Source organism: Nonomuraea aurantiaca (assembly GCF_020215705.1).
GTDB classification, from domain to species: domain Bacteria; phylum Actinomycetota; class Actinomycetes; order Streptosporangiales; family Streptosporangiaceae; genus Nonomuraea; species Nonomuraea aurantiaca.
This window is the reverse complement of record NZ_JAIWNB010000026.1, coordinates 115,344-165,346: the sequence shown is the minus strand read 5'-3', so window position 1 is coordinate 165,346 and position 50,003 is coordinate 115,344. Positions and strand designations below refer to the sequence as shown.

The following is a 50,003-nucleotide window of genomic DNA, read 5'->3' as shown; positions in this document are numbered from 1 at the left end:
CGAGGCCGGTTGGCCGGTGGGCCGGCGGTCGAGTCTGGCCTGCCGCCAGGCGGTTAAGGTGGGTTCGATTAAGGCCCAGCGGGCGTCGGATATGTCACTGGGGTACGGCTTCCGCTCGCTCATGGCGGAACTTCTACCCGATACATGTGATCGGTAGTGGCCCTCGACCGGTCGGGAGCTTCTACCGCATTTCTAGACCAGACGGAATTCGAGCGTCATTTGATAATCAAGCAGGCGCCCTCATCGGCGATGAGGAATGAGCAAATCTATACCTATAGGACGAAGAGCCCAAAAGCCTGCGACCACAAAGCGGGCACATGCCAACGAGCCATGCCTAAACCCCCACTCAGGAGGAGTTTGGCCAGGTAGCCGACGGCGTACCGCGGCTTGGGGGCCTTGGCGTCGATGGCCGTGCGAATGGCCTGGGCGACCACGGAGGGATCCGAGGCCTTGTTCTTCCCGGCGAAGGCGGCTTCCGCGCGGTCCGCCATCGCGTGCGCGACCGAGGCGTAGGCGCCCTTGCCGGAGACCTCTCTCAGGTCGCGGGGCGTGCTCGACTCGAACTCCGTCTTGATCAGGCCGGGCTGGACGACCACCACCTTGATGCCGAAACGGCCGACCTCCTGGCGCAGGGTGTCGGAATAGCCTTCCAGGGCGTGTTTGGAGGCGTGGTACCAGGCGCCGAGCGGGAGCGAGATCACCCCGGCGATCGAGGAGACGTTGATGATCGTGCCGGAGTGGTGCTCGCGCATCCCCGGCAGGACCAGCTGGATCAGCCGGGCGGGCCCGAACAGGTTGACCTCGAACTGGTGGCGCGCGGTGTCGAGCGGCACGTCCTCGGCGGCCCCGTACACGCCGACGCCGGCGTTGTTCACCAGCACGTCGATGCGCGACTGCTCGGCGAGGATGGTGTCGACGACGCGGCGCAGGTCCTCCTCCTTGGTGACGTCCATCGCGAGGGTGTGGCCGCCGGCCTTGCGGATGTCCTCCAGCCGGTCGACGCGCCGGGCCACGCCGTACACCGTGTGGCCGGCACGCAGCAGTTCGAGTGCGGTGGCGCGGCCGATGCCGGCCGAAGCGCCTGTGACGAGGCAGATCTTGGCTGCCATGGAACGACCTTTCGTCAGGGGTGTGCGGCGTAGAGCCACTCCCGGTACGGCGGTAGCAGGGCTTCCGAGGCGGCGATGATCTCCGCGGCGGCGGCGGCGATCGTCTGCGCGTCGGGCTGCTCGGCCGGCTCGTACGCGTGCCGGACGATGTGCGCGAGCACCCTGGCCTTGGCCTCAGGGTCCGGCTCGTCGGGCACCGTGACGACGGTGCCGAGCAGGTAGAAGCTCGCCTGCGTCGCGGTCAGGCCGTAGATCAGGTGCTCGACGTCGTCGCGGAGCAGGCCGTGGCGGAGCATCACCTCGTGGAAGCGCGCGGTGGCGAGCAACTCGTGGCTGCGCGTCGCGCTGTCCGCCATCCGGCCCTGGAGGAGCGGCAGGTCGCCGGCGAGGAGCGCCCGCAGCACCGGCCGGCGGCAGCTCACCAGGAACAGCGTGCTGAGCATGCGGTGGGGCAGCACCACGGCCGGGTCGCGGCGCAACTCCCCCAGCAGCGTCTCGACGTAGATGATGGCCTCGCGCACGAACAGGGCCTCGAAGAGCTGCTGTTTGGTACGCCAGTGCAGGTAGACGGTGCCCTTGCCGATGTCGGCCCGCTGGGCGATGTCGTCGATCGTCACCTTGCTAACCCCGAGGCGCACGGTCAGCTCGGCCGCCGCGTCGAGGATCCGGTCGGCGCGGTCGGCCGCCTCGCTCGGTCGTCCCAGCGCCATCGTGCGACCTCCATGTGACTTGTTGACCACTTTAGCAAAACAAGTCATAAAGTCGTAAGAAAAAGGCCGGTGAGGAAGTCCTCACCGGCCTGGTTCGGTACGACGTTACTTGGCGCGCTTGAAGATCTTGTTGCCCAGCCACACGATCGGGTCGTACTTGCGATCGGCCACGCGCTCCTTCATCGGGATGAGCGCGTTGTCAGTGATCTTGATGTGCTCGGGGCAGACCTCGGTGCAGCACTTGGTGATGTTGCAGTAGCCCAGCCCGTGCTCCTCCTGGGCTGATTCCTGCCGGTCCGCCACGTCGTACGGGTGCATGTCCAGCTCCGCGATGCGCATGAGGAAGCGCGGCCCGGCGAAGGCGGGCTTGTTCTCCTCGTGGTCGCGGATGACGTGGCAGATGTTGTTGCACATGAAGCATTCGATGCACTTGCGGAACTCCTGGGACCGCTCGACGTCGACCTGCTTCATCCGGTATTCGCCCGGCCGCACACCCTCCGGCGGGGTGAAGGACGGGATCTCCCGTGCCTTCTCGTAGTTGAACGAGACGTCGGTGACGAGGTCCTTGATGACGGGGAACGTACGCATCGGCGTGACGGTGATCGTCTCGTCCTCGGTGAAGGTGGACATCCGCGTCATGCAGCCCAGCCGGGGCTTCCCGTTGATCTCCATCGAGCAGGAGCCGCACTTGCCGGCCTTGCAGTTCCAGCGGACCGCCAGGTCCGGCGCCTGCGTGGCCTGCAGGCGGTGGATGATGTCGAGGACGACCTCGCCCTCGTTCACCTCGACGGTGAAGTCCTCGAGCTTGCCCTCACCGCCCTCACCGCGCCATACCTTGAACTTTGCCTTGTAGCTCATGACTTTGCGATCCCGTCGAACTCGGTCATCTCTTCGTCGGTGAGGTATTTCGCCAGCTCGTCCCGGTCGAACAGCTTGATCAGGTGGTCGGCCATCGTAGGCTGCGTCTTCTCCTCGACCGTGACGGACGAGCCGTCCTCCGTCGAGCACACGAGCAGCTTGCGGCGCCATGCCGGGTTCATGCCGGGGAAGTCGTCACGGGTGTGCCCGCCGCGGCTCTCCTCGCGCAGCAGCGCGGCCCGCGCCACGCACTCCGAGACGAGGACCATGTTGCGCAGGTCGATCGCCAGGTGCCAGCCGGGGTTGTAGATCCGCGAGCCGGCCGCGCCGACCAGCTGCACCCGCTCCTTGAGCTTCTCCACGGCCTCCAGGGCCTCGGACACCTCTTCGGCCTTGCGGATGATGCCGACGAGCTCGTTCATCGTCCGCTGCAGCTCGTGGTGCACCTCGTAGGGGTTCTCGCCGGAGCGGCCCAGCGGCGCCAGCGCCTCGGCGTGCGCCTCCTCCACCAGCTCCTGGCTCACCTTGGGCCTGGCGGGCAGGCCGTCGATGTACGCGGCGGCTCCGGCGCCCGCCCGGCGGCCGAAGACCAGCAGGTCGGACAGCGAGTTGCCGCCCAGGCGGTTGGAGCCGTGCATGCCGCCCGAGACCTCGCCCGCGGCGAAGAGCCCCGGCACGGCCGCCGCGCCGGTGTCGGCGTCGACCTCGACGCCGCCCATGATGTAGTGGCAGGTCGGGCCCACCTGCATGGGCTCGGCGGTGATGTCGACGTCGGCCAGCTCCTTGAACTGGTGGTGCATCGACGGCAGCCGCCGCTTGATCTCCTCGGCCGGGAGTCGGCTGGACACGTCGAGGAAGACGCCGCCCTGGGGAGAGCCGCGCCCCGCCTTCACCTCGGAGTTGATCGCCCGAGCCACCTCGTCACGCGGCAGCAGCTCCGGGGGACGGCGGTTGTTGGCCTGGTCGGTGTACCAGCGGTCGCCCTCCTCCTCGGTGGTGGCGTACTTGTCCTTGAACACCTCGGGGATGTAGTTGAACATGAAGCGCTCGCCGTTGGAGTTGCGCAGCACGCCGCCGTCGCCGCGGACCGACTCGGTGACGAGGATGCCGCGTACGGACGGCGGCCAGACCATCCCCGTGGGGTGGAACTGGATGAACTCCATGTTGATCAGCTTCGCGCCGGCCAGCAGGGCCAGGGCGTGGCCGTCACCGGTGTACTCCCAGGAGTTGGAGGTGACCACGTAGGACTTGCCGATGCCGCCGGTCGCGAGCACGACGGCGGGCGCATCAAAGACCACGAAATTTCCGGACTCGCGCCAGTAGCCGAAGCCACCCGAGATGCGGTCGCCGTCCTTGAGCAGGCGGGTGACCGTACACTCCGCGAAGACCTTGATGTAGGCCTCGTGATCGCCGTGCGTCTCGAAGTCCTCCTGCTGGAGCGCGACGACGCGCTGCTGCAGGGTGCGGATCAGCTCCAGCCCGGTGCGGTCGCCGACGTGGGCCAGCCGGGGGTACTCGTGCCCGCCGAAGTTACGCTGGCTGATCTTGCCGTCCTTGGTGCGGTCGAACAGCGCGCCCCACGCCTCCAGCTCCCAGACCCGGTCGGGGGCCTCCTTGGCGTGGAGCTCGGCCATCCGCCAGTTGTTCAGGAACTTGCCGCCCCGCATGGTGTCACGGAAGTGCACCATCCAGTTGTCGTCGGAGTTGACATTGCCCATCGCGGCGGCCGCGCCGCCCTCGGCCATGACCGTGTGGGCCTTGCCGAACAGCGACTTGCAGACGATCGCCGTCCGCTTGCCCTGCTGGCGGGCCTCGATGGCGGCCCGCAGCCCGGCGCCGCCCGCGCCGATGACGACGACGTCGTATTCGTGACGCTCGATCTCCACAGAAAATGTCCTAACAGAAAGGGCCTTAAGCGAACGGGAAGGCGATGATGCCCTTGGCGACCAGGCGGACGTAGAGGTCGGCGCCCATGACGGAGAACATCGAGGCCCACGCGAGTGGCTGGTGCTTGGCGTTGAGCTTGGAGACGAAGGTCCAGGCCCGGTAGCGAAGCGGGTGCCGGGAGAAGTGGTTGAGCCGGCCCGCGGTGATGTGCCGGCACGAGTGGCACGACAGCGTGTAGGCGACGATCAGGACGGCGTTGGCGATCAGGATCCACGAGCCCAGGCCCAGCGGCTTGTGGACGACCGCCAGGATCGCGTCGTAGCTCAGGATCGCGCCGATGACGATGGCCGCGTAGAAGAAGTACCGGTGGATGTTCTGCATGATCAGCGGGAAGCGCGTCTCGCCGCTGTACTTGCCGTGCGGCTCCTGAACGGCACACGCGGGCGGCGACAGCCAGAAGGACCGGTAGTAGGACTTGCGGTAGTAGTAGCAGGTCAGCCGGAACCCGCCGGGCAGGCCGAGGATCAGCAGACCGGGCGGCAGCGTGTACCAGTCACCGATCGGCGCCCAGCCGAACAGCCGCGCGCCCTCGGCACACGAGGTCGTCAGACACGGCGACGAGAACGGGGCGATGTACGGGTCGAGGTAGTAGCTGCCGTCGAAGATCGCCCACACGCCGTAGACGAGGAAGGCACTGAGTGCCAGGAACGTCAGCAGCGGGGCCAGCCACCATCTGTCGGTGCGCAGCGTGCGCACCTTGATCTGCGCACGCTGCCTTCTGACAGGAGCATCGGGCGTCGTTTGGGTCATCGCGGACCTCTCCACCTCCCGCGGACCCTGCTCGCAGGGAATCCGGGTCGTTCGCTTGGCGCGTGCACGGCGGGGCGTGGCCTCCGCTCGCGGCGCGCTTTGGTGGGGGATACGTTACGACGACCGCCTCGGGATTTGTGAGGAGGGTCACTCACTTTTTCGATGACTCGCTGTGATTCCTGTCACGTACCCCTGTCACGTGGGCTGCCCTTTGCTCGGCAGCTTAACCACAGTCACGAAAAAATCGTCTATTTGGCGGACAACTCGGATAAATTGCTCAAAATCTACCGGCTTGGAGACGTACGCATTGGCGTGCAGCCGGTAGCTGTGCAGGATGTCCTCCTCCGCTTCCGAGGTCGTCAGGATCACCACGGGGATCGTGCGCAGCTCGGTGTCGGCCTTCACCTCGGTGAGCACCTCCAAGCCGCCCATCCGGGGCAGGTTCAGGTCGAGCAGGATGAGGTCGGGCGTCGGCGCGTCGTGGTAGCCGTCCTCCCGGCGCAGGAAGGCCATCGCCTGCTCGCCGTCGTTGACCACGTGCAGGCGGTTGCGGACCTTGTTGAAGTCGAACGCCTCCTTGGTGAGGAGCACGTCACCCTGGTCGTCCTCTACCAGGAGCACTTCGATCGGCCGCCAGTCAGTCGTCATCTTCGTCTCCAGCCGCGGGCAGGGTCCAGCGGAACGTCGCGCCCTTGTCCTTGTCGGCGCTGCCGTCTCCGCCATCGAGCCAGAGCTGTCCGCCGTGATACTCGACGATCTTGCGGCAGAGCGCGAGCCCGATGCCGGTCCCTGGATAGACGTCCCGTGGATGCAGGCGCTGGAAGATCAGGAAGATGCGGTCGGCGTACTTGGCGTCCACCCCGATCCCGTTGTCCGAGCAGCTGAACTCCCACATCCGCCCGGCTCGCTGGACGCCGATGTGCACGCGCGGCGGCAGGTCCGAACGGAACTTGATGGCGTTCTCGACCAGGTTCTGGAAGAGCTGAGTGAGCTGGCCCCGGTTGCCGACGACCTTGGGCATGGCGTCGTGGGTGACGACCGTCCCGGTGTCCTCGATCGCGGCCGACAGGTTGTCCAGGGCCGTGGACAGCGCCGCGTCCGTGTCGGTGACCACCCGCTCGCCGGTGACCCGGCCCACCCTGGAGAAGTCGAGCAGGTCGTTGATGAGCAGCTGCATGCGCTTGGCGCCGTCGACCGCGTAGCGGATGTACTCCTTGGCGCGGTCGTCGAGCCGGTCGCCGTACCTCTGCTCCAGCATCTGCGTGAAGCTGGCCACCTTGCGCAGCGGCTCCTGCAGGTCGTGACTGGCGACGTAGGCGAACTGCTCCAGCTCCCCGTTGGACCTGCGCAGCTCGTCGGACTGCTCCTCGGCCCGCCGCCAGGCCGACACGATGCGCCGGCGCATGGAGTCGACGTGGCTCGACAGCTCGGCCAGCTCCGCCGGCCGCGCCACGCTCAGCTGATGGTCGAAGTCACCCGTCGCGACCTTGCGCACCTGGTCGGTCAGCTGGGCGATGGGCTTCAGTACGGCGTAGCGGACGATGAACACGAGCCCGATCCCCACCACGGCCATCACGGCCAGCAGCACGATCAGCGCCACGTTCAGCCGGTCGAGCTGGACCGCGACGTCGGGCCGCAGAGCCCGCTCCCGTACGTCGGCGACCAGCTTCATGATCAGCGTGGCGCCCAGGACGAACACCACGGCGCTCACCACGCCGACGGCGAGGAACCAGCGGCCCATCGGCAGTCTGCCGATGCCCGTCGGCGGCTTCGGCGGGGGCAGCGGATGGATACTCACGACGACCTCCTGCTGACGCGGACCACGGCGAGGTCGTCGCTGAGCGTGCCCACGTGCCTGATGAGCCGGTCGAGATCGATCGAGCCGTGCTCGCGTACCAGGTCGACCAGGCCGTCCACGCCGAGCAGCTCCTTTTGCTCGCCCACCGCGGCCTCGATCAGGCCGTCGGTGTAGAGCATCATGGACCATTCCTCGCCCAGAGGCACGTCGAGGACGGTCCACTCGGCGTCGGAGAAGATGCCGAGCGGCGGCCCGGAGGGCGCGCCGGGGACCACGCCGACGACTCCGTCACGGACGAGGACGGGCGGCGGGTGTCCGACCACCCGCATCCTGGCGTTCCGCAGGTCGGGCGTGATCGTCGCCATGCAGAGCGTGGTGAAGATCTCCGGGGCCTGGCGCTCGGCGCGCAGCACGGCGTCGAGCGTGCGCAGCAGCCGCTCGCCGGTCTGCCCGGCGAGCACCAGCGTGCGCCAGGCGATGCGCAGCGCCACGCCGAGCGCCGCCTCGTCGGGCCCATGCCCGCAGACGTCGCCGACCACGACGTGCACCGCGCCGTCGGGCGTCTGCACGGTGTCGAGGAAGTCACCGGCCAGCAGCGACCCCTGGCTGCCCGGCAGGTAGCGGGTGGTGTGCTCCAGCGCATCGGTGTGCAGCAGGGCGACCGGTAGCAGCCCGCTCTCCAGCCGGGCGTTCTCCTTGGCCGTCAGCTCGGCCGCGACCAGCCTGAGCTGCGCCAGGTCGGCCCGCTTGCGCTCCATCGCGTAGCGGATGGCCCTGGCCAGCAGCCGGGCGTCGACGTCCTGCTTGACGAGGTAGTCCTGCGCTCCGGCCTTGACCGCGGCGACCCCCACGTGAGCGTCGCGCAGCCCGGTGAGCACCAGCACGGCCGCATGAGGCGCCGCCCCCAGCACCTGCTCCAGCGCTTCCAGGCCGGTGGCGTCGGGGAGCGTGAGGTCGACGAGTACGCACTGGATCCGGGCGTCGAGCTTGGCCTTGCCCTCGGCGAGGCTGCGTACCCAGGTGATGTGCGGCGGCGCCTCGGCCTGCTTCAGGAGTTCCTCGACGAGGAACGCGTCACCGGCGTCGTCCTCGATGAGGAGCAGCGTCAGCGTTACGTTGAGAGTTGCCGTCACACGCGCCTCTTCATAGAAGTTTGGGTGTTGGGTCTGATTCTGCGATGAGCTCCACCCCTTGCGGAAGGGTGCGTTCATGACCGGCTTCGACGACGAAGGAGAGCAGGGTCGTACGGAAGGCCTGCGCCGCCCTCGTCGGCTCCACGTCCTTGCGGTGGGCCAGCGCGATGGTGCGGCTCAGCCCCGGTGGCGCCAGGGGAGTGCCGGTCAGCCCCGGCCGCCCGTCGAGCACCATGGACGGCACCACGGCCAGCCCCAGGCCCGCCTCCACGAACCGCAGGACGGCGTCCATCTCGCCGCCCTCCACCGCGAACCTGGGCTCGAACCCGGCCTGGCGGCAGGCCGCCAGCGTCGCCTCGCGCAGGTCGTAGCCGCGCCTGAACATCACCATCCCCCGGCCGCGCAGATCCTCCATGCGCAGGTACGGCTTGCGTTCCGGCCGGTGAGAGGGCGTCACCACGACCAGGTTCTCGCGCAGGATCTCCTCGGTCACCAGAGACGGGTCGTCGCCCTGCAGCGGCGTGATGATGAGGGACAGGTCGAGCTGCCCTCGGGCCAGCGCCCTGACCAGGTCGCGTGAGCCGTCCTCTTCAACCAGCAGCTCGATGCCCGGATAGGCGAGGTGGAAGCGGGCCAGGGCGTCGGCCAGCAGCCCCGCGCACAGGGACGGCGTGGCGCCGAGCCGGACCCGGCCCCTGCGCAGCCCGGCGAGCTCGGCCACCTCCTGCCGGGCGGTGCCGGCGTCGGCCAGCATGCGGCGGGCGAGCGGCAGCAGCGCCTCTCCCGCCGGGGTCAGCGTGACGTTGCCGCGCGCCCTGGAGAACAGCGGGGCGCCGAGGTCGCTCTCCAATGCCTTGATCTGCTTGCTGAGTGACGGCTGGGCGACCCGCATCCGTTCGGCGGCCTGGGTGAAGTGCCTCGTCTCCGCGACGGCGACGAAGTAGGCGAGCTGTTGCAGCTGCATGTGATTTTCCTCGCACCGGCTCGTGGGATTTCCTTACGCCGGCCGTACAAACCAAGCATCATAGCCGAAGGCTATGGAAACCAGGCCCGTCATGACTTGGACGGATCATGGCTGGATATCTAGCGTCGGAAGACGTGACAGCCACGATTGAGCGAGGCGCCGCTACCGCGCCAGTCTTGAAGCCCACGCCGAAAAAGCCGACCCCCAGCGGAAAGCGCGGCGGATTCCTGCGCTCTTCCAACGGCAAGAAGGCCGTCATGGCCGTCACGGGCGCCGCGATGGTGCTCTTCTTGATCCTCCACATGCTGGGCAACCTCAAGATCTTCCTCGGCAAGGACTCCTTCAACGAGTACGCCGAGGCGCTCCGCACGCTGCTGGAGCCGCTCGCGCCGTACCGGACGGTGCTGACGATCCTGGAAGCCGGCCTCGTCGTGGCGGTGGTCCTGCACATGTGGGCCGCGATCTCGCTGGCGCGGCGGGCCCACCACGCCCGGCCGGTGAAGTACGTGGCCAAGAAGTCGCAGGCCAAGGGCTACACCACGCACATCATGCGGTGGGGCGGCCTCACGATCGTGCTCTTCCTGGTCTGGCACCTGCTCGACCTGAGCTTCGGGGTGGTGAACCCCAAGGGGTACGACTCCGCGCCCGCCGACCGGATGATCGCCGGGTTCGACCTGTCGCGCTGGTGGGTGACGCTCTTCTACGTCGTGGCCGTCGTCATGGTCGGCCTGCACCTGCGGCACGGCATCTGGAGCATGTTCCAGACCCTCGGCTGGGCCACCCGTTTCAAGGCCCTTCGCCCGGTCGCGGCGCTGGTGTCCGCGGTCCTGGTCATCGGCTTCCTCGCGCCGCCGCTCGCCGTCACGTTCGGAGTGATCAAGTGAAGTACACCGAAGGCCCGGAGATCAAGGACGCCAAGGCCCCCTCGGGTCCCATCGAGGAGCGGTGGGAGAAGCGGAAGTTCGCCGCCAAGCTCGTCAACCCGGCCAACAAGCGCAAGCTCAACGTGATCGTGGTGGGCACCGGCCTGGCGGGCGGTTCCGCCGCCGCGACGCTGGGGGAGCTGGGCTACAACGTCAAGTCGTTCTGCTATCAGGACACGCCGCGCCGCGCGCACTCCATCGCCGCGCAGGGCGGGATCAACGCCGCGAAGAACTACCGCGGCGACGGTGACTCGATTTATCGCCTTTTCTACGACACGGTGAAGGGCGGTGACTTCCGGGCCCGCGAGTCGAACGTCTACCGCCTCGCCCAGGTCTCCGTGAACATCATCGACCAGGCTGTGGCCCAGGGCGTCCCGTTCGCCCGTGAGTACGGCGGGCTGCTGGACACCCGCTCGTTCGGCGGCGCGCAGGTGTCGCGTACGTTCTACGCGCGCGGCCAGACGGGCCAGCAGCTGCTGCTCGGCGCCTACCAGGCCCTGGAGCGGCAGATCGCGGCCGGGACCGTGGAGATGTTCACCCGGCACGAGATGCTCGACGTGATCGTCGCCGACGGCCGGGCGCGCGGGATCATCGTCCGCGACATGGTCACCGGGGAGATCGAGCGGCACGTGGCCGATGCCGTCGTGCTGGCCTCCGGCGGTTACGGGAACGTGTTCTTCCTGTCCACGAACGCCAAGGGGTGCAACACCACGGCGATCTGGCGGGCCCACGAGCGCGGCGCGTACTTCGCCAACCCCTGCTACACGCAGATCCACCCGACCTGCATCCCGGTGTCGGGCGAGTACCAGTCGAAGCTGACGCTGATGTCGGAGTCGCTGCGGAACGACGGCCGGGTGTGGGTGCCGCTCGTCGGCGGTGACTCCCGGGCTCCCGGCGACATCCCAGAAGACGAACGCGATTACTACCTGGAGCGGATTTATCCGGCTTTCGGGAACCTCGTCCCCCGGGACATCGCCTCCCGCGCCGCCAAGAACGTCTGCGACGAGGGTCGCGGCGTCGGACCCGGTGGGCTGGGGGTCTACCTGGACTTCGCCGACGCGATCAACCGTCTCGGCCGGGACGCCGTGGAGAAGAAGTACGGCAACCTCTTCGAGATGTACGAGCGCATCACGGGCGAGAACCCCTACGAGGCGCCGATGCGCATCTACCCGGCCGTCCACTACACCATGGGCGGTCTGTGGGTGGACTACGACCTGCAGTCCACGATCCCCGGGCTGTTCGTGATCGGCGAGGCCAACTTCTCCGACCACGGCGCCAACCGCCTCGGCGCCTCGGCGCTGATGCAGGGCCTGGCCGACGGCTACTTCGTGTTGCCGACCACGCTCGGCGACTATCTGGCGGCCGGGCCGTTCGGGGAGGTCTCCGAGGACGCCGTGGCCGAGGCCGAGATCAAGGTACGTACCAAGATCGACAGGCTGCTCGCGGTGAACGGCACGCGTACCCCCGACTCCTTCCACCGCGAGCTCGGCAAGCTCATGTGGGACTACTGCGGCATGGAGCGCACCGAGGAGTCACTGCGCAAGGCGCTGGAGCGCATTCCGGAGCTGCGCGAGGAGTTCTGGCGGGACGTCAAGGTCTCGGGCACCGCCGAGGAGCTGAACCAGGTCCTGGAGAAGGCCGGGCGGGTCGCGGACTTCTTCGACCTGGCCGAGCTCATGTGCCTCGACGCGCTGATCCGCACCGAGTCGTGCGGCGGCCACTTCCGCGCCGAGTCGCAGGACGCCGACGGCGAGGCCCTGCGCGATGACGAGCACTTCGCACACGTGTCGGCCTGGGAGTTCTCCGAGGACGGACCGGTGTTGCACAAGGAAGCGCTCGAGTACGAGTACGTCAAGATGACCCAGCGGAGCTACAAGTGAACTTGACTTTGAAGGTCTGGCGCCAGAGCGGCCCGTCAGCTCCCGGCAAGATGGCCACTTACCGGGTTGAAGACGTCTCCCCGGACATGTCCTTCCTGGAGATGCTCGACGTACTCAACGAGCGCCTCATCCTCTCGGGTGACGACCCGGTGGCCTTCGACCACGACTGCCGCGAGGGCATCTGCGGCATGTGCGGCATGGTCATCAACGGCGTCGCGCACGGCGAGCAGCGCGCCACCACCACCTGCCAGCTCCACATGCGGCACTTCGAGGACGGCGCCACCATCACCATCGAGCCGTGGCGCGCGGCACCGTTCCCGGTGGTGAAGGACCTGGTGGTGGACCGGTCGGCGTTCGACCGCATCATCCAGGCCGGCGGCTTCGTCTCGGTCCCGGCCGGCTCGGCGCCCGACGCCCACAGCATCCCGGTGCGCAAGGAGGACGCCGACGACGCCTTCGACGCCGCCACCTGCATCGGCTGCGGGGCCTGCGTGGCGGCCTGCCCGAACGGGTCGGCGTCGCTCTTCACGGCCGCGAAGATCACCCACCTCTCGCTGCTTCCCCAGGGCCAGCCGGAGCGGTTGACCCGCGCCAAGGCGATGGTGGACCAGATGGACGCGGAGGGGTTCGGCGGGTGCACGAACACGGGTGAATGCACCGCCGTGTGCCCCAAGGGCATTCCGCTGGACACCATCGCGCAGATGAACAGCGACTACCTCAAGGCGAACGCCAAGTAGGGGGCTGCGGGCCGTACGGGCTGAGTGGTTCTCGCTCTGTGCTTTGTACGGCCCGCCCGCCGTGAGACCCAGTGATGCCTGCGGGCTCGATCGAGCCGCACACCTTCGTCTGGGCCAGGCGTTGACGCCCGTCAAGGTGCGTCGGCCACCACCATGAACAGCGCGCAACTGGCCAGGAAGGGCCCGGAGCCGAGGTCGGCAGGGTCCTCCAGGTAGCCCGCCCGCACAGCCCTGGAGAGGGTGCGGCTCAGGCCGAAGAGCTGCTCGGCCGTCTCCAGGTCCCGGATCACCGGGCTGAACACCGTCGCCGTCCGTACGGTCAGTCCGGCCTGTTCGGCGAGGCGGGCGAGGCTCCGTCCGATGGCCGGGTTCCTGATCACCTCTGTGGTGATGTACCGGACGAGGCCCGGGCCTGCCGGTGAGTCGATGAGCAGGCCGTGCCAGTCGGGCTCGGCCATGGCGATGCCGGCGCCCGGCCGGGCCACGCGGCGGAACTCCGCCAGCACCCGCCCCGGGTCCGGCACGTGCTGCAGCATGCGGTCAGTGCGCGCCCGGTCGACGGTGCCGTCGTCGAGCGGCATCGCGTGGGCGTCGCCGACGCGGATCTCGACGTTGGTACGGTCGGCCAGCCGTAGCCGGGCCTGGTCCGCCATGGCCGGGTCGTGGTCGAGGCCGATCACCGTACCCGAAGGGGCCACGCCGTCGGAGAGGTCGGCCAGGTCGGTGCCGGGGCCGCAGCCTATGTCGAGCACGGTCTGGCCGGGCCGCAGGTCCATCATGGCCAGCAGGTCCCGCTTGTACGCGCGGCCGGGGGCGCTGGCGGCGAGCTGGTCCAGGTACGCGATGGTCGTCATGACCTTGAGCCAAGCAGGTCGGTGTGCGGTTTCCGGGGAGAGCGTGTCAAGATCCGGTGCACGGGCGTAGCGGTTTCCTCCAGCTCATAGGCGTCGGCCGATGGTGAGGCCGACGGACCAGTGGCGGACCAGCCGTCCGTCCGGGCGTGCGTCTGGGCGTGCGGCGAGGAGGCGGCGTACCTCACGGTAAAGGTGTTCCCGTTTGGCCGGCTCCATGGCGATGTGGCCGGAGAACGTGTCGAGCAGGGCGATGTATTCGTCTGTCGTGTAGCGCAAGGCCCACACGTAGAGTCTCGTCCCGACCACCGTGAAGTGTCCGGAGGCCGCAAATTCGGCGGCGATGGGGTCGGGCCGGTTCTCAGGCGGTGGCGGCGGCCACGGGCGGCCATCGCCTTCGCCGATCTCCTCGTAGACCTTCTGGATCTCGGTGAAGAACGGGTCGAAACCCGCTGGGAGTGCATGGTCGGCGTTCCACACCGCCAGATGGCCGCCCGGGGCGAGCAGCTCGGCTGCTTTCGCGTACTTGACCTCCGGGTCCACCCATTTCCACGCCGTGGCCGCGTAGGCGAGATCGAAACGGGCTCCTGCCGGCGGCTCCCAGTCTTCGAATGACGACGTGATCACGGAAACGTCGGCGAATTCAGCGAGGCGGTGCCGTGCTTCTGCCGCCAGAGCATCGCCGAGCTCGACCGCGGTGATCCGGAAGCCCATCCGTGCCAATGGCAGCGTGGCTTTGCCCGGACCGCATCCGATTTCGAGCAGGTGCGCGGGGGGCGTGATCGCGGTGATCGCCAGCAGGTCGGAATACAGCTCGGCCGGGTAGTCGGGGCGGGCGTCCTGATAGAAGTCGGCCGCGCGGTCGAAGGTGGCTCGCAGCCGAAGATCGCCGGACATACTCCCATCCTGACAGCGCAGCGACGCCGCTGTCACCGAAGCATCCAGCTCCGATCGAACGCCCCGCAGGTAGCCACGGGTCTACTCCGGCGCTCGGAGCCCGGGCGGTCAGGTCAACTGGTAGATCAGCAACGTGCCGTCTACGCGCCGGGCCAGAGCCCATAGCCGGGTGGTGCCCGGTACCGGGACGATGTCCACGAACCCCGCCCACCCCCCTTCTGCGGGCAATGTCGATTTGGTCATGCGGCCGCCGCGGAAGTTGAGCACGTACGACTGCGCATGGGCGGGGTTGGCGGCGATCCACACACCGCCGACCCGGTCGGCGCGGATGGCGGGCAGCCAGGTCTTGGCCAGCGGCAGGTTCAGCCATCTCCACGTAGTGCCGTCCCAGCGCACGACCATGCCGCGGTCGGGCACCTCGCAGGGCCCGGACCGCTCGAAGGCGCCCTGCGTCACCAGCCACACGTCGTCGTGGGCGCGGGCCGCCATGCCGTAGAAGCCGCCGGCGGGCGAAGAGGGGCAGCCAGGCGCGGAAGGCAGGGGAGCGGTGGCCCATCCGGAGCCGTCCCGCCGTATCACCGTGGTCGTTCCCGGGGGATGGATCACCGCCCACGCCTCGCCCCTGCCGGGGGCGGCGACGAGCGAGATCTGGTCAAGGTCGCCGTACGGGCTCGGCTTGCGGACCGGTTTCCATGAGCGGCCGTCCCAGTGGCTGAGTCCGGATCCGGAGTAGTCGTCCGGACCGCCGTGTTCGGAGACCCAGACATCGTCCTTGGCCCCGATGGCGACGAAACCACGGTCGTACCTGCTGGTCCATGGGCGGTACACCCACCGGCCGCCGGACAGCTGGAACGGGCGGTTCCCGGAGAACATCCACAGGTCGTCCCCTGCTGGGGAGGCGGCGAACTCCGCTTCGTAGGCGCTGACGCCCTTTGGCGGCACGGCGGTCCGCCAGGAGACGCCGTCCCAGCGGAGCATCGTCGAGGAAGTCTGCTGCCGGTCGTGCTGGAAGAGGGCCCAGGCCTGCCCCTGTCCTGTGGCACCTATCGTGCCGGTCCACCCTCGCACCGCGTACGTAAGCCGCCACGTGCCCGTCCATATCGCCTGTACGTCCGCTCCGCACACCGCCAGCAGGAGGACGAGGACGGTCACGAATTTCATGAAAGATCACGCTATCTCGCGCGAAGGGGCGCGGTCGGCGACGCGCTCGCGCTCCGGACGAACCTCAGCGTCCGGCACTTCTCGCGGATACAGGCCCGCGCCGAGCACGAGCGCCACCTGCGACGTGGGCATCGCGCCAGCCAGCCGGCGGTGTCGGCTCCGTCAGCAGGTGGGGGGACGCCCGCGCAGTATGTGGAGTCGGTCCGCGTCGACGCCGCCGCGCGACAACTCGTCCACACCGGCGGTTCCCGGGTTCGGGAGCGCCCGCGCCGAGTCGCAGAGTTGGTCCGGACGTTGCAAGATCTGTCGCAAGGTATGCCCGGAACGCGGTGATTGTCAGACTCGTTCAGTACCATCCGCGGGATGGAGATACCTTTTGTCCGGCTTGAGCCCTGGTCGCAGCGTGACCTGGAGTTGCTGCGCCGCCTCAACGCTCCTGAGATGACCGAGCACCTGGGCGGTCCCGAGACCGAGGAAGAGGTGGTCGGGCGGCACGAGCGCTATCTCAAGCTGGATGATCCGGGCTTGGGCGCCATGTTCAGCGTGGTCGTCGAGCCTGAGCTGGAGACGGTCGGCTCGATAGGCTTCTGGGAGCGCGAATGGCAGGGTGAGACCGTTTATGAGACGGGCTGGGGGATCTTGCCGGAGTTTCAGGGGCGGGGCATCGCTACGGCGGCTGCCATCGCCATCGCGACCAAGGCCCGGGCGGAGGGCAGGCACCGGCACCTGCACGCTTACCCGTCTGTGGAGCATCCGGCGTCCAACGCGATCTGCCGCAAGGCCGGGTTCACCTTCGTCGGGGAGGTCGACTTCGAGTACCCGGTCGGTCATCCGATGCGCTGCAACGACTGGCGACTGCGCCTGCTCTGACCGGCCGCCCACGCGCTCCGTGCGGCGGTGGCTCGTGGCGATGTCTGCCGCACGGATCGTCGGCGCCGCCCTGATGCCCGCCCGCAACGGCGTCAGGCTCGGCCGGTCCAGGAGGGGGCGACGACTGGCGGCTGCGCTGACCTTGATGTCACGTTGTGCTGGTCCAGGAGGCGGTGATGTCGAGGCGCTCGCGCCACAGTTTCTCGCCGTCGCCGCCCGGCTCCCACCGGCCGGTGAAGTCGAGCAGGGCACGGCAGCGCGCCACCATGGCGGCCTGAAGGTCCGGCCAGGACGGCACCGGGCCGCCGTAGGCGTCGAAGAAGGACGGCAGGCCCGGTACGTGCTCCGGGTGGTGCATGCGCACGATCCACTCGCACCACGCGAGGTCCTCGATCGGCTCGCCCGGGTGCGCCCACTCCCAATCGAGGATCGCCGCCGTCTCGAACGTGGCCGGGTCGAACAGCAGGTTCTGCGGCCCGTAATCACCGTGCACGATCCCCAGCCTGTGGATGCGGGCCAGCGTCTTCCCGCATCCGGCGAGGACCTCGGTCACGCGGCCCTCGTCGAGCAGATCCTGGCCGTGCGCCCCGCGTACGTAGCGGGTGGTCACGCTCGTCGGGGTCACCCGGTGTACGGCGGGCACAGGCAGCCGCCCGCGCAGTCGGCGCAGGAACCTGCTCTCGGTCTTGAGGCGGATCGCCGCGTCAGGGCCTTCGTAACACTTGACGACCCATGTGTCGTCGCCGACCGTGCTGTTGGTGTACCCGTGCTTCACAGGGACCGATTCTGGCCTACCGAGAAGATCCCCGGAATCACCTGAGTCACCCTCGATACACGGTGTAAGACCGGGTCGGCGGTAGAATGGCAGGGAAACCGCAGGCACCGGGCGGCTGAACGGCAAAAGCACGACGAAGTGTCAGCCCGATGTGAAGATGCGTCCTGTAAAGCGCTTCGGCGTGTCCCCGCTGCGCGCTTCCTGCTCCCGCGCTAGTGGTCGGGCGCAAGGATGATCCGGCGGCAAGCAACCGTCCGCCCGGATGGGCAGGCGACCGGACCGCCGTGGCAGGATCGCTGTGGCCGGACCGGCTGGACTGGAGCCGGCCGCTGTGGCCGGACCGTCTGCGCCCGATCACCGTGGCCGGACCGCTGTGGGCAGGCTGTTGTGGCTCGACCGTTGTGGCGGGATCGCCTCCGTCGGAGCGTTGTGGCGGGACGTCTTCGCCGGAGTGTCTCCGCCCGACTGCCTCGCCCGACTGCCTCGCCTGGCCGCCGTGGCACGACCGCTGTGGCCGGAGTGCCTCCGCCGAAACGCCTTAGCGGAACGCCTTCGCCGGGAGGGCCTTGACCGGGACGCCGATCTGGCGAGGGTCCGGCGATCCAAGTCGGTGCGGTTCACCGCGGGCAGGTCGTACACGGGCATCAGGCCGCCAAGACGACGGACCGGTGGATCTGGGCGGTCGGCGCCGTGGCGGGGTTCGGGTCGGGAAACGGGTGGGTCTGGTCAGTGAGTACCGGTGTGGTGCTCAGGTCGGGAAGTGGTGGATCTGGGCGGTCGGCGCCGTCGTGGTGTCCGAGTCGGAAAATGGTTTGCCGGGTCAGCCGGCGCCTTGTCAACCTTGATGAGCTATGCGATCCCTTCCAGAAGCCGAGTTCGGCATGCCCGACATCCGCAGCCCGTTCCGGTACCTGTGGTGGAACGCGCGTGTCCAGGCCCTGTCCCTGCTGGGCGGCATCGGCTTCGCCACCGCCTGGTGGCTGTTGCAGGCGCTGGTCCCCGCCGTGCTCGGCAAAGGCATCGACGCCGTCACGGCCAAGGACACCGACGCGTTGCTGACCTGGTCAGCGATCATGCTCGTGATCGGCATACTGCAGGCGTTCACCGGGATCATGCGGCACCGGATGGCGGTCTACAACTGGCTGGCCGCCGCCTACCGCACCGTACAAGTGACCGCCAGGCAGGCCGCGCGGCTCGGTGCCACGCTGCCCAAGCGGGTCTCGACCGGCGAGGTCGTCAGCGTCGGTAACTCCGATATCTCCCACATCGGCAACTCGATGGAGATCCTGCCGCGTGGCGCCGGCTCCGTCGTGGCGATCATCGCGGTCACCGTGATCCTCATCTCCACTTCGCTGCCGTTGGGCCTGCTGGTGATGTTCGGTGTGCCGCTGATGGCCGTCGCGATCGGGCCGTTGCTCAAGCCCCTGCACCGGCGGCAGAAGACCCAGCGCGACCTGATGGGCGAGCTGTCCACCAGGTCGGCCGACATCGTGGCGGGCCTGCGGGTGCTGCGCGGCATCGGTGGCGAGCAGGTGTTCGCCGCGCGCTACCGCGAGGAGTCCCAGCGTGTACGGGACGCGGGCGTCAACGTGTCCAGGGTCGAATCGGTGCTCGAAGGCGCGCAGATCCTGCTGCCCGGAGTGCTCATCGCGGTCGTCACCGGGATAGGCGCGTCGTTCGCCATCGGCGGTGAGATCACCGCAGGGCAGCTCGTCGCCTTCTACGGCTACGCGGTCTTCCTGATCGGCCCGATGCGTACGCTCACCGAGCTCGCCGACAAGCTGACCAAGGGCCATGTGGCCGCCCGCCGCGTGGTGCGCATCCTGTCCATCGAGCCGGAGGTGTCAGGGGGCATCGGCACCAGTGCGGGCGGTGTGCTGCGCGACTCCTACAGCGGCGTCACCGTCCAGCCGGGCGTCCTGACCGCGATCGCGGCCGCTCTGCCGGAGGACGCCATCGCCATCGCCGACCGGCTGGGCCGCTACGCCGACGGCGACGTCACCTTCGGCGGGGCCGACCTGGCGACGCTGCCGATGGCCGAGATCCGTGCGCGCATCCTGGTCGCCGACAACGCCGCCCGCCTGTTCACCGGCAGGCTCCGCGACGAGCTCGACGTCCGTGGCGACTCTTCCGGCGAGCGGGTGGAGCAGGCGTTGTACGCCGCCTGCGCCGAGGACATCATCGAGGCCCTGCCCGACGGGCTGGACGCCCTGGTGGCCGAGGCGGGCCGGGAGTTCTCCGGCGGGCAGCAGCAGCGGCTCCGGCTGGTCAGGGCACTGCTCGCCGATCCGGAGGTGCTCATCCTGGTCGAGCCGACCAGCGCCGTGGACGCCCACAGCGAGGCCCGCATCGGTGAGCGGCTGGCCAAGGCCCGCGTCGGCAAGACCACGCTGGTCTGCACCACCAGCCCGCTGGTGCTCGACCGCACCGACCACGTGATCTACGTCGAGAACGGCAGGGTGCTCGCCGAAGGCACGCACCGCGACCTGCTGGCGACCTCGCCGGAATACACCACGACCGTGACGAGAGGGGAGGACTGACGATGGCCCGCGAGATCCTGCCGGTCGCCGACCAGAGACAGGTGCGCGCCTACGCCAGGCGGCTGACGCTCAAATATCCGCGTCGGCTCACCGTCGTGCTGGCCCTGCACGGGCTCGCGGCGATCGTGGGCCTGGCCGTGCCCTGGCAACTCGGCAATCTGGTGCAGAACGTGCAGGACGGCGGTCACGTCAACGTGCTGCTCCTCGCCGTCGGCATCGGCGCGTTCCTGTTCGGGCAGGGCGCTCTGGTGCGTTACGCGGTGCTCGCCTCCTCCAAGCTCGGCGAGAAGGTCCTCGCCGAGCTGCGTGAGGAGTTCGTCGACCGGGTGCTCGGCCTGCCGCTGTCGACGGTAGAGCGGGCCGGCTCCGGCGACCTGATCACCAGGACCTCCCGCGACGTCGACTCCCTCTCCCATACCGTCCGGCACGCCGTGCCCGAGACACTGATCGCGATCGTCACTTTCACGATCACCGTGGGCGCGATGGTGCTGGTCAGCCCGCTGCTCATGCTGCCGATGCTGATCGCGGCGCCACTGCTCTGGATCTCCACCCGCTGGTACCTCAACCGCGCCCGCGACGGCTACCTGCGCGAGAACGCCGCCTACGCGGACATGACCGAGGGACTGGCCGAGACCGTCGAGGGCGCCAGGGCCGTGGAGGCGCTCGGCCTCCAGCGGCGGCGGGAGGCGCGGACCGCGAACGACATCCGCGGCTCGTTCGCCGCCGAACGCTACACGCTGTGGCTGCGCACGATCTGGTATCCCGCCGTCGAGCTGGGCTATGTGATCCCGGTCGTCTCGACCCTGCTCATCGGCGGCCTGTTCTACACCAACGGCTGGGTGTCGCTGGCCCAGGTGACCGCCGCCACCCTGTACGCGCAGCAGCTCATCGACCCGCTCGACCGGTTTCTCATGTGGATCGAGGAGTTGCAGGTGGGCGGGGCCGCCATGGCCCGGCTGCTCGGCGTGGCGAACGTGCCCGACGACCGGACCGCCTCCACCGCCCGGCCCACGGGCGAACTGCTGGAGGCAGACGACGTCCGCTATGCCTACCGCGAGGGCCGCGACGTGCTGCACGGTGTGTCGCTGACCGTCCGGCCGGGGGAGCGGCTGGCCATGGTCGGCCCTTCGGGCGCGGGTAAGTCGACGCTCGGCAGGCTGCTGGCAGGCATCCACGGCCCGCGTACGGGCGCGGTGTCGGTGGGCGGTGTGCCCCTGGTCGATCTGCCCCTCGACGACCTGCGCGGCCACGTCGCGCTGGTCACCCAGGAGCACCACGTCTTCAAGGGCACGCTCCGCGACAACCTGCTGATCGCCCGCCCGGACGCCGACGACGCCGCCGTGCGCGCGGCCCTCGCGGCGGTCGACTCGCTCGACTGGGTGCTCGCCCTGCCCGACGGACTCGACACGGTCGTCGGATCCGGCGGGCTGGCCGTCTCTCCTGCCCACGCCCAGCAGCTGGCGCTGGCCCGCCTGGTGCTGGCGGACCCGCACACGCTGGTGCTGGACGAGGCCACCTCGCTCATCGACCCCCGGGCCGCCCGGCACCTGGAGCGGTCGCTGGCGGCGGTGCTCGACGGTCGCACGGTGATCGCCATCGCCCACCGCCTCTACACGGCACACGACGCGGACCGGGTGGCGGTGGTCGAGGACGGACGGATCAGCGAGCTCGGGTCGCACGATGAGCTGGTGGCGGAGGGCGGCTCGTACGCGGCTCTGTGGAGTAGCTGGCACGGGACTCCGGCCACCACCCACTCCGTCGCCACCGACAAGTCGGCAGAGTGGCTGGCACAGCACTCCTGACCACCCGCTCCCGGTCACCGACACTTGATGACTCACTTCTGGTCGCTGGCTCTTGGTGACCGGGTCGTGGCCGCCGACTCGCTGGGTCCCGACGGTCGGCTCCTGGTCGCCGACCCTGGGCTGCCAGGTCTCACCGGCTCTCACTGGCTCTCGGTCACCAGCTCTTGGTCACCGGATCCTGCTGGGCCGCTCTTGGGCCGTCGATGAGGCGGCTTCCGGGGGCGGTCAGCACTTCGTCTCAGGGGACGGCAAAGTGCGGTCCGTCAAGTAGCGGAACATGTGGTTGCGGGCGCACTCGTTGGAAGCGAAGAGCGTGTGTCCTGGGCCCTCGTGGCGGATGGTGGCGCTGCCCGGTACCTGCGTAAGGATCCGGGCGACCGCGTCGGACTCGCGCCAGGCACCAGCGCCGAGCATCGGCGGCAGGCCCTTGGGGAGGGGTGCGGGCGGATTGGTCACCGGCACCGGCCAGCCGATGCAGCCGAGTGTGCCCGTCGCCAGAGTGTTGGCCGCTCCCGCGTTGGGGGCGATCTTGCGGAGCCGGGCGATTACCTTGTCGAGCTCGGCGCGGCCGGAGGGGCGCGGCCAGTCGGTGCATTCGGTGACGCCGGTCGACTGGTCGGGGTAACGGGAGCCGCGGGCGGGGACGAAGTCGGAGGCGTCGCCGCGCACGGCCTTGCGGAGGGCCTCCGCCAGCTTGGGATAGCTGTCGGGGCCCTGGTAGGCGAACCCCAGGGCGAGGGATTGCAGGTCGCGGCCCGTATAGGCGATGCCTGCCGACTTGGCGGGGACCGGGGAGCGGTCGGCCTTGGCGACCAGGCCGCGCCACTGGGCGGACAGCTCTCGGCACTTGCCGGCGCCGGCGCACCAGGTGAAGAAGCGGGCGAAGGACGTCTCGTTGTCCTTGGCCATGTTGACCATGTCGGTGGTCCAGTCGGTGCCGCTGTGGCTGATCGTGCCGTCGATCACCATGGTGCGCACCTGGCCGGGGAAGAGCCGGGCGTAGTCCTGCGCGTAGATCCCGGCGTAGGAGGCGCCGTAGAAGTTGAGCTTGGCGTCGCCCAGGGCCTTTCTGATGGCCTCCATGTCTCTGGCGTGGTCGGCCGAGCTCATGTTGGCGAACAGCTCGGGGTCCTTGTTGCGGCAGGCCTCCGCGTAGCCGCGGTTGGTGTCGGAGAGCCGTCCGAAGTCGGCGTCGTCTTTCGGGAAATCGGGCAGCGGTATGCGGGTCCAGGTGCAGGCCAGCCCGGTGCTGAGGCCACTGAACTGCGCGCCGTAGCCGCGGGTGTCCCAGGTGATGACGTCCATCCGTTCGCGCAGCTTGGCCCAGAGGTCCGCGAAGGTCTGGGTCAAGGCGATGCCGGGGCCCCCGGGGCCGCCGTAGGCCACCAGGACCGACCCTTCGGAGGAGGAACCGGTGGCCTTCAGCCGGCCCAGCTTGAGGGTGATCTTGCGGCCGTCGGGTTTATGCCAATCGGCGGGAACCTGGAGGTCGGCGCAGGTCATCCCGGCCTTGTCATTGGGGCAGGCGGCCCAGTCGAGGGTGGCCGCCTGCTGGGACTGGGCGCTCGAGCCGAGGAGGGCGATGGCGATGGAGATGGAGATGTGCTTGAGCATGCGCACGACGATCCCGCAGAGGGGGTGCTGGGCGCATCGGACCAGGGGCTGGTCTGGAGGGAGGCGGATCAGCCCGTGGTATGTCATGCCACGGGCTGATGCCACCTGAGACGCGGCCCACCCCGAGTGGTCGCCCGACGAGCGGCACCTACAGAGCGGCGTCAGCCCGCGGTCCCGCTCTGGGCGGTCGTCCGTGGTGCGGGGAGTCAGGCCACGGCCCGCCCCAGGCGGTCACACGCCCAGGGACCTCTTCAGGAACTCCACCTGCAGCAGCAGCAAGTTCTCCGCCACGACCTCCTGCGGCGTCATATGGGTGACGCCCGACAGCGGGAGCACGCTGTGCTGCCGCCCCGCCGCCAGCAGCGCCGACGACAAGCGAAGCGTGTGCGCGGCCACGACGTTGTCGTCGGCCAGCCCGTGGATCAGCAGCAGCGGCCGCTCCAGCTTGGCCGCGTCGCCGAACAGCGAGGAGTTGTCGTACACGTCAGCCTGCTCGTCCGGATGCCCCAGGTAGCGCTCGGTGTAACACGTGTCGTACAACCGCCAGTCCGTCACCGGCGCCCCCGCCACCGCGGCGTGGAACACGTCGGGCCGGCGCAGCACGGCCAGGGCCGCCAGGAAGCCGCCGAACGACCAGCCCCTGATGGCCACCTTCGTCAGGTCGAGGTCGTCGGGGTATTGCTCGGCCACTCCCTGCAGGGCGTCGATCTGGTCCTCCAGCGGGGGCGTGGCCAGGTCGTTCAGCACGGCGCGTTCGAAGGCGGGGCCCCTGCCCGGGGTGCCGCGGCCGTCGGCCACGATGACGGCGAAGCCCTGCTCGGCGAACCACTGGCTCTCCAGATACCCGCCGCGACGGTTGAGCACCCGCTGCGCGTGCGGCCCGCCGTACGGATCCATCAGGACCGGCAGCTTCCGCGAGCCCTGCTCGTGCCAGGAGGGCAGCACCACGGCGGTGGCGAGTTCGCGGCGGCCGGAGCGGCCGAGTGAGACCCGCAGGTCGAGGCCGGGGCGCTCGGCCAGCGACGGGATCGGGATGGCCATGCCGTCACGCCGTACGACCGTGGTGGACACACCCTCGGCGTCGAGGCTCTGCTCGGTCAGTACGCCGACGCCGCCGGACATCCGCCCAGAGAACACGCCGGAGCGGGTCGACACGGGCAGCAGCGAGTGGCCGTCCCAGGTCCACAACTGGATCTCGGTGGGGTCGCCGCTCGCGCTGAACAGCACGCTGTCGTGGTCGACGTCGAGCACCGCGCGTACTTGCAGGGTGGGCGGGGTGACGGCGCGGTCACCCACGAACAGGCGATTGCCGCCGCCGTCGGCGGCCACCCAGACCAGCGAGCCGTCGTCGAGATGGGCGGGCACGCCGGTGACGACGTCGACCCAGGCCGGATCGGTGTCCTCGCGGACCAGCGTGGAACCGCCGGTCGCCGGATCGATCGCGAACAGGCGCAGCCTCTTCTGATCACGCGACATGGTCACGATCGACAGCGCATGGGAGCTCCAGGCGGCCGTCGTGAGGTATTCGTCCTCGTACGGCACCGCCACGCGCGACCCGTCGACTCCGAGCACGAACAACTGGGTCACCGCGTTGGGCGTGCCGGCGGCCGGATAGCGCTGGGCCGTCGCGGGCCGGTCCGGGTTGGCCGGGTCGGCGATGTGCCAGGTGTGGACCGGAGCCTCGTCGGCCCGTTCGACCAGGAGCGCGTCGCTCGACGGCGACCACCAGTGGCCGCGCATCCGGTCCATCTCCTCGGCGGCGATGAACTCGGCCAGGCCGTACGTGACCGTCGGCGACTCGGGCTCCGCGAGGGCGCGGTCGTCACCTGTCGCGAGGTCGTGCACCCGGAGGGCGCCCCCGCTGACGTACGCGACCCGATGGCCGTCGGGGGAGATGCGGGGGTCGATGACCGCACCCGGCGTCTCCAGCCGCCGGGTGCCGCCGTCGGGCAGGTCGGTGACGTACAGGCCGCCGGCCAGTGCGAAGGCGACCCTGGTCACCGAGGAGTCGGTGCTGTAGCCGACCACGCCGCCCGCCTGCTCGCGGCTGCGCTCGCGCCGGGCGCGCTCCTCGGGCGGGAGGTCGCCGTCGTCGGCGTCGAGCGTGCGCGGGTCGACCACGAGGCGCTCGACGTGAGTCTCGGTGTCGAGTTCCCACAGGCACGTCACCGGGTCGGTGCCGGACTTCGTCCGCAGGAACACGACTTTGCCGCCGTCGGGGGAGATCGTGAAGCCCCTGGGCACTCCGAGGGTGAACCTGCGGGTCCTGGCCGACAGGCGCGGGAAGCTCTCACTCATGCCCTAATCCTGCCAGTACGCTCGAACGCATGACTGACCGACGGCTGCTGCTGGTGCACGCCCACCCCGACGACGAGTCGATCGGCACCGGCGCGACGATGGCCAAGTACGCGGCGGAAGGCGCGCACGTCACGCTCGTGACCTGCACGCTCGGTGAGGAGGGGGAGGTCATCCCCCAGGAGCTCGCCCACCTGGCCGCCGACCGCGACGACACGCTGGGCACGCACCGCATCGCCGAACTCGCGATGGCCTGCAAGGCCCTCGGCGTCGAGGACCACCGCTTCCTTGGCGCACCGGGCCGCTGGCGCGATTCGGGCATGATGGGCGTCGCCTCCAATGACCGGCCCAGCGCGTTCTGGCAGGCCGACCTCGACGAGGCGGCGGGCGAGCTGGTCAAGGTCATCCGCGAGGTACGGCCCCAGGTCCTGGTCACATATGACGACAACGGCTTCTATGGGCACCCCGACCACATCCAGGCACATCGCGTTTCGCGGCGGGCGTACGAACTCGCCGCCGACCCACGCTTCGGCGAGGGCGCGCCGTGGCGGATCACGAAGTTCTACCACACGGCCGTCGCCAGGTCGGTGATGCGCCGTACGACCGAGGCGCTGCGCGCGGCCGACGTCGGCTTCCTGGTCGAGGACGTGGACGACATGCCGTTCGCCAGCCCCGACGAGGTGATCACCACGGAGATCGACGCGCGGCCGTGGGTCGGCAACAAGCTGGACGCCATGCGCGCGCACGCCACGCAGATCAGTGTGGCCGACCCGTGGTTCGCGCTGTCGAACAACATCGGCCAGGAGGCGCTGGGCGTCGAGCACTACATCCTGGCGCTCGGCACGCCCGGCCAAGCGATCCCCGGCGCGCCGATCGAGGCGGGCGGGCTGGGAGCGCCGCACACCCGCGAGAATGATCTCTTCGCGGGCATCCACTGACCTCGCGGACGGTCTCTTGACGGACGGCCTCTTGGGGGGCGGTCACCGGCCTCGCGAATGATCTCTTCGCGGGCATCCACTAACCTCGTTCCTCATGGAGCAACGCAGCCCGGCCGAGTCGGCGTTGGGTGGGGCCGCCTACGGCATGCTGTTCATGTTGGGGCTGGTCATGGGCATCGTGGGCGGGTTCACGCAGGCGATCTGGCACGTCGGTCCGCTGCCGTTCGTCGGGCTGATCCCGGGTTCGGCGATCGGCTGGCTGCTCGCGCTCTTCGGGGTCTGTCTCGGGGCGGGCAAGCTCATGGGTTCGCGCCTCGGGGTGTCGGTGACGGCGCTCGGGTGGCTCCTGGTGTCCATGCCGTTCTCGCTCAAGCTGTCGCAGGGCGACCTGGTGATCTCCGGTAACGGCCCCGCCGGGTTCGTCTACCTCTATGGGGGCATGGCGGCGGTGCTCGTGGCCTTCTGGCTGGCGCCCTCGTCGGGCGGCGGCTCCTGGTTGTTGCATGGCCAGCAGCCAAGGAACCCGACTTAGAGGCATAAAGTAGCGATCGTGCACCATGGTTCCGCAGAGCAGCACGTTGATCGGGACATCTACCGCAAGGTGGTCGGGCGGTTCGCCACTGGAGTCGCGATCGTCACGACCAGGCTCGACGGGATCGATCACGCGATGACCGTGAACTCGTTCACGTCCGTGTCACTGGACCCGCTGCTCGTCCTGTTCTGCGCGGAAAAGGTGGCCCGGTTCCACGACGCCGTGATGGAGGCGGGTGTGTGGGGGGTGTCGGTGCTGCCTGCGTCCATGGAGGACGCGTCGCGGTTCTTCGCGCATCGGGGGCGGGAGCTCGACGGGCAACTGGCACGCTGGGCGCACCATCGAGGCGAATCGGGCGTGGCGCTCTTCACCGACGCCGTGGCGACGCTGGAGGCCCGGACGACCTCCGTCCATGAGGGCGGCGACCACTCGATCGTGGTGGGTGGGGTTACTGCGCTCGGCGCGCGCGCCGACGACCGTCCGCTGCTCTACCACCAGGGCCGCTACAAGACCTTATGAGCATGGAGGCAGCTGCGTCGCCGACTTGTTTTGGGATCTTTTACGGCAGGCCCGGTGGGCCCCACCCGCCGCACGGGGTCGGGCTCTGTCCAGGGGCACGCTCCTCCGGTGGAGGTCGCTGGACGCCGTGACGTGCGCATTCTTGACCCCGGCCGTAGTCATGTGTGGGCCGGTGCCCCTATGCGACGGGCACTGTCGGCTCTTCGGGGGAATGCGGCTCCTACGGGCGGAATGTAGGTGCTGCGGGTGAAACGTGGGTCCTGCAGGGCCCTGTATGTCCGGACGAGCCCGATGAGCCCCGTGTGCCTGTGCGCGTGTGCCCGCGCGTGCGGCCACGTGCTCGTGCGCCTGGGCGCCTATGTGCCTGTGTGCCACGGTGGCCGCCGACCCGGCCCCGGATGGGGAGCTGGGTCGGCGGGGCCGGGGTTATTGGGCCTCGGGAACGGGGGTTGTGTTCGCTGGCGCCGGTGTTTCGGACGCTGTGTCCGTTGGCGTCGGTGTTTCCGCCGTGGGGGTCCCCGACGGCGTTTCCGCCGCTGCCGGGCACGTGGGGACCGGCTCCGCGGCGGACTCGGTCGATGTCACCGTCTCGGACGCTGTGTTCGGTGGCGTCTCGGGCGTTGCCTGAGACGCCGTGTCCGACGCCGTGACCGATGGGGTCGGGGTCGGGGTGGGTTCCGGGGTTACCGAGGTGGTCGGGGGTTCTGGGGTTGTCGGGGTCTCGGTGGGGGCCAACGGTTCTGCGGTGTTGGGCTGGCAGGTGAAGGTGACCGTTGCGGTGACCGTGGCCGCTGGGGCGGCTTCAGTGACCGTGACCGTGGCCTGCTGGGTGACCGTGGTGGTCGCCGTGGCAGTTTCGGTCACAGTCGCGGTCGCCGTATTGGTTACCGAATCACTGGTGCCAGGGGTGCCGGTGATCGTCGCCGTTGGGGTGGCTGTCACGGTGCGGGTGGGCCAGGGCAGGACCTTGACCTTGATGCCGGGTTTGCCCTTGGCCTTGTAGCTGCCCTTGCCGATCTTCTTGCTGATCTGGCCGGCGCCGGTGGTCACGGGGAGGTCGGTGGCCGTCGTCTTGCAGGACTTGGCCTTGCAGACCTTCTGTTTCACACTGAACCTGGCCGCTCCGTCGTACTTGATGGAGACATCCAGATACGAGACGCCCTTCTTCTTGACGACCTTTGTCTTCGCGGTGTACTTCCCGACTTCAGGGGTGGGGGTCGTCGTCGGGGCGGCGGCGGGTAACGCCACTTCTACGCGGAGAGGAGGGCCAGTGGAATTGAGGGGATCGGACGCTGACGTCTGGGTGATCGCGACTCCGCCGGCTCCGGCCAAGGCCATGGTGCCGACCAGCGCGCCCACAATGGTGAATCTCATAATCCTGCTCTTGGGGGAGATTTCAGGACGCGGATCATTATTCCGTCTTGTCAAGATTGGTCAAGGCTGAAACGCATGAACAGGCGCTATCGGTTCCGGCGGGCGGTGAACTACGTCAACCTCTCCACCCCGCTCGGTCTGCTGATCTCCGTCGTAGGCGGTGCCACGAGGCAGGGTGGGCCCAACGGCCTCGTCCTCGCGTTCGGCTACCGCTACCGCTTCCCCATCGCCGGGGCCTTCACCGTCGGAAATGTGGTCCTGACCAGGCGCGACTCGCTCGAAGACCAACTCATCCGGCACGAGGGGCGGCACGCCACCCAGTGGGCCTGCTGCGCCGGCCTGCCGATGCTCCCGCTCTACTTGGTGGCCATGCTCGTGTCCGTAGTGGTCTGCGGGCACCAGGCCTCGTACAACGTCTTCGAACGGCTGGCCGGACTCGACGACGGCGGATACCCACGCGCACCCCTCTGGTGGAGGAGGGGGGCGGGTCGGGGTGGGCCGGGGTGACCCGTTTACGCCTCTGGTGGGGAAGCGGCGCAGGTCGCGAACGGTCCGCGTGACTGATCCGCTACGTAGGGCAGAGCGACGCGTATGACGCAGACGATCGAAGTCCCGCACTGGCCGGACAGCTTCAAAGACCGCCTCACCGCCCCCCTCCCCGAGTTTCGTGAGCTGCTGAGCGTCACCTGGCACGGCGCGTTCCGTCCGGACATCGGTGACGCCGATCAGATTCCGGTGCTGCGCAACGGCGGTCTTCCTCGGGCCGCCACCGGCGAGACCATGGTCACCTGGGTGGGTCACTCCACATTCGTACTGCAGATCAGAGGGCTGACGATCCTGACCGATCCGGTGTGGTCGCGCAGGATTCCCGGTGTACGGCAGCGGCTGACGCCTCCGGGTGTCGCCTGGAGCGACCTGCCGAGGATCGACGCCGTGGTGATCAGCCACAACCACTACGACCACCTCGACGCGCCCACCATGCGCAAGCTGCCGAGGGACACGCCCATCCTCGTGCCCGCGCGGCTGAAGCCCTGGTTCGACCGGCGCGGCTTCACCCGGGTGACGGAGCTGGACTGGTGGGAGTCCACGTCGATCGACGGTGTCACGTTCGACTTCGTACCCGCCCACCACTGGAGTCGGCGGACCGTCTGGGACACGTGCAAGACGCTTTGGGGTGGGTGGGTGATCGACCGCTCGGTCTACTTCGCGGGCGACACCGGCTACGGAGACCGGCTGGCGCAGATCGGGGACAGGTTCGGTGGGCTGGACCTGGCGCTCATGCCGGTGGGCGCGTACGAGCCGAACTGGTTCATGAAGGCCGCGCACGTCAACCCCGAGGAGGCGGTGCAGGGGTGTCTGGACGTCGGGGCGCGGCGGATGGCCACCATGCACTGGGGCACGTTTGTGCTGTCGGGGGAGCCGCTGCTGGCGCCGATCGAGGCGGCACGGTCAGCCTGGCGCGCCCAGAGCTTGCCACGAGAGGGTCTGTGGGATCTGGCTATCGGGGAGTCACGCTCCTTCGTCTCCTGATGTGGGGGAGATACGTGCCCAGAGCCAGGGCGCCGATGGCCAGGCCTGAGATCGCGCCCGCGCAGAGCACCGAGGCGGTTGACGGGCTGACGATGGTGATGTCGAAGAGGGCCAGGGCCGAGACGATCGCGGAGACGGTGATGTACGTCCAGATCGCCAGTCGTACGACACGCAGGCGGGTCTGCTCGGACGGGTGGGTGCGGGAGAGGAGCCAGGCCAGGGCGGGCAGGAGCAGCACACCGTGCATGAGGATGGCGTGGGCGGGTTTGAGCGAGCCGGCCACCGTGTAGGCGAGCTGCTGGGAGCCGGTCATGGCCTCGACCACTCCGCGGGCGATCATGATGCCCCCGAAGGCCATCGCCGCCAGGAACGTGCCTAACCCGGCCTGGACGGCCAGCCGCATGCTGGGCGATCCGGCCAAACGCCCGCCAACCGACCCGGCCAACTGCACGATGAGAGACCCGCCGGGATCCGTGCTGGGCGGCTCGCCGGTATCCGGGTGTGACGGGCGGAAGGCGGAGATGGTCATGAAGATTGCTATGGCGATCAGGGTGAAGCCGCCGGCGGCCAGTGTTCTGGCGATGAGCGAGTCCACGTCGGTGGACATGTTGAAGTGCGAGGGGACGCCGCGCCACGCCTGCACGCTGATGAGCGCGACCTCCACGACCGAGGCCACGGCGAAGACGCCAAGGAGGACGTTGCGCCTGCGTAGCCGGATGAACTGTGACACCCAGGTGAGCGAAAGCACGCTCAACCCGAACGAGACCCCGAACGTGAACGGTTTGCGCCACGACACAGGGCCGTCCCACGGGCCACCGTCGAGCACGAGCACGCCCAGGTGGACGAGCCCGGAGACGATCAGCAGCAGTCCGATCAGGTACCAGAGGCGAGTCATGTTCGCCATGGTGATGTGGAGGAGGGGCTGCGGGCGTCAGCCCAGGGTCTTGATTCCGCATACAGCTGTGGTCGTAGCTGCCAGGTCAGGGGATGAAGCACAGAGGCTAAGGAGCGCCCCACCAGATCAGGGCGTAAGGGGCAAAGGTCAGGGAGCGCCCCGGCAGGTCACTGTCAGGGGGTGAGGCGCAAGGTGTGGGCGGCGGCCTTCTTGACGGTTGCAGGTTTCGAATACATCGGGAGCAATTGTCCCTTTGCCCACAGCGGCGCCTGGTCCCAGTAGTTGTCGTGGAACGCGTGCCCCGAAGCCCCCGTCAGGTTGATCCACTCAGACTTGTCCAGATCGCCCAGATCGACGATCATCCGCATCGACGGCACCGACGTCACCGTGTAGTCGCGCTGCGCGTTCCAGCCAGTGGCGTTCGGGGCGTCCTTGCTGCCCGGCACCTCGAACGGGCCCCGGTTGAAGAGTGCCTCGATGGGTGCGATGCCCGATGTGCCGAGCGAGCCGTTGGTGAGCGTCAACTGGTGCAGGTCGCCCCAGCGCCAGGCCGTGACGTCCGTGCCTAGCCGGTCGGACACCTCCTGATAGGCCGAGGCCAGCGCCTGCTGGACGATGTCGTCGCGGGTCTCGGTACGGCCCTTGGTCGTGGTGTCGTCCCAGAACGGGTCGTCGGGGCTTTCGAGCAGCCGCTTGATGACCTCGTACCAGCGATCCCCGCCGTTCGGCCTGGCACCGGCGGGCAGGTCGTCGTCGAACGTCAGCTTGAGCAGCTGCCGCCAGACCGCGTTGAAGTACGCCGCGGGAGCCGAGTCGACGCCCTGTGAGCCGTCCCAGTCCTTCAGCAACTGCCTGGCCTGTACGGCCGGACCCGCCAGAGGCACCCGCATCAGGGCGGGGACCAGGGTCTTGGCCAGGCCGTTCTGGGTGTCCTGCTGGATCTTGGACATGGTCGCGGCGTCGACCTTGCCCTTCGCGATCTCCTGGTTGAGCCGGTCGATGATGCGCTGGGAACGATAGCCGTACGCCCAGTCCTTGGTCAGCAGCGGCCGGTAATGCCTCGGGTCGATGACGGCGTTGTTGGCCGTCACGATGTAGCCGTCGGCGGGATCCTCCATGGAGGGCAACTGGTCGTAGGGGATGGGGGCGGTGCGCCAGTCGTACTCGCCGGTCCAGCCGGGCACCGGCCACGTGCCGTCGCCCTTCTCGCGTACGGGGATGCGGCCGGGCGCCTGGTAGCCGATGTGGCCCTCGGTGTCGGCGTACACCAGGTTCTGCGCGGGCACGTCGAAGAGCGCGGCCGCGGCGCGGAACTCCTGCCAGTCGGTGGCCGCGTTCAGCGCGAAGATCGCGTCGACCGTGGTGCCGGGCGTCAGAGCGGTCCACTGGAGGGCCACCGCGTTCGCGCCGTCGCTCGGTTTGACGTCGCCCATCACCTCGTTGATCAATGGGCCGTGCCGGGTGCTCCTGACGTCCAGGGTGACCGTGGCGCCACCGGCCACCTTGATCTTCTCCTGTCTGGTCTCCAGCTTCACCGACTCGCCCTTGTACAGGTACGTGTCGCCCTTCACCCGCTCCAGGAACAGGTCGGCCACGTCGGGGCCCAGGTTGGTGAAGCCCCAGGCGATCTTGTCGGTGTGGCCGATGACCACGCCGGGAACGCCGGAGAAGCTGAATCCGGTCACGTCATAGGAGCAGGACTCCGTGATCTTCCGGCAGTGCAGCCCGACCTGGTACCAGACGGACGGCATCTGCGCCGACAGGTGCGGGTCGTTCGCCAGCAAGGGTTTGCCGCTGGCCGTGTGCTCGCCGGAGACCACCCACGAGTTCGACCCGATGCCCTCGCGGTCCGCGGCGCTCATCGTGCCGGGCACCGCGTCCAGCGCCTTCGCGGCCTGGGCCAGCGCCCTGGCCGCGCCCTGCCCGCGCGGAGTGGTGCCATCCGTCGAGGTGCCGCGTGCGGGCAGCCGGCCGCGGTCGTCGAAGCGGTCGTCGGCGATCGTGCCCTGGGTGACGATCGGCATATGGCTGTCGTACGGGTAATCCGGGTACAGCTGCTCGACCCGGTCCCGAGGCAGCTTCGTCAGCGCCAGAGCGCGGTCGATCTCGTCTTCCATGTTGGAACGCAGGTCCCAGGCCATGGCCTTGAGCCAGGCGACCGAGTCGAGCGCGGTCCATGGCTCGGGTTTGTAGGACCCGTTCTGCACCTTGAGCACCGAGTATTCGAGGCTCCGGTCGGAGGCGTTGGGGTTGGCCTGGAGCCAGGAGTTGACGCCCTTGGCGTACGCGTCGAGGTAGCGGCGGGTGCTTTCACCCAGCTCGGGCAGCTCCTGCTCGGCCACCTTGCGCCAGCCCATGGTCCGGATGGCCTTGTCGTTGTCGAGCGTCGCCTTGCCGAACAGCTCCGACAGCCGCCCCGAGGTCACATGCCGCCGGAAGTCCATCTCCCAGAACCGGTCTTGCGCGTGGACGAACCCCTGCGCCATGAACAGATCCTCGGCCGTGTCCGCGTAGATCTGCGGAATTCCCGCTTTATCACGATAAATCTCCACATTCCCGGTTAAACCGGGCAGGCGTACGGCTCCGTCCACCTGAGGGAACGACTGTCGCACCGTGTGCACGAGCACCCCGGCGAGCACCAGCGCGAGGACGAGGACCACGGTCAGTGCCCGCGCCACCCACCGGAACGGCCAGGGCATCCAGGCGTAGGGCCGCAACCTCACGAAGACCTCCATCTCTCGCGCAGCCCCTCAAGTCTGACAGCCCACGATCACTACTCCCGCCCCACGAGCCCCTCCTGAAACACCGCCGTCTACGGGGTTCCAGCAGCCGGGGGGGAGCGAAGGGCCGGCTACTCCCACACCTGTCCGGAGGGTGTATCGGAAACCCGGACACCCATGCTCACAAGGGACTCGCGCAACCGGTCCGACGCCGCCCAGTCACCCGCCTCCCGGGCCCGCGCCCGTTCGGCCAGCAGCTCCGCCGCCCCCGGCGGCAACGCCGACCCGCGCGAGCGCCCGATCTCGACGGCCAGGTCCAGCCCCAGCACCTGGTCCAGATGCAGGAACGACTCCAGCTTGGCCCCCGGCGCCACCGCCTCGTCCCGCTCCAGCTCACGCAGCGCACGCAGCGCGGCCGGCGTGTCGAGGTCGTCGTCGAAGGCCGTCTCCGCCCGCCGCACGTAGTCGGCCGCCATCGGCGCGCTGGGCGACTCCGACCACTCCGCCACCCGTGCCCGCCACCGCCGTACGGTCCTGTCGGCCGCGTGCAGGGTGTCCCAGGTGAGGTTGAGCTGCTGCCGGTAGCGGTGTTCCAGGAACGCCAGACGCACGGCCAGCGGATCGAGGCCCGCCTCGGTCGCGTCCGACAGGAGCACCACGTTGCCGGTGGACTTGGCCATCTTCCGCCCGTCGAACAGCAGGTGCTCCCCGTGCACCCAATGGCGCACCACCTCGTGGCCGGCCGCCGCGTTCGACTGGGCCCGCTCGTCCTCATGATGGGGGAAGCGCAGGTCGATGCCGGCGGTGTGGAGATCGATGCGCTCGCCGAGGAAGTGCAGCGACATGGCCGAGCACTCGATGTGCCAGCCGGGGAAGCCGCGGCCCCAGGGGGCCTCCCAGGACAGTTCGCCGTCGGAGGGCTTCCAGAGGGCCCAGTCGGCGTGGAAGCGCTTGCGGGGGTCGGTGGCGTCGGGACGGAGGGAGTCGAGGCGGTTTCCGGAAATTTCGCCGTAAGTTGGGAAGGACGTGGCGTCGAAGTACACCGCCCCGTCCGGCAACGCGTACGCGTGTCCGCGCTCGATCAGCTTGGCGATCAGCTCGATCATCAGGTCGATCGTCTCGCTCGCGCGGGGCATGTGCTCCGGCGGCCGCATGTTCAGGGCGGCCGTGTCCCGCTTGAAGGCGTCCTCGTAGTAGCGGGCCAGGTCACGCGGCGAGCGTCCCTCGGCCCGCGCCCGCATGAGCACCTTGTCCTCGCCGGCCTCCGTGTCGTCGGCCAGATGGCCCACGTCGGTGATGTTCTGGCAGACCACCATGCGGACCCGCTGCCGCTCCAGGACCCGCCGGATCAGGTCGGAAAGCAGCTGCGAGCGCAGGTTGCCGACGTGCGCGTGGCGGTAGACCGTCGGCCCGCAGGAGTACATGCGCATGGCGCGCGCGGGGGCGATCTCCTCGACCTGCCTGGCGCGCGTGTCGTAGATCCGCAACATCCCCCGAGCCTAGCCCCGGCCTCCAAGGAAAGCCTCCGAGAAAGCCTCCGAGGAACCCCAGACGCCCAAAGAGACGACCAAAGAGAGGACCAGACGTCAGCCGCCCAGGAAGCCGACGATGTCCCGGTCCCCCCGCTCCCGCAGCCGCGCCAGCACCTCGTCGCGCGTCGCCGTGTCCGGCAACCCGATGCGCGCCCCGATCAGCCGCAGCCCCTCCATCTCCGAGGTGACCGGAGCGGTGTAGCCGATCAGATAGAGCGCCCGGTTCAACGGCGGTATCCCCGGAGCCGCGGCGGGCAGGTAGCGGGTCAGCAGCTCGCCCCCGTCGGACACGGTGAGGAAGACGTGGTCACCCTCCCCGGCCTTGAAGTCCGCCAGCACGTTCCTGATGGACCCCATGGTCGGCTGGTTGTGCCAGCTGATCACCACGTCCCCGGACGGCGTCGCGGCCGTGAGCTGCCCGCCGGGCGCCATCCCCAGGTACGCCGCGAACCCCGTAGGCAGCGGCGACCCCGACCCCCGCAGGTGCTCGGCGTTGACGTCGACGCGGTGCCACCAGCGGCCGTCGCGGCTGCGGAAGCTGCGCCGGGTCTCCGACACGTCCCTGCGCGGCTGGTACGGCTCGGCCTCACCGGTCGGCGAGGTGCCCGCCACCCGGATCCAGCCCCGCTGCGTCCGCTCGAACCCGGGGCCGCCCGAGTAGGCGCGCACCGAGCTTTCGCTGACGTCGTAGCGGGAGGTGAGGTTCGAGACGATCGTGCTGACCGACGCCTCGCCGCCGGCGCGCTCGATCTCCCTGGCGATCATCTCCCTGATCCCCAGGTATTCGTCGCCGCCCCATCTGGTCAGCCCGTACTTGTTCCGGTCCACGCGGCGGAACCGCTCGTCGGCGGTGAGCTGGTTGCGGATGCCGACCAGGCTGTAGTCCTCGCCGATGCGCTCCTGGATCTCCTCCGGCGTCAACGGCCGCCCGGCCACCGCCAGGACCGCCTCCGCCTTCTCGTTGATGCTGCGCGGCCACGGCACCACGTTCTGCTCCAGCACCCGCAGCTGCGGCACGGCCAGGATCCACCGCTCGGCCACGTCCTCGCGGATGCCGAGCTGGGTGACCATGGCGACGGCCTCGCCGAGCGGCCGCGGCCCGTCGGTGAACAGCTGGCGCGTCTTCTCCCTCAGCTCGTCCGCGCCACCCGCGATCAGCCAGCCGTCGGCCTGCTCGTACCCCGTGAGCAGCGTGCGGACGAACCGCCAGGCGGGGATGCCCAGCGTGCGCAGCTCGCCGCGGTGCCACGGCACGGCGGCGGCCAGGTCGTCGGCGGGTACGGCCGAGCCGAGCCGGCCGCGCAGCCAGGTGACGTGCGCGACGAGCGAGACCGCGTCCGGCCCGCCCAGCCAGGCTTCGACATGGTCGCGCAGGTCGCGTTCGATCTGCCGGATCCGCTCCCGCGTGACCGAGAAGCGCTGTGCCAGCTCGTCCAGCGTGGCCCGCTGCGAGGCGTACAGGCGGTCGCGGGCGATGGCCCGCTGCCGCTCGTCCAGCGCCGCGAACAGGCCGTCGATCAATTCGGGCAGTGGCTTGTCCGGCCGCGCCACGGACACGGCGACCGGCTCAGACGGAGGTTCGAGCAGCCGCTCGAACACCCCGCTGAACAGCTTCTGCACCACGTCCTTGCCCAGCATCTCCGGAGTACGCTCGGCCTCGGCGGGGTCGGAGAAACGCAGCAGCGGCAGGATGTCGCCGACCAGCAGGTGCCCCCAGCAGGCCACGGCGAGATCGGCGAGATGGCCCGCCACGGTCTGCGCGGAGATGACGGCGCAAGCGCGGTCGAGGGGGATCGTCTGCCACCATGCCTCGGGTAGCTGGGGCTCCTCCACGATCGGCGCTATCTGCACAGGGGAAGTCCAGCGCAGCGGTGGCGCGAGGTCGCTCAGGCTGAGGTTCATTGGGGTCCAACCGGCAATGGGAAGATATCCGCAGTTCAGACTATGTGATCAGAGCGACAGAAAAGGGCTACCTCTTCCTGAATGGGAGATATAGAGCATGGATCGGGCCCGCGTGCAGGCTACATACAGCATGCTCCGTTCCCGCTGCAATGCTCTCGCCCGGGCCCCCGGTTCGTCGGGCGGCGGTTCGGGCACCACGCCCTCCGCCACGCCGATGAGCGCGACCCGCTCGAACTCCAGCCCTTTCAGGTTCTGGAACGCCGACACCCGCACGTCCGCCCGCCCGAGCGCCTTGCGCGCCTCACGGACCAGCTTCGGCGTGCGCGCGCCGACGGCGATCTCATCGGCCGGGACGCCGTCGTCCAGCCAGGAGGCGACCGTGGCCACCAGCCCGGCCAGCTCCGCCTCCGGCGAGTCGTACGCCCTGAGCACCGGCCGCTCGCCGTTGCGCAGCGCGCGGAGCCCGTACAGCGGGGACATGCCCTTGACCAGCCCGTCGACCGGCCCGCCGCCGCGCAGCCGGACCGCGAACGACAGCAGCTCCTGCGGCAGCCGGTAGGACACCTTGAGCGTGTGCTGCAGGGCGGGGATGCCCACCGAGCCGAGCGTCACGTGCGTGTCGGTGATCCGCTGGTGCGGGTCGCCGACCATGAACAGGTCGTCGTGCGCCCGCGGCGCCACCGCCCGCAGCAGCCGCCACTGCGACGGGCTGATGTCCTGCGCCTCGTCCACCACGACGTGCCGGTACGGCTTGCGGCCCGGCTCGATGTCGTCGAGCAGGTCACCGGTGGCCCTCGACAGCAGCCGGAGCGCCTCGTCGGTCAGCTCGGCCAGCGTGCGCGCGCCGGGGCCGATCAGCGCGGGGCGCTGGCCCTCCGCGCCGGCCACGATGCGCATCGCCAGCCGCTCGGCGTTGTCCACGTCGACCCGCTTGCGCGTCACCCCGTCGTCGATCAGCCGGTCGAGCCGGTCGGACAGGTCCTCGCCCAGCCCCTGCGAGTAAGTCACCAGCAGCACCGGCCCGCTCCCGTGCGCGGCCAGATGGGCCGCCCGGTGCAGCGCGATGATCGTCTTGCCGGTGCCCGCCCCGCCGATCACCAGCACCGGGTGCTCGTAGCGCGCGGCGCGGGCCAGCCGGTGCTGTTCCGGACGCGGGAAGGCGCACCATTCCGGCGCGTCGAGCACCCGCTCCAGCTCCACCTTGTCGGCCACGAACACCGCCCGGTCCGGGCTGCGGCGCAGCGCCGCGTAGAAGTCGTTTACATCGATCCGGTCGGCGTCCTCGTCCGTGGCGCGGCAGGCGTCCAGCTCCCGCCAGGCTTCGGTGAGCGAGCCGCCCCGGGCCAGCACCGCGAGCGGCACGTGCTGGGTCGGGGGGAGCAGCGGTTCGAGCGCCTCCACGTCGGCCTCGGTGCTGATGAGCCGTACCAGCGGCAGCGCGAGTACGTCGATGCCCAGCGCGAGCAGATCACCATCGCAGATCGGGGCGAACAGCCCCGAAGCACTCGCCGATCGCCGTAACGCGGGCTCGACCCGTTCGAGCGCCTCGGCGTCCCACTCCTCGACGACGCCGATCACCGGGTTGATCCCGTAGCGGTAGCGCTGCGCGTACGACCACGCCTCGGGATCCGGGAGCACGGTACGCAGCCAGTACACGTCCCGCTGACGCACCACCACGCCCCGATGGCCCGACGTAAGGCGAAGCGTGGCGACCCGCGGATCCCTGGCGCCCCTGACCCGCTCGGGGTGCGGGGCGCCCGAGACGTTCAGCAGCAGGCGGCGGAGTGCGACCACGGCGTCCCTGCGCACCGGCTGTGCCAGTGCGCTGAGGTCCCGGGGGAAGTCCGGGGCGATCGCCAGCCGCGGCACGGCTCAGTCCAAGAGTTGCAGCAGGTCGCGGTCCCCGCGTTCGCGGAGCCTGGTGAGCAGGTCGGGCAGCCCGACAGGTCCGGTCATCCCGATCCTGGTGGCGATCACCCTGGCGGCCTGGTCGCGGGTCCCGCCGGGAGCGGTGTAACCGACCAGGCGCAGCGCCTTGGTGATCTTCTCGGCCCCCTGCGCGGCGACCGGCAGGTGCCTGGCCCGCAGCACGCCCTCGTCCGACAGCGTGAGGAACAGGTGCCCGCCCTCCTTCGCGCCGACGTCCGCGAGCAGCCGCTCGACGGATTCGAGCACCGGCCTGCCGTGCCAGACCATGGTCAGCTCGCCGGCCGCGCTCCGCACGGTCCTGCTCTCTCCTGGCGACAGCCCGAGGTACGTGGCGAACCCCGTGGGCAGCGCGCACTCGCCGCCGCCGAGCTGCTCGGCCGTCACGTCGATGCGCAGCCACCACCGGCCGTCCGGCTGGCGGAAGCACCGCCTGGTCTGGGAGACGTCCTTCAACGGCTGGTACGGCTTGACCGGCTCGTTCGACGCCCCGTTGCCCTCGCCCACCATGACCTCGGCCGGAGCGAACGCCTGGAACTGCGGCGTCCCCGGCGGCGGCGACGGGATCGGCGGCACCTGGGCGAACGCGGACGCCGGGGGGACCTCAATGATTTTCGGCTCCGAAGGAGCCGGCGGCTCAGACGGCCTGGCGGGCGGCTCAGACGGCAGCGTGGCCAGCACGAACTGCCAGGCGGGGACCTCCAGCGCGTGGATCTCCTTGGCGTGCCAGTCGGCCGCGCCGATCAGCTGCTCCCTGGGGGCGGCCGGGCCGATCGTCCGGCGCAGCTCGTCCAGGTGCGCCCGGTACGGCGCCGCCTCCTCGCTGGCCAGCCATTGACCGAGGCGGGCGCGCAGCTCGGTCTCGGTGGCGGAGATGTCGGCGGGCGGCACGGCGAACAGCTTGGCGAGCTGGTCCACGGCGGACGGCTGGTCGGTGAAGACCCGGTTCTGGGCGACGGCCCAGCTCTTGTCGTCCAGACCGGCGAACGCGGCCTCGATCAGCTCGGGCAGCTCGTGCCCCGCGGGCTCCTCCTGCTCCGGCTCCTCCGATTCGGCCGCCTCGAAGTCCGGTGTGTCGTACTTGGGTGTCGCCTCTTCCGGAGCGGGCTCAGGCTCGGGCTCCGGTACGGCTTCGGCGTCCTGCGGTTCCGGCTCCTCGCCCTCGGCTTCGAGCGCGGCGGCCTCCTCGGCGGCGGGCTCCGGCGCGGGCTCGTCGGCGGCGTCCAGGACGGGCTCGGGCTCGGGCTCCGGCTCCGGCTCCGGCTCCGGCTCCGGCTCGGCGGCCTCGTCGACGACCGGCTCGTCGATGACCGGCTCGTCGTCGGCGTCGAGCATCGGCTCCTCTGCCTCTGCCGCGTCCTCGGCTCCCGTCGCGTCCTCGGCCTCCACTGCCGCTTCGGCGGCCACTGCCTCTTCGGCGTCCGGCGCTTCCTCGCGCTCCGGCGCCTGCTCGGCGATCGGGGCCCGCTCGGCGACGCGAGCCTCCTCGGCGACCGGCGGCGCCTCCACAGGCAGGGCGACCGGCACGGCCTCGGGCGCGAGGGCGGCGAGGGCCGGGGCTGAGGCCGGGGCGGATACGGGCGCCGACGAGCGTTGGAGCTGGGGTGCGAGGCGTACCAGGGCCGCGGAGAACAGCGTGTTGAGCACCGGACGCGCCTGAATGAACGGCTGGTCCACCAGCTCCCTGCCGGTCAGCGCGAGCAGCCCCGTCCACGACCCGGCGCGGTCGAGCGCGATCGCCACCTGCGGCTCGTCGGCCTCGTCCGGATCCAGGACGTGCAGCGCCGGCAGCACGTCGCCGACGGCGGCGGCCGGCCAGTGCTCAAGCGCGATCTCCGTGAGCAGCTCGGCCAGCGGCTCGGGGCCGATGGCCGCGAGCACGAGCGGCATGGGCAGGCTGCGCCACCAGGCGTCCGGAAGCTCCGGCTGCCCGGTGAGCAGCGTGATCGTGGACGCGTCGCTCCACCTCAACGGTGGTACGAGGTCGCTCAGGCAGAAATTCATCCCGTTCCGTTCACCAGCCCCTCACGCCGCCGTGTCGTCGCAAGGCTCCTCAACTTCGTCAGCGGTGCAGCCTTACTCTCTTCCGCCACTCTTCCCGCCGCCCACGAACAGACCATAGTCCGGCAAAACTCCCCTACGCATCATCCACTACGTATCAGCGCCGGACGGCGGCGAAGCGTAGACGAACGTAGTCGGCCATCCAGCCCGTCTCCCTGCGCAGAGCGGGTGCGGCGAGCTCGTTGACCCGCTGGAGCAGCGGCTCGACGATGTCCGGCGGCAGCCCTTCGATGACCGAGGACGCGAACATCCGCACCCAGTCGGCGGCCCCCTGCGGGCACTCCTCCAGCGGCGTCGGCCGGTCGAAGTACTCCAGCAGCCGGACCACGAAGCCCTCCTGCTCCAGCCGGCGGGCGTACTCGGCCGGCGTGGGGAAGTACCAGGGCAGGTCAGGCTCGCGCAGACCGTACTCCCGCCAGGCGGTCAGCATGGCGGCGGTGAGCTCGGCGCAGTTGCCCGCGCCGCCCATCTCGGCCACGAACCGGCCGCCGGGCGTGAGCGCCTCGTGCACGTTGGCGATGACGGAGACGGGGTCGCGGCTCATCCAATGCAGTGCGGCGTTGGAGAAGACGGCGTCGTAGGCCAGCGCCACACTGAAGTCGTGCCCGTCGCCGACGATGAAGTCGACACCCGGATAAAGGGCCAGGGCCTTCTCGATCATGGCGGGGGAGCCGTCGATCCCGAGGACGTCGGCCCCCCGCGACGCGATCTGCGCGGTCAGCACTCCGGTGCCGCAGCCGAGGTCGAGCACGCGCTCTCCCGGCCGCGGATCGAGCAGGTCCACCAGAGGCGCGCCTTGCGTCGAGACGTAGCCGAAACTGCCGTCGTAGGCGCGACTGCTCCACCGCTCCAAGCTCGGTGTGTCGTATCGCAAGACGATCAGCTCTCATTCGTCAGACATCGGGCCCCCTGTGGCCGTGCTGTCTGTTCACTTTAGAGGTTGATTGTCTCCGCGACATATCAAGTCACAATGGTCTCATCGCACACTTTGCGTCCAACGCCTCCGCAGATAGACCTTTCCGGCATCTGTCTGCGGAATCGTGAGGAGCACCGGCGGTCCGGGCGCGACGGGCAATTTGCCGGCCTGCTCCGCGTCGAGCGTGCCGCGCATCAGCATCGCCTCCCCTCGGGCGGGGCGGGCCCAGCCCTTCTGCAGGAGGTTCTGGCCCTCGTCGGAGAACAGGAACTCCTGCCAGAGACGGGCCGCGGCGGGATGCGGCGCGTCCTTGCTGATCGCCTGCACGTGGTAATCGCCGAGCGGCGCGTCACGCGGAATCGTCACCTTCCACGCCTCCGCGTCGCGGGCGCTGCGGGCGGCGTTGAGGTGGTCCCAGTCCACGATCACGTTGGCCTTGGCCGGGTCAGTGAGCCGGCCCGCCTGCCTGAGCTTGGCGAACAGTTCGACACCGCGCTGCGGCTGTGGCGCGCCCGACACCAGCGAGGCGGCCATCACGCCGTCGAAGGCCGCCGCCGAGTGCAGCGGGTCGCCGTCGAGCGCGACCAGGTAGCCCGGCTTGGCGGCCAGATCGGCGAAGGAGGCAGGAGCGGGGACCTTGCGCGGGTCGTAGCCGAGCGACATGTAGGCCCCGTAGACGCCGTACCAGGCGCCGCCGGGGTCCTTGATGTGATCGGGCAGGTCCTGCCAGCCTTGCACCTTGTACGGGGCGAACTTGGCGGCCTCGGCCACCGCGACGTCGAGGGTCAGGTCGAACACATCGGGCTTGAGCTGGGCGGCGGCCTCTATCTCGCGCCGGCTGCTGGCGCCGGGCTCGAGCTCATTGACCTTGATGCCGTACTTGTCGGTAAAGGTGTCGATGATCGCGCCATAGTTGACCCAGTCCCGGGGAAGCCCGATCACGGTGAGCGAGCCTTCCCGCTTGGCGGTCGCGGCGAGGTTGTCGAGGGTCGTGAAACCCTGCTTCATGGAGGCGGCCTTGACGTTCACCGGCGGAAGCGGCTTCTCGGCCGGGGACGACGACGCGCCGCATCCGGCGCTGGCGATAAGGGCGGCTACGGCGGCGCAGGTACGTACGGTCACAGAACGAATACTCGCCGTTACTACCGTTCAGGTCGAGGAGGCGCGGCCGGAACGACCTTGGCCGCCACCAGCGCCTCCTCGGAGATCTCCACCAGAGTGCCGTCCCTCTTGCGGACACGCAGCACGCCGCCGTCCCAGGATTCGAGAATCCCGACGGCGTCACGGAAGCCTTCCGGAACCCGCCTGCGGGTGGTGATCCGGGCGCCGACGTCCGCGGTTGTGATCGCGATCACCAGGCGAGCCGCCACGAGTTTGCCACCCTCCGTTCCGGCCAGTTGGCAAGCACGGCAATACTAGGGCTAGCGGACCGCCGTCAGAGTCATGCCATGGTGCGGAGAGAAGGAGCTCGAGGTGACCTACGTCATCGCGCAGCCTTGCGTGGACGTCCTGGACAAGGCGTGCATCGAGGAGTGCCCCGTTGATTGCATTTACGAGGGCGAGCGCATGCTTTACATCCACCCCGACGAGTGCGTGGACTGCGGCGCTTGTGAGCCAGTGTGCCCCGTCGAGGCCATTTTCTACGAAGACGACCTTCCCGAGCAGTGGAAGGACTACTACAAGGCGAACGTCGACTTCTTCGAGGACCTGGGCTCGCCCGGCGGCGCCTCCAAGGTCGGCAAGATCGACAAGGATCACCCGGTCGTCGCCGCGCTGCCGCCGCAGGCCGAAGAGCACTAGCCCGCACCCAGCAGCGGGGCGCCCGAACGGCGGGCCCCGCTGCCGGGCGTACGGCGCGCACGCCTGATCGGCTGTGGACGTGCACGCCTGATACCTGGAGAACCGTGAACAACCTGCCCGACTTCCCTTGGGACCGGCTGGAGCCGTACAAGGCGCGTGCGCTGGCGCACCCCGACGGCATCGTCGACCTGTCGGTCGGCACGCCCGTCGACCCGGTGCCGCCGCTCGTCCAGAGCGCGCTCGTCGAGGCCGCCAACAGCCCCGGCTACCCGCTCACCCACGGGACGAAGGCGCTGCGGGAGGCCGCCGCCGGTTGGCTGCGCCGCCGGCACGAGGTCACCGTCGAGCCGCGCGACGTGCTGCCGCTGATCGGCTCGAAGGAGTTCGTCGCCTGGCTGCCCAGCTACCTGGGCGCCCGGCGGGTCGTCTTCCCCGAGCTGGCCTATCCCACCTACGACGTGGGCGCCCGGCTGGCCGGGGCGGAGGCGACGGCCTCCGACGGCCTGCTCGCGCTGGGGCCCCAGCACGTGGACCTCGTCTGGGTCAACTCGCCCGGCAACCCCACGGGCCGGGTGCTGCCCGTCGAGCACCTGCGCAAGGTGGTGGCCTGGGCGCGCGAGCGCGGCGCGGTCGTCGCCTCCGACGAGTGCTACATCGAGCTGGGCTGGGAGGAGCGACCCGTCTCCATCCTGCATCCCGACGTCTGCGAGGGCTCCCACGAGGGGCTGCTCGCGGTCCACTCGCTGTCCAAGCGCTCCAACCTGGCCGGTTACCGCGCCGGGTTCGTGACCGGCGACCCGGCTCTGGTCAAGCGGCTCCTGGAGATCCGCAAGCACGCGGGGATGCTCATGCCGGCCCCCGTACAGGCCGCCATGACGGCCGCGCTGGGCGACGACGCGCACGCCGAGGAGCAGCGCGAGCGCTATGCCAGGCGGCGCGTCCAGCTGCGGCCGGTGCTGGAGAAGGCGGGCTGGAGCATCGAGCACTCGACCGCCGGCCTGTATTTCTGGGCGACGGACGGGACCAGTTCTTGGGAACAGGTCAGTAAGCTCTCCGAAATCGGTATTTTGGTTGCGCCGGGGGAATTCTACGGTTCGGCAGGTGGACGGCATATCCGTATCGCCATGACCGCCACTGATGAACGCATCAGTGCGGCGGTGCGCCGCCTCCAGTAGGATCCCCCGCGAAGCAGGGCACACATAAGTTGATAACGGCGTTTGCTGAGGCAGACCGCGAGTGGAGCGAGCTGATCGATGAGCATGACCTTCGTGGTCGTACTCGGGCTGAGCGTCGCCACCGTCCTCCTGCTGCTGGGTGCCTTCCTGGCCACCATGCGCCAGGACAGGAAGGGCCGCACGACCGCACAGCCGGTCGAGATCGCGGCCACCGAGGCCCCGCTGCCGGCACCGGTGAGCATGCCCGGGTACGCCGGATCCGACTATGTCGATCCCCGCACCATCAAGGTCGGCGACCGGATAGAGGTGCACGGATCGCCCGCGCGAGTGCTCGGCGCCATGTACATCTCGTGGCAGGGCATGCAGTGGGTCGAATACCGGCTGCGTGACAGCTCCCGCCGCATGCAGTGGCTGTCGGTGGAGGCGCGGCAGGGCACGGCCGAGGGCGAGCCGTCGCATCTGGAGGTGCTCATCTGGACCGAGGTGCCCACCGAGGGCATGGTGCCGGCCAAGAGCATGCTGATCATGGAGGGCGTCGAGTTCCACCCGATCGAGCGGGGCACCGCCGCGTTCAGGTCGGAGGGCAACACCGGCAACGCCGAGCGGGGGCTGCTCGACTTCGCCGACTACCGCGCCTCCGACGGGCGGCTGCTGTCCTTCGAGCGGATCCAGGGCGGCAGATGGACGGCCAGTTACGCCAGGCCGCTGCCGCCCGGCTCGATCAGCATCGTCAGCCGCGCCACCTCTTAAGGCCCGTCTAGGAGATGTCCACCTTGCTGTCGGTCGCCTTGCCGCCTGACTGCCAGCCCTCCAGGTTCATGTCGTTGGTCCAGGTGGCGCCGTTGAAGCCGACGCGCTTGAGTCCGTACTTCTGCGCGTGGGCCACCGACCAGGCGGCGATCAGCCAGCCGCGCTTGCGCGTCGAGATGGACGGGTCGCCGAGCGCCCGCGCGAGCTGGCGCCGCGCCTCGGCGGTCTTGGCCTGGGGGGCGGGGGTGCTCGCCTTGGGCGGCGGGTACCAGCAGTGCACGGCCTTCGGGACACGCCCGGTGAACGCCGCCGCGAGGATCCTGGCGTCCTCCTCGTGCTGGGCGTAGGCGTAGCCGCCCGCCGAGCGCTGCACGGCCTGGGCGGCGTCCGCCAGCGGGATCTTCCGGTAGTTCTTGACCTTGACCAGCGCGGCGAAGAACCGGTTGGTCGCGTAGACGGGGTCGAGGAGCTGCTTGCGCTTGCCCCATCCCTGCGACTGGCGCTGCTGGAACACGCCGACGGAGTCACGGTCGCCGTAGTCGAGGTTGTAGAGCTTCGACTCCTGCAGCGCGGTCGCGTAGGCGATCACCACCGCCCGCTCGGGCAGCTTGCGGCGCTCCGCGACGGCCGCGATGGTGGCCGATATCTGGGCCTGCTCGATCTCGAGATCCCGGTCGCCCACGGGCGTCTTGACACTGCAGTGGGCTTCGGGAACGGCCAGCGGCTGCGCCTTTTTGAGCAGGTGGTAGAGGCCCACGGAGATGCCCACCGCGAGGAGCAGAACGATGACCGCGATCGTGATGACTCCGCGGGAGAAGCGCAGGCGCACGCTGAGAAACCTACCCGGCCAGATAAGCTCCGTGGCCATGAGGCACGTGAGCAGTGTGTCACCGATCGTATCCGCGGTGGACGAGCTGTGGGCGCGTCGCGGGGAGCTGTCACCCCGCGACCTCGACGCGCGCAACGTGGTGGTGAGCGCGATCGACCTGCTCGACAGGGGACAGGCGCGGGCCGCCCGGTTGTCGGACGGCGAGGTGGTCGTGGACGAGCGGGCCAAACGGGCGATCCTGCTCAGTTTCCAGGTGCTCGGCCTGGCCAGGTCGCAGGTGGGCGATTTCCAGCACCACGACCGGCATCCGCTCAAGACCACGCTCGACGGGGTGCGGGTGGTTCCGGGGGCGATCGCGCGCTGGGGCTCCTATCTGGCGCCCGGCGTGGTGCTGATGCCGTCGTTCACGAACATCGGCGCGTACGTCGGCGAAGGCACGATGGTCGACACCTGGGCCACGGTCGGCTCCTGTGCCCAAATCGGGAAAAACGTTCATTTGTCCGGTGGAGTAGGGATCGGCGGTGTGCTGGAGCCGCCCAACGCCGTGCCGGTGATCGTGGAGGACGACGCCCTCATCGGCAGCCGTGCGATGCTGGTCGAAGGCGCCCGGGTGGGACGCGGCGCCGTCGTCGGGGCGGGCACGATCCTGTCGGCCTCCATCCCGGTGATCGATGTGCAGACCGGCGAGGAGCTGGGCCGCGGCCGCGTACCCGACTGGTGCGTCGCCGTCGGCGGCACCCGCCAGAAGGAGTTCCCCGGCGGCACGTTCGGGTTGCCCTGCGTGCTGGTGATCAAGCGCCTGGAGCCGGGGCAGCGCCACGACAAGGCAGCGCTCAACGAGGTGCTGCGCGAACACGGAGTGAACACCTGATGCTGGACCTGACACAGGACGTACGGACGCTGACCGCGGCCATCGTGGACATCGAGTCGGTGAGCGGCGACGAGCGGGCGCTGGCCGAGGCGGTCGAGCAGGCGCTGGCGGTGTTGCCGTACCTCAAGGTCGACAGATCGGGCGAGACACTCGTCGCGCGTACGGAGCTGGGCCGCGCCGAGCGGGTGCTGATCGCCGGGCACCTCGACACGGTGCCGGTCGCCGGCAACCTGCCCAGCCGCGTCGAGGGCGACCTGCTCTTCGGCTGCGGCACCTCGGACATGAAGGCGGGGGTGGCGGTCGCGCTCAAGCTGGCGGCCACCGTGCCCGCGCCCAACCGCGACGTCACCTACGTCTTCTACGACTGCGAGGAGATCGAGGCCGAGCGCAACGGGCTGACGAGGGTGGCCCGCGAGCACCCCGAGTGGCTGGCGGCCGACTTCGCGGTGCTCATGGAGCCCACGGACGGGGTGATCGAGGGCGGCTGCCAGGGCACCCTGCGGGCCGAGATCACCGTGGCCGGCAAGCGCGCGCACAGCGCCAGGTCCTGGCTCGGGGTCAACGCCATTCACGGCATCGAGCCGGTCCTGGCCCGGCTCAACGCCTACGAGGCCCGGCAGCCCGTGGTCGACGGGCTGGCCTACCACGAGGGGCTCAACGCGGTCGGCGTGCGCGGCGGCGTGGCGGGCAACGTGATTCCGGACGAGTGCGTGGTCACGGTCAACTACCGCTTCGCGCCCGACCTGTCGATCGAGCAGGCGCAGGCGCACGTGCGCGAGGTGTTCGACGGGTTCGAGGTCCGCTTCACCGATGGCGCCCCGGCCGCGCGGCCCGGCCTCACCCACCCGGTGGCGGCGGCCTTCACCGCCGCGGTCGGCGGCACGCCGCGGGCCAAGCTGGGCTGGACGGATGTCGCGCGCTTCTCCACACTGGGGGTGCCGGCCGTGAACTACGGTCCCGGTGACCCGAACCTGGCGCATCAGCAGGGGGAGTACGTGTCGCTCACGAAGATCGTGGAGAGCGAGCGGGCCCTGCTGGACTGGCTGACAAAGTGAAAGTGGCTTTCCTCGCCGGCCATTTGGCGGGGAAAGCCACTTTCAGTCCCGAGCAGCACCCTCGGCAGTTAGACGCAGGCAGGTCGAAATCTGGTTCCTGCTTCTTTCAAGATTTTTTACGCGGGTTCTTAGCCCCATCTACCAGGGCATTTGCCTCAGAGGCCCTCTATCGGGTGACTAGCGCTCGTTGTGCGCGGGGTCGCCCGGCGTTGGGCTAGCGTGACCGCATGGAACAGACACGTCCGGAACGCCGTCAGGGGCAGGCCGTGATCCGCGGCGGTCTCGCGCTGCAGACCACCCACGATCAGCGGCTGCTCGACCGTCAGGGCCCCGCCGACTGGGTGCACATGGACCCGTGGCGGGTGCTGCGCATCCAGGCGGAGTTCGTGGAGGGGTTCGGGCAGCTGGCCGAGCTGCCCCCGGCGGTCACCGTCTTCGGCTCCGCCCGCACGCCCGGGGGCTCTGCCGAATACGGCGTGGGCCGTGCGCTCGGCCGTGCGCTGGCCCGGGCCGGATACGCGGTGATCACCGGCGGCGGGCCCGGGATCATGGAGGCGGCCAACCGGGGAGCCCTCGACGTGGAGGGCGCGGTGTCGGTGGGGCTCGGCATCGAGCTGCCCTTCGAGCAGAGGATGAACGACTACGTGGACCTCGGCATCGAGTTCCGCTACTTCTTCGTCCGCAAGACGATGTTCGTCAAATACTCGTGCGGCTTCATCGCGCTGCCTGGTGGGTTCGGCACGCTCGACGAGCTGTTCGAGGCGCTCACGCTGGTGCAGACGCAGAAGGTGACGTCCTTCCCCGTCGTGCTGATGGGCTCGGAGTTCTGGGGCGGCCTGATGGACTGGATCAAGAGCACGCTCCTCGACACCGGCAAGATCGCCGAGCAGGATCTCGACCTCATCACCGTGACCGACGACGTCGACGAGGCCGTACGCATCATCGTCGACGCCGACCTCAAGCGGTCCGAGCAGCTCCGGGAGGAGCAGGGCGCCGTCGCCGCCCAGCCGGCCGAGCCCCAATAAGCTCAAATGTGTGAATATCTGCGTGTTTTGCGCGTCAAG

The 50,003-nt window shown here is 69.4% G+C and carries 45 protein-coding genes and 1 pseudogene (1 of these 46 only partly in view); 18 read left to right on the top strand and 28 right to left on the bottom strand.

Annotated features, from left to right (window positions below):
* From LDL49_RS43325 to LDL49_RS43280, 10 genes and pseudogenes are all read right to left on the bottom strand, one after another.
* Positions 1 to 123 (bottom strand): annotated as a pseudogene (locus LDL49_RS43325) (IS5/IS1182 family transposase); the annotation flags it as partial.
* A gap of 149 nt (positions 124 to 272) precedes the next feature.
* Entirely contained in the window at positions 273 to 1,109 is an 837-nt protein-coding gene (locus LDL49_RS43320; RefSeq protein WP_225300745.1) for an oxidoreductase, read from the bottom strand.
* 14 nt (positions 1,110 to 1,123) lie between these two features.
* Entirely contained in the window at positions 1,124 to 1,819 is a 696-nt protein-coding gene (locus LDL49_RS43315) for a TetR/AcrR family transcriptional regulator (protein ID WP_225300744.1), read from the bottom strand.
* 105 nt (positions 1,820 to 1,924) lie between these two features.
* On the bottom strand, positions 1,925 to 2,677 hold the full coding sequence (locus LDL49_RS43310; RefSeq protein ID WP_225300743.1) for a succinate dehydrogenase/fumarate reductase iron-sulfur subunit: 753 nt from the start codon (positions 2,675 to 2,677) through the stop codon (positions 1,925 to 1,927).
* Positions 2,674 to 4,563 (bottom strand): fumarate reductase/succinate dehydrogenase flavoprotein subunit, encoded by a 1,890-nt coding sequence (locus LDL49_RS43305; protein ID WP_225300742.1) that lies wholly within the window; start codon positions 4,561 to 4,563, stop codon positions 2,674 to 2,676. Before LDL49_RS43305 ends, LDL49_RS43310 begins: the two co-directional genes overlap by 4 nt.
* A gap of 25 nt (positions 4,564 to 4,588) precedes the next feature.
* A complete protein-coding gene (gene sdhC / locus LDL49_RS43300; RefSeq protein ID WP_225300741.1) occupies positions 4,589 to 5,374 on the bottom strand; it encodes a succinate dehydrogenase subunit SdhC in 786 nt (261 codons plus the stop codon).
* Between the two features lie 195 nt (positions 5,375 to 5,569).
* The gene (locus LDL49_RS43295; protein WP_225300740.1) at positions 5,570 to 6,022 is read right to left on the bottom strand and encodes a response regulator; all 453 of its coding nucleotides are present in this window, start codon (positions 6,020 to 6,022) and stop codon (positions 5,570 to 5,572) included.
* A complete protein-coding gene (locus tag LDL49_RS43290; RefSeq protein ID WP_225300739.1) occupies positions 6,012 to 7,172 on the bottom strand; it encodes a sensor histidine kinase in 1,161 nt (386 codons plus the stop codon). Before LDL49_RS43290 ends, LDL49_RS43295 begins: the two co-directional genes overlap by 11 nt.
* The gene (locus tag LDL49_RS43285) at positions 7,169 to 8,305 is read right to left on the bottom strand and encodes a PP2C family protein-serine/threonine phosphatase (protein ID WP_225300738.1); all 1,137 of its coding nucleotides are present in this window, start codon (positions 8,303 to 8,305) and stop codon (positions 7,169 to 7,171) included. Before LDL49_RS43285 ends, LDL49_RS43290 begins: the two co-directional genes overlap by 4 nt.
* Positions 8,306 to 8,315: 10 nt before the next feature.
* Positions 8,316 to 9,269: a LysR family transcriptional regulator gene (locus LDL49_RS43280; RefSeq protein ID WP_225300737.1), complete on the bottom strand. Its 954-nt coding sequence runs from the start codon at positions 9,267 to 9,269 to the stop codon at positions 8,316 to 8,318.
* 176 nt (positions 9,270 to 9,445) lie between these two features.
* On the opposite strand from LDL49_RS43280, the gene LDL49_RS43275 reads away from it, so the two are divergent.
* From LDL49_RS43275 to LDL49_RS43265, 3 genes are read left to right on the top strand one after another with little or no spacing between them, the layout of a single operon-like run.
* Positions 9,446 to 10,153, top strand: a complete 708-nt coding sequence (locus LDL49_RS43275) for a succinate dehydrogenase cytochrome b subunit (RefSeq protein ID WP_225300736.1) — start codon at positions 9,446 to 9,448, stop codon at positions 10,151 to 10,153.
* Positions 10,150 to 12,072 carry a fumarate reductase/succinate dehydrogenase flavoprotein subunit gene (locus tag LDL49_RS43270; protein ID WP_225300735.1) on the top strand — a complete coding sequence of 641 codons (1,923 nt, stop codon included), beginning with the start codon at positions 10,150 to 10,152 and terminating at the stop codon, positions 12,070 to 12,072. Before LDL49_RS43275 ends, LDL49_RS43270 begins: the two co-directional genes overlap by 4 nt.
* Positions 12,069 to 12,809: a succinate dehydrogenase/fumarate reductase iron-sulfur subunit gene (locus LDL49_RS43265; protein ID WP_225300734.1), complete on the top strand. Its 741-nt coding sequence runs from the start codon at positions 12,069 to 12,071 to the stop codon at positions 12,807 to 12,809. Before LDL49_RS43270 ends, LDL49_RS43265 begins: the two co-directional genes overlap by 4 nt.
* A 131-nt stretch (positions 12,810 to 12,940) precedes the next feature.
* Here LDL49_RS43265 and LDL49_RS43260 read toward each other — a convergent pair whose 3' ends face one another.
* The 4 genes from LDL49_RS43260 to LDL49_RS57595 all read right to left on the bottom strand — a co-directional run bounded on the left by LDL49_RS43260 (position 12,941) and on the right by LDL49_RS57595 (position 15,850).
* Complete coding sequence (locus tag LDL49_RS43260) at positions 12,941 to 13,663, bottom strand: methyltransferase domain-containing protein (RefSeq protein ID WP_225300733.1); 723 nt, start codon at positions 13,661 to 13,663, stop codon at positions 12,941 to 12,943.
* 84 nt (positions 13,664 to 13,747) lie between these two features.
* Positions 13,748 to 14,557 (bottom strand): class I SAM-dependent methyltransferase, encoded by an 810-nt coding sequence (locus tag LDL49_RS43255; protein WP_225300732.1) that lies wholly within the window; start codon positions 14,555 to 14,557, stop codon positions 13,748 to 13,750.
* Positions 14,558 to 14,665: 108 nt separating this feature from the next.
* The gene (locus tag LDL49_RS43250) at positions 14,666 to 15,718 is read right to left on the bottom strand and encodes a hypothetical protein (protein ID WP_225300731.1); all 1,053 of its coding nucleotides are present in this window, start codon (positions 15,716 to 15,718) and stop codon (positions 14,666 to 14,668) included.
* A 6-nt stretch (positions 15,719 to 15,724) separates the two neighbouring features.
* A complete protein-coding gene (locus LDL49_RS57595) occupies positions 15,725 to 15,850 on the bottom strand; it encodes a hypothetical protein (RefSeq protein ID WP_263656232.1) in 126 nt (41 codons plus the stop codon).
* A gap of 231 nt (positions 15,851 to 16,081) precedes the next feature.
* On the opposite strand from LDL49_RS57595, the gene LDL49_RS43245 reads away from it, so the two are divergent.
* Complete coding sequence (locus LDL49_RS43245) at positions 16,082 to 16,588, top strand: GNAT family N-acetyltransferase (protein ID WP_225300730.1); 507 nt, start codon at positions 16,082 to 16,084, stop codon at positions 16,586 to 16,588.
* A gap of 148 nt (positions 16,589 to 16,736) precedes the next feature.
* Here the strand turns inward: LDL49_RS43245 and LDL49_RS43240 are convergent, their stop codons facing one another.
* The gene (locus LDL49_RS43240) at positions 16,737 to 17,363 is read right to left on the bottom strand and encodes a phosphotransferase (RefSeq protein ID WP_225300729.1); all 627 of its coding nucleotides are present in this window, start codon (positions 17,361 to 17,363) and stop codon (positions 16,737 to 16,739) included.
* 851 nt (positions 17,364 to 18,214) lie between these two features.
* On the opposite strand from LDL49_RS43240, the gene LDL49_RS43235 reads away from it, so the two are divergent.
* Positions 18,215 to 19,903, top strand: coding sequence for an ABC transporter ATP-binding protein (locus tag LDL49_RS43235; protein ID WP_225300728.1), 1,689 nt, complete (start codon positions 18,215 to 18,217; stop codon positions 19,901 to 19,903).
* Between the two features lie 2 nt (positions 19,904 to 19,905).
* Positions 19,906 to 21,705: an ABC transporter ATP-binding protein gene (locus tag LDL49_RS43230; protein ID WP_225300727.1), complete on the top strand. Its 1,800-nt coding sequence runs from the start codon at positions 19,906 to 19,908 to the stop codon at positions 21,703 to 21,705.
* Positions 21,706 to 21,930: 225 nt separating this feature from the next.
* Here LDL49_RS43230 and LDL49_RS43225 read toward each other — a convergent pair whose 3' ends face one another.
* Together LDL49_RS43225 and LDL49_RS43220 are read right to left on the bottom strand one after the other, a co-directional pair.
* Positions 21,931 to 23,319 carry an alpha/beta fold hydrolase gene (locus LDL49_RS43225; protein WP_225300726.1) on the bottom strand — a complete coding sequence of 463 codons (1,389 nt, stop codon included), beginning with the start codon at positions 23,317 to 23,319 and terminating at the stop codon, positions 21,931 to 21,933.
* 231 nt (positions 23,320 to 23,550) lie between these two features.
* Positions 23,551 to 25,617: a S9 family peptidase gene (locus tag LDL49_RS43220; protein WP_225300725.1), complete on the bottom strand. Its 2,067-nt coding sequence runs from the start codon at positions 25,615 to 25,617 to the stop codon at positions 23,551 to 23,553.
* Positions 25,618 to 25,646: 29 nt separating this feature from the next.
* On the opposite strand from LDL49_RS43220, the gene mshB reads away from it, so the two are divergent.
* From mshB to LDL49_RS43205, 3 genes are all read left to right on the top strand, one after another.
* Entirely contained in the window at positions 25,647 to 26,552 is a 906-nt protein-coding gene (gene mshB, locus LDL49_RS43215) for an N-acetyl-1-D-myo-inositol-2-amino-2-deoxy-alpha-D-glucopyranoside deacetylase (RefSeq protein ID WP_225300724.1), read from the top strand.
* A gap of 94 nt (positions 26,553 to 26,646) precedes the next feature.
* Positions 26,647 to 27,084: a DUF6113 family protein gene (locus tag LDL49_RS43210; RefSeq protein ID WP_225300723.1), complete on the top strand. Its 438-nt coding sequence runs from the start codon at positions 26,647 to 26,649 to the stop codon at positions 27,082 to 27,084.
* 18 nt (positions 27,085 to 27,102) lie between these two features.
* Positions 27,103 to 27,603, top strand: coding sequence for a flavin reductase family protein (locus LDL49_RS43205; RefSeq protein WP_225300722.1), 501 nt, complete (start codon positions 27,103 to 27,105; stop codon positions 27,601 to 27,603).
* Positions 27,604 to 28,029: 426 nt separating this feature from the next.
* Here the strand turns inward: LDL49_RS43205 and LDL49_RS43200 are convergent, their stop codons facing one another.
* The gene (locus tag LDL49_RS43200; RefSeq protein ID WP_225300721.1) at positions 28,030 to 28,962 is read right to left on the bottom strand and encodes a hypothetical protein; all 933 of its coding nucleotides are present in this window, start codon (positions 28,960 to 28,962) and stop codon (positions 28,030 to 28,032) included.
* Between the two features lie 90 nt (positions 28,963 to 29,052).
* On the opposite strand from LDL49_RS43200, the gene LDL49_RS43195 reads away from it, so the two are divergent.
* Together LDL49_RS43195 and LDL49_RS43190 are read left to right on the top strand one after the other, a co-directional pair.
* Complete coding sequence (locus LDL49_RS43195; protein ID WP_225300720.1) at positions 29,053 to 29,484, top strand: hypothetical protein; 432 nt, start codon at positions 29,053 to 29,055, stop codon at positions 29,482 to 29,484.
* Between the two features lie 84 nt (positions 29,485 to 29,568).
* Positions 29,569 to 30,507, top strand: a complete 939-nt coding sequence (locus LDL49_RS43190; protein WP_225300719.1) for an MBL fold metallo-hydrolase — start codon at positions 29,569 to 29,571, stop codon at positions 30,505 to 30,507.
* On the opposite strand, the gene LDL49_RS43185 is transcribed toward LDL49_RS43190, so the two are convergent.
* The 9 genes from LDL49_RS43185 to LDL49_RS43145 form a co-directional block, all read right to left on the bottom strand.
* On the bottom strand, positions 30,476 to 31,402 hold the full coding sequence (locus tag LDL49_RS43185) for a hypothetical protein (protein WP_225300718.1): 927 nt from the start codon (positions 31,400 to 31,402) through the stop codon (positions 30,476 to 30,478). The two genes, LDL49_RS43190 and LDL49_RS43185, sit on opposite strands and share 32 nt — an antisense overlap.
* A 173-nt stretch (positions 31,403 to 31,575) precedes the next feature.
* Positions 31,576 to 34,101, bottom strand: coding sequence for a penicillin acylase family protein (locus tag LDL49_RS43180; RefSeq protein ID WP_263656269.1), 2,526 nt, complete (start codon positions 34,099 to 34,101; stop codon positions 31,576 to 31,578).
* Positions 34,102 to 34,253: 152 nt separating this feature from the next.
* Complete coding sequence (gene cysS, locus LDL49_RS43175; protein WP_225300716.1) at positions 34,254 to 35,612, bottom strand: cysteine--tRNA ligase; 1,359 nt, start codon at positions 35,610 to 35,612, stop codon at positions 34,254 to 34,256.
* A gap of 96 nt (positions 35,613 to 35,708) precedes the next feature.
* Positions 35,709 to 37,556, bottom strand: coding sequence for a sigma factor-like helix-turn-helix DNA-binding protein (locus tag LDL49_RS43170; RefSeq protein WP_225300715.1), 1,848 nt, complete (start codon positions 37,554 to 37,556; stop codon positions 35,709 to 35,711).
* Positions 37,557 to 37,604: 48 nt separating this feature from the next.
* Positions 37,605 to 39,425, bottom strand: coding sequence for a UvrD-helicase domain-containing protein (locus LDL49_RS43165; protein WP_225300714.1), 1,821 nt, complete (start codon positions 39,423 to 39,425; stop codon positions 37,605 to 37,607).
* Positions 39,426 to 39,428: 3 nt separating this feature from the next.
* On the bottom strand, positions 39,429 to 41,453 hold the full coding sequence (locus tag LDL49_RS43160) for a hypothetical protein (RefSeq protein ID WP_225300713.1): 2,025 nt from the start codon (positions 41,451 to 41,453) through the stop codon (positions 39,429 to 39,431).
* A gap of 187 nt (positions 41,454 to 41,640) precedes the next feature.
* Positions 41,641 to 42,417 carry a class I SAM-dependent methyltransferase gene (locus LDL49_RS43155; RefSeq protein WP_225300712.1) on the bottom strand — a complete coding sequence of 259 codons (777 nt, stop codon included), beginning with the start codon at positions 42,415 to 42,417 and terminating at the stop codon, positions 41,641 to 41,643.
* Between the two features lie 102 nt (positions 42,418 to 42,519).
* Positions 42,520 to 43,581, bottom strand: a complete 1,062-nt coding sequence (locus tag LDL49_RS43150; RefSeq protein ID WP_225300711.1) for an ABC transporter substrate-binding protein — start codon at positions 43,579 to 43,581, stop codon at positions 42,520 to 42,522.
* Between the two features lie 20 nt (positions 43,582 to 43,601).
* Positions 43,602 to 43,829 (bottom strand): putative acetyltransferase, encoded by a 228-nt coding sequence (locus tag LDL49_RS43145; RefSeq protein ID WP_225300710.1) that lies wholly within the window; start codon positions 43,827 to 43,829, stop codon positions 43,602 to 43,604.
* 103 nt (positions 43,830 to 43,932) lie between these two features.
* On the opposite strand from LDL49_RS43145, the gene fdxA reads away from it, so the two are divergent.
* The 3 genes from fdxA (at position 43,933) to LDL49_RS43130 (ending at position 46,184) form a co-directional block, all read left to right on the top strand.
* Complete coding sequence (gene fdxA, locus LDL49_RS43140; RefSeq protein ID WP_225300709.1) at positions 43,933 to 44,259, top strand: ferredoxin; 327 nt, start codon at positions 43,933 to 43,935, stop codon at positions 44,257 to 44,259.
* A 104-nt stretch (positions 44,260 to 44,363) separates the two neighbouring features.
* Complete coding sequence (gene dapC, locus LDL49_RS43135; RefSeq protein WP_225300708.1) at positions 44,364 to 45,434, top strand: succinyldiaminopimelate transaminase; 1,071 nt, start codon at positions 44,364 to 44,366, stop codon at positions 45,432 to 45,434.
* Positions 45,435 to 45,512: 78 nt separating this feature from the next.
* A complete protein-coding gene (locus LDL49_RS43130) occupies positions 45,513 to 46,184 on the top strand; it encodes a DUF4178 domain-containing protein (protein ID WP_225300707.1) in 672 nt (223 codons plus the stop codon).
* 7 nt (positions 46,185 to 46,191) lie between these two features.
* Here the strand turns inward: LDL49_RS43130 and LDL49_RS43125 are convergent, their stop codons facing one another.
* On the bottom strand, positions 46,192 to 47,013 hold the full coding sequence (locus tag LDL49_RS43125; protein WP_225300706.1) for a hypothetical protein: 822 nt from the start codon (positions 47,011 to 47,013) through the stop codon (positions 46,192 to 46,194).
* Between the two features lie 37 nt (positions 47,014 to 47,050).
* Between LDL49_RS43125 and LDL49_RS43120 the strand changes: the two genes are divergently transcribed.
* From LDL49_RS43120 to LDL49_RS43105, 4 genes are all read left to right on the top strand, one after another.
* On the top strand, positions 47,051 to 47,884 hold the full coding sequence (locus tag LDL49_RS43120; protein ID WP_225300705.1) for a 2,3,4,5-tetrahydropyridine-2,6-dicarboxylate N-succinyltransferase: 834 nt from the start codon (positions 47,051 to 47,053) through the stop codon (positions 47,882 to 47,884).
* The gene (dapE, locus tag LDL49_RS43115; protein ID WP_225300704.1) at positions 47,884 to 48,939 is read left to right on the top strand and encodes a succinyl-diaminopimelate desuccinylase; all 1,056 of its coding nucleotides are present in this window, start codon (positions 47,884 to 47,886) and stop codon (positions 48,937 to 48,939) included. Before LDL49_RS43120 ends, dapE begins: the two co-directional genes overlap by 1 nt.
* 227 nt (positions 48,940 to 49,166) lie before the next feature.
* Positions 49,167 to 49,964 (top strand): LOG family protein, encoded by a 798-nt coding sequence (locus tag LDL49_RS43110; protein WP_225300703.1) that lies wholly within the window; start codon positions 49,167 to 49,169, stop codon positions 49,962 to 49,964.
* 10 nt (positions 49,965 to 49,974) lie between these two features.
* Positions 49,975 to 50,003: the 5' portion of an LOG family protein gene (locus LDL49_RS43105; protein ID WP_225300702.1), read on the top strand. Its footprint extends 556 nt past the window's final position; 29 of the gene's 585 nt are visible here — the first part of the coding sequence; its start codon is at positions 49,975 to 49,977; the stop codon falls past the right edge of the window.

Excerpts from the sequence above, each read along its gene's own strand:
- LDL49_RS43190 (WP_225300719.1), top strand. The coding sequence starts at position 29,569 with ATGACGCAGACGATCGAAGTCCCGCACTGGCCGGACAGCTTCAAAGAC.
- LDL49_RS43210 (WP_225300723.1), top strand. The coding sequence starts at position 26,647 with ATGGAGCAACGCAGCCCGGCCGAGTCGGCGTTGGGTGGGGCCGCCTAC.
- LDL49_RS43130 (WP_225300707.1), top strand. The coding sequence starts at position 45,513 with ATGAGCATGACCTTCGTGGTCGTACTCGGGCTGAGCGTCGCCACCGTC.
- LDL49_RS43110 (WP_225300703.1), top strand. The coding sequence starts at position 49,167 with ATGGAACAGACACGTCCGGAACGCCGTCAGGGGCAGGCCGTGATCCGC.
- LDL49_RS43320 (WP_225300745.1), bottom strand. The coding sequence starts at position 1,109 with ATGGCAGCCAAGATCTGCCTCGTCACAGGCGCTTCGGCCGGCATCGGC.
- LDL49_RS43255 (WP_225300732.1), bottom strand. The coding sequence starts at position 14,557 with ATGTCCGGCGATCTTCGGCTGCGAGCCACCTTCGACCGCGCGGCCGAC.
- LDL49_RS43250 (WP_225300731.1), bottom strand. The coding sequence starts at position 15,718 with ATGAAATTCGTGACCGTCCTCGTCCTCCTGCTGGCGGTGTGCGGAGCG.
- dapE (WP_225300704.1), top strand. The coding sequence starts at position 47,884 with ATGCTGGACCTGACACAGGACGTACGGACGCTGACCGCGGCCATCGTG.
- LDL49_RS43245 (WP_225300730.1), top strand. The coding sequence starts at position 16,082 with ATGGAGATACCTTTTGTCCGGCTTGAGCCCTGGTCGCAGCGTGACCTG.
- LDL49_RS43295 (WP_225300740.1), bottom strand. The coding sequence starts at position 6,022 with ATGACGACTGACTGGCGGCCGATCGAAGTGCTCCTGGTAGAGGACGAC.
- mshB (WP_225300724.1), top strand. The coding sequence starts at position 25,647 with ATGACTGACCGACGGCTGCTGCTGGTGCACGCCCACCCCGACGACGAG.
- LDL49_RS43180 (WP_263656269.1), bottom strand. The coding sequence starts at position 34,101 with ATGCCCTGGCCGTTCCGGTGGGTGGCGCGGGCACTGACCGTGGTCCTC.
- cysS (WP_225300716.1), bottom strand. The coding sequence starts at position 35,612 with ATGTTGCGGATCTACGACACGCGCGCCAGGCAGGTCGAGGAGATCGCC.
- LDL49_RS43235 (WP_225300728.1), top strand. The coding sequence starts at position 18,215 with ATGCGATCCCTTCCAGAAGCCGAGTTCGGCATGCCCGACATCCGCAGC.
- LDL49_RS43185 (WP_225300718.1), bottom strand. The coding sequence starts at position 31,402 with ATGACTCGCCTCTGGTACCTGATCGGACTGCTGCTGATCGTCTCCGGG.
- LDL49_RS43260 (WP_225300733.1), bottom strand. The coding sequence starts at position 13,663 with ATGACGACCATCGCGTACCTGGACCAGCTCGCCGCCAGCGCCCCCGGC.
- LDL49_RS43225 (WP_225300726.1), bottom strand. The coding sequence starts at position 23,319 with ATGCTCAAGCACATCTCCATCTCCATCGCCATCGCCCTCCTCGGCTCG.
- LDL49_RS43195 (WP_225300720.1), top strand. The coding sequence starts at position 29,053 with ATGAACAGGCGCTATCGGTTCCGGCGGGCGGTGAACTACGTCAACCTC.
- LDL49_RS57595 (WP_263656232.1), bottom strand. The coding sequence starts at position 15,850 with ATGCCCACGTCGCAGGTGGCGCTCGTGCTCGGCGCGGGCCTGTATCCG.
- sdhC (WP_225300741.1), bottom strand. The coding sequence starts at position 5,374 with ATGACCCAAACGACGCCCGATGCTCCTGTCAGAAGGCAGCGTGCGCAG.
- LDL49_RS43220 (WP_225300725.1), bottom strand. The coding sequence starts at position 25,617 with ATGAGTGAGAGCTTCCCGCGCCTGTCGGCCAGGACCCGCAGGTTCACC.
- LDL49_RS43310 (WP_225300743.1), bottom strand. The coding sequence starts at position 2,677 with ATGAGCTACAAGGCAAAGTTCAAGGTATGGCGCGGTGAGGGCGGTGAG.
- LDL49_RS43120 (WP_225300705.1), top strand. The coding sequence starts at position 47,051 with ATGAGGCACGTGAGCAGTGTGTCACCGATCGTATCCGCGGTGGACGAG.
- LDL49_RS43230 (WP_225300727.1), top strand. The coding sequence starts at position 19,906 with ATGGCCCGCGAGATCCTGCCGGTCGCCGACCAGAGACAGGTGCGCGCC.
- LDL49_RS43170 (WP_225300715.1), bottom strand. The coding sequence starts at position 37,556 with ATGAACCTCAGCCTGAGCGACCTCGCGCCACCGCTGCGCTGGACTTCC.
- LDL49_RS43280 (WP_225300737.1), bottom strand. The coding sequence starts at position 9,269 with ATGCAGCTGCAACAGCTCGCCTACTTCGTCGCCGTCGCGGAGACGAGG.
- LDL49_RS43315 (WP_225300744.1), bottom strand. The coding sequence starts at position 1,819 with ATGGCGCTGGGACGACCGAGCGAGGCGGCCGACCGCGCCGACCGGATC.